Origin of the sequence: Halobacillus litoralis, assembly GCF_020171725.1 — a bacterium.
In the GTDB taxonomy this organism is placed as follows: Bacteria; Bacillota; Bacilli; order Bacillales; family Halobacillaceae; genus Halobacillus; species Halobacillus litoralis_F.
Map to the genome: position 1 here is coordinate 112,510 of NZ_JAIVAJ010000010.1, position 56,629 is coordinate 169,138.

At 46.8% G+C, this 56,629-nt stretch carries 58 protein-coding genes and 2 riboswitches (2 of these 60 running past the window's edge); of the genes, 36 read left to right on the plus strand and 22 right to left on the minus strand.

Going from position 1 to position 56,629, the window contains the following annotated elements; all coding sequences use genetic code 11:
• The 3 genes in view from nadA to nadB are tightly spaced (each overlapping or abutting the next) and all read right to left on the minus strand, a layout consistent with a single transcriptional unit that may run on beyond the window.
• Nucleotides 1-706, minus strand: the 5' portion of a protein-coding gene (gene nadA, locus LCM20_RS18095; RefSeq protein ID WP_225196899.1) for a quinolinate synthase NadA. The gene continues 401 nt to the left of window position 1, outside the view; only the first 706 of its 1,107 coding nucleotides appear in the window; the start codon lies at nt 704-706; its stop codon lies beyond the left edge, outside the window.
• Complete coding sequence (gene nadC, locus LCM20_RS18100) at nt 703-1,551, minus strand: carboxylating nicotinate-nucleotide diphosphorylase (protein ID WP_225196900.1); 849 nt, start codon at nt 1,549-1,551, stop codon at nt 703-705. Before nadC ends, nadA begins: the two co-directional genes overlap by 4 nt.
• Complete coding sequence (gene nadB / locus LCM20_RS18105) at nt 1,532-3,079, minus strand: L-aspartate oxidase (RefSeq protein ID WP_225196901.1); 1,548 nt, start codon at nt 3,077-3,079, stop codon at nt 1,532-1,534. The genes nadC and nadB overlap by 20 nt, the downstream gene beginning before the upstream one ends.
• Nucleotides 3,080-3,177: 98 nt before the next feature.
• On the opposite strand from nadB, the gene LCM20_RS18110 reads away from it, so the two are divergent.
• Both LCM20_RS18110 and mscL read left to right on the plus strand, forming a co-directional pair.
• Entirely contained in the window at nt 3,178-4,308 is a 1,131-nt protein-coding gene (locus tag LCM20_RS18110) for an IscS subfamily cysteine desulfurase (RefSeq protein WP_225196902.1), read from the plus strand.
• Nucleotides 4,309-4,359: 51 nt separating this feature from the next.
• Nucleotides 4,360-4,830, plus strand: a complete 471-nt coding sequence (mscL, locus tag LCM20_RS18115; protein ID WP_225196903.1) for a large conductance mechanosensitive channel protein MscL — start codon at nt 4,360-4,362, stop codon at nt 4,828-4,830.
• 100 nt (nt 4,831-4,930) lie between these two features.
• On the opposite strand, the gene LCM20_RS18120 is transcribed toward mscL, so the two are convergent.
• From LCM20_RS18120 to LCM20_RS18135, 4 genes are all read right to left on the minus strand, one after another.
• Complete coding sequence (locus LCM20_RS18120) at nt 4,931-5,110, minus strand: hypothetical protein (protein ID WP_225196904.1); 180 nt, start codon at nt 5,108-5,110, stop codon at nt 4,931-4,933.
• A gap of 113 nt (nt 5,111-5,223) precedes the next feature.
• Nucleotides 5,224-6,459 carry a molybdopterin-dependent oxidoreductase gene (locus tag LCM20_RS18125; protein WP_225196905.1) on the minus strand — a complete coding sequence of 412 codons (1,236 nt, stop codon included), beginning with the start codon at nt 6,457-6,459 and terminating at the stop codon, nt 5,224-5,226.
• A gap of 553 nt (nt 6,460-7,012) precedes the next feature.
• Nucleotides 7,013-7,441, minus strand: coding sequence for a BrxA/BrxB family bacilliredoxin (locus LCM20_RS18130; protein ID WP_225196906.1), 429 nt, complete (start codon nt 7,439-7,441; stop codon nt 7,013-7,015).
• 2 nt (nt 7,442-7,443) lie between these two features.
• Nucleotides 7,444-8,586, minus strand: a complete 1,143-nt coding sequence (locus LCM20_RS18135; RefSeq protein WP_225196907.1) for a conserved virulence factor C family protein — start codon at nt 8,584-8,586, stop codon at nt 7,444-7,446.
• Nucleotides 8,587-8,762: 176 nt separating this feature from the next.
• On the opposite strand from LCM20_RS18135, the gene LCM20_RS18140 reads away from it, so the two are divergent.
• From LCM20_RS18140 to LCM20_RS18155, 4 genes are all read left to right on the plus strand, one after another.
• Nucleotides 8,763-9,209, plus strand: a complete 447-nt coding sequence (locus tag LCM20_RS18140; protein ID WP_225196908.1) for a DUF4064 domain-containing protein — start codon at nt 8,763-8,765, stop codon at nt 9,207-9,209.
• Nucleotides 9,210-9,411: 202 nt separating this feature from the next.
• Complete coding sequence (locus LCM20_RS18145) at nt 9,412-10,896, plus strand: HD-GYP domain-containing protein (protein WP_225196909.1); 1,485 nt, start codon at nt 9,412-9,414, stop codon at nt 10,894-10,896.
• 89 nt (nt 10,897-10,985) lie between these two features.
• Nucleotides 10,986-11,095: riboswitch (SAM riboswitch) on the plus strand.
• A gap of 246 nt (nt 11,096-11,341) precedes the next feature.
• Complete coding sequence (sfnG, locus tag LCM20_RS18150) at nt 11,342-12,424, plus strand: dimethylsulfone monooxygenase SfnG (RefSeq protein WP_225196910.1); 1,083 nt, start codon at nt 11,342-11,344, stop codon at nt 12,422-12,424.
• Nucleotides 12,421-12,993, plus strand: coding sequence for an NADPH-dependent FMN reductase (locus tag LCM20_RS18155; protein ID WP_225196911.1), 573 nt, complete (start codon nt 12,421-12,423; stop codon nt 12,991-12,993). The genes sfnG and LCM20_RS18155 overlap by 4 nt, the downstream gene beginning before the upstream one ends.
• 48 nt (nt 12,994-13,041) lie before the next feature.
• On the opposite strand, the gene LCM20_RS18160 is transcribed toward LCM20_RS18155, so the two are convergent.
• Nucleotides 13,042-13,215 (minus strand): hypothetical protein, encoded by a 174-nt coding sequence (locus LCM20_RS18160; protein ID WP_225196912.1) that lies wholly within the window; start codon nt 13,213-13,215, stop codon nt 13,042-13,044.
• A 119-nt stretch (nt 13,216-13,334) separates the two neighbouring features.
• Between LCM20_RS18160 and LCM20_RS18165 the strand changes: the two genes are divergently transcribed.
• Complete coding sequence (locus LCM20_RS18165) at nt 13,335-14,225, plus strand: formate/nitrite transporter family protein (protein WP_225196913.1); 891 nt, start codon at nt 13,335-13,337, stop codon at nt 14,223-14,225.
• A gap of 27 nt (nt 14,226-14,252) precedes the next feature.
• A complete protein-coding gene (locus LCM20_RS18170) occupies nt 14,253-14,948 on the plus strand; it encodes a peptidase E (RefSeq protein ID WP_225196914.1) in 696 nt (231 codons plus the stop codon).
• 71 nt (nt 14,949-15,019) lie between these two features.
• On the opposite strand, the gene LCM20_RS18175 is transcribed toward LCM20_RS18170, so the two are convergent.
• Complete coding sequence (locus tag LCM20_RS18175; RefSeq protein WP_225196915.1) at nt 15,020-15,490, minus strand: DinB family protein; 471 nt, start codon at nt 15,488-15,490, stop codon at nt 15,020-15,022.
• Between the two features lie 100 nt (nt 15,491-15,590).
• On the minus strand, nt 15,591-16,622 hold the full coding sequence (locus LCM20_RS18180) for an AimR family lysis-lysogeny pheromone receptor (protein WP_225196916.1): 1,032 nt from the start codon (nt 16,620-16,622) through the stop codon (nt 15,591-15,593).
• 174 nt (nt 16,623-16,796) lie between these two features.
• On the opposite strand from LCM20_RS18180, the gene LCM20_RS20230 reads away from it, so the two are divergent.
• The 3 genes from LCM20_RS20230 to LCM20_RS18195 all read left to right on the plus strand — a co-directional run bounded on the left by LCM20_RS20230 (nt 16,797) and on the right by LCM20_RS18195 (nt 18,968).
• A complete protein-coding gene (locus tag LCM20_RS20230) occupies nt 16,797-17,552 on the plus strand; it encodes a MerR family transcriptional regulator (protein ID WP_225196917.1) in 756 nt (251 codons plus the stop codon).
• Nucleotides 17,553-17,741: 189 nt separating this feature from the next.
• Nucleotides 17,742-18,506, plus strand: coding sequence for a LysM peptidoglycan-binding and 3D domain-containing protein (locus LCM20_RS18190; RefSeq protein WP_225196918.1), 765 nt, complete (start codon nt 17,742-17,744; stop codon nt 18,504-18,506).
• Between the two features lie 309 nt (nt 18,507-18,815).
• Nucleotides 18,816-18,968: a hypothetical protein gene (locus LCM20_RS18195; RefSeq protein WP_225196919.1), complete on the plus strand. Its 153-nt coding sequence runs from the start codon at nt 18,816-18,818 to the stop codon at nt 18,966-18,968.
• A 149-nt stretch (nt 18,969-19,117) separates the two neighbouring features.
• Here the strand turns inward: LCM20_RS18195 and LCM20_RS18200 are convergent, their stop codons facing one another.
• Complete coding sequence (locus tag LCM20_RS18200) at nt 19,118-19,693, minus strand: histidine phosphatase family protein (protein WP_225196920.1); 576 nt, start codon at nt 19,691-19,693, stop codon at nt 19,118-19,120.
• A gap of 111 nt (nt 19,694-19,804) precedes the next feature.
• Between LCM20_RS18200 and LCM20_RS18205 the strand changes: the two genes are divergently transcribed.
• The 3 genes from LCM20_RS18205 to LCM20_RS18215 all read left to right on the plus strand — a co-directional run bounded on the left by LCM20_RS18205 (nt 19,805) and on the right by LCM20_RS18215 (nt 23,048).
• Complete coding sequence (locus LCM20_RS18205; RefSeq protein ID WP_225196921.1) at nt 19,805-20,602, plus strand: SDR family NAD(P)-dependent oxidoreductase; 798 nt, start codon at nt 19,805-19,807, stop codon at nt 20,600-20,602.
• 14 nt (nt 20,603-20,616) lie between these two features.
• A complete protein-coding gene (locus LCM20_RS18210; RefSeq protein ID WP_225196922.1) occupies nt 20,617-21,636 on the plus strand; it encodes a thiazole biosynthesis adenylyltransferase ThiF in 1,020 nt (339 codons plus the stop codon).
• A 257-nt stretch (nt 21,637-21,893) separates the two neighbouring features.
• The gene (locus LCM20_RS18215) at nt 21,894-23,048 is read left to right on the plus strand and encodes an AI-2E family transporter (protein WP_225196923.1); all 1,155 of its coding nucleotides are present in this window, start codon (nt 21,894-21,896) and stop codon (nt 23,046-23,048) included.
• 146 nt (nt 23,049-23,194) lie between these two features.
• Here the strand turns inward: LCM20_RS18215 and LCM20_RS18220 are convergent, their stop codons facing one another.
• Nucleotides 23,195-23,659, minus strand: coding sequence for an NUDIX hydrolase (locus LCM20_RS18220; protein WP_225196924.1), 465 nt, complete (start codon nt 23,657-23,659; stop codon nt 23,195-23,197).
• Nucleotides 23,660-23,794: 135 nt separating this feature from the next.
• Between LCM20_RS18220 and LCM20_RS18225 the strand changes: the two genes are divergently transcribed.
• Nucleotides 23,795-24,256: a GNAT family N-acetyltransferase gene (locus tag LCM20_RS18225; protein WP_225196925.1), complete on the plus strand. Its 462-nt coding sequence runs from the start codon at nt 23,795-23,797 to the stop codon at nt 24,254-24,256.
• Nucleotides 24,257-24,531: 275 nt separating this feature from the next.
• Here LCM20_RS18225 and LCM20_RS18230 read toward each other — a convergent pair whose 3' ends face one another.
• A complete protein-coding gene (locus LCM20_RS18230; protein WP_225196926.1) occupies nt 24,532-25,509 on the minus strand; it encodes a YeiH family protein in 978 nt (325 codons plus the stop codon).
• 121 nt (nt 25,510-25,630) lie between these two features.
• Between LCM20_RS18230 and LCM20_RS18235 the strand changes: the two genes are divergently transcribed.
• The 3 genes from LCM20_RS18235 (at nt 25,631) to LCM20_RS18245 (ending at nt 29,289) form a co-directional block, all read left to right on the plus strand.
• Nucleotides 25,631-26,542, plus strand: coding sequence for a LysR substrate-binding domain-containing protein (locus tag LCM20_RS18235; protein ID WP_225196927.1), 912 nt, complete (start codon nt 25,631-25,633; stop codon nt 26,540-26,542).
• Between the two features lie 603 nt (nt 26,543-27,145).
• Nucleotides 27,146-27,943 (plus strand): PAS domain-containing protein, encoded by a 798-nt coding sequence (locus LCM20_RS18240; protein WP_225196928.1) that lies wholly within the window; start codon nt 27,146-27,148, stop codon nt 27,941-27,943.
• 200 nt (nt 27,944-28,143) lie between these two features.
• Entirely contained in the window at nt 28,144-29,289 is a 1,146-nt protein-coding gene (locus LCM20_RS18245) for an acyl-CoA dehydrogenase family protein (RefSeq protein WP_225196929.1), read from the plus strand.
• A 320-nt stretch (nt 29,290-29,609) separates the two neighbouring features.
• On the opposite strand, the gene LCM20_RS18250 is transcribed toward LCM20_RS18245, so the two are convergent.
• Nucleotides 29,610-30,134, minus strand: coding sequence for a type 1 glutamine amidotransferase domain-containing protein (locus LCM20_RS18250; RefSeq protein WP_225196930.1), 525 nt, complete (start codon nt 30,132-30,134; stop codon nt 29,610-29,612).
• A 30-nt stretch (nt 30,135-30,164) separates the two neighbouring features.
• Nucleotides 30,165-30,554, minus strand: coding sequence for a hypothetical protein (locus tag LCM20_RS18255; protein ID WP_225196931.1), 390 nt, complete (start codon nt 30,552-30,554; stop codon nt 30,165-30,167).
• Nucleotides 30,555-30,689: 135 nt separating this feature from the next.
• Between LCM20_RS18255 and LCM20_RS18260 the strand changes: the two genes are divergently transcribed.
• Nucleotides 30,690-31,592 (plus strand): DUF1002 domain-containing protein, encoded by a 903-nt coding sequence (locus LCM20_RS18260; protein WP_225196932.1) that lies wholly within the window; start codon nt 30,690-30,692, stop codon nt 31,590-31,592.
• Nucleotides 31,593-31,644: 52 nt separating this feature from the next.
• On the opposite strand, the gene LCM20_RS18265 is transcribed toward LCM20_RS18260, so the two are convergent.
• Nucleotides 31,645-32,229 carry an SCO family protein gene (locus tag LCM20_RS18265; protein ID WP_225196933.1) on the minus strand — a complete coding sequence of 195 codons (585 nt, stop codon included), beginning with the start codon at nt 32,227-32,229 and terminating at the stop codon, nt 31,645-31,647.
• 178 nt (nt 32,230-32,407) lie between these two features.
• Here LCM20_RS18265 and LCM20_RS18270 point away from each other — a divergent pair, with 178 nt between their 5' ends.
• Together LCM20_RS18270 and LCM20_RS18275 are read left to right on the plus strand one after the other, a co-directional pair.
• Nucleotides 32,408-32,923: a hypothetical protein gene (locus tag LCM20_RS18270; protein WP_225196934.1), complete on the plus strand. Its 516-nt coding sequence runs from the start codon at nt 32,408-32,410 to the stop codon at nt 32,921-32,923.
• 52 nt (nt 32,924-32,975) lie between these two features.
• Nucleotides 32,976-33,752 carry an alpha/beta fold hydrolase gene (locus tag LCM20_RS18275; protein ID WP_225196935.1) on the plus strand — a complete coding sequence of 259 codons (777 nt, stop codon included), beginning with the start codon at nt 32,976-32,978 and terminating at the stop codon, nt 33,750-33,752.
• Nucleotides 33,753-33,778: 26 nt separating this feature from the next.
• On the opposite strand, the gene LCM20_RS18280 is transcribed toward LCM20_RS18275, so the two are convergent.
• Nucleotides 33,779-35,200, minus strand: coding sequence for a hypothetical protein (locus tag LCM20_RS18280; protein WP_225196936.1), 1,422 nt, complete (start codon nt 35,198-35,200; stop codon nt 33,779-33,781).
• 340 nt (nt 35,201-35,540) lie between these two features.
• Complete coding sequence (locus LCM20_RS18285) at nt 35,541-35,708, minus strand: hypothetical protein (protein WP_225196937.1); 168 nt, start codon at nt 35,706-35,708, stop codon at nt 35,541-35,543.
• A gap of 143 nt (nt 35,709-35,851) precedes the next feature.
• Between LCM20_RS18285 and LCM20_RS18290 the strand changes: the two genes are divergently transcribed.
• From LCM20_RS18290 to LCM20_RS18335, 10 genes are all read left to right on the plus strand, one after another.
• The gene (locus LCM20_RS18290; RefSeq protein WP_225196938.1) at nt 35,852-37,981 is read left to right on the plus strand and encodes an EAL domain-containing protein; all 2,130 of its coding nucleotides are present in this window, start codon (nt 35,852-35,854) and stop codon (nt 37,979-37,981) included.
• Nucleotides 37,982-38,021: 40 nt separating this feature from the next.
• On the plus strand, nt 38,022-38,615 hold the full coding sequence (locus LCM20_RS18295; protein ID WP_225196939.1) for an NUDIX hydrolase: 594 nt from the start codon (nt 38,022-38,024) through the stop codon (nt 38,613-38,615).
• 64 nt (nt 38,616-38,679) lie between these two features.
• Nucleotides 38,680-39,822 carry a trans-sulfuration enzyme family protein gene (locus tag LCM20_RS18300; RefSeq protein WP_225196940.1) on the plus strand — a complete coding sequence of 381 codons (1,143 nt, stop codon included), beginning with the start codon at nt 38,680-38,682 and terminating at the stop codon, nt 39,820-39,822.
• 70 nt (nt 39,823-39,892) lie between these two features.
• A riboswitch (SAM riboswitch) is annotated at nt 39,893-40,003 on the plus strand.
• A gap of 106 nt (nt 40,004-40,109) precedes the next feature.
• The gene (locus LCM20_RS18305) at nt 40,110-41,897 is read left to right on the plus strand and encodes a PLP-dependent aspartate aminotransferase family protein (RefSeq protein WP_225196941.1); all 1,788 of its coding nucleotides are present in this window, start codon (nt 40,110-40,112) and stop codon (nt 41,895-41,897) included.
• Nucleotides 41,898-41,914: 17 nt separating this feature from the next.
• Nucleotides 41,915-42,898 (plus strand): aliphatic sulfonate ABC transporter substrate-binding protein, encoded by a 984-nt coding sequence (locus tag LCM20_RS18310; protein WP_225196942.1) that lies wholly within the window; start codon nt 41,915-41,917, stop codon nt 42,896-42,898.
• Between the two features lie 17 nt (nt 42,899-42,915).
• The gene (locus LCM20_RS18315; RefSeq protein WP_225196943.1) at nt 42,916-43,758 is read left to right on the plus strand and encodes an ABC transporter permease; all 843 of its coding nucleotides are present in this window, start codon (nt 42,916-42,918) and stop codon (nt 43,756-43,758) included.
• Between the two features lie 15 nt (nt 43,759-43,773).
• On the plus strand, nt 43,774-44,487 hold the full coding sequence (locus tag LCM20_RS18320; RefSeq protein WP_225196944.1) for an ABC transporter ATP-binding protein: 714 nt from the start codon (nt 43,774-43,776) through the stop codon (nt 44,485-44,487).
• Between the two features lie 13 nt (nt 44,488-44,500).
• On the plus strand, nt 44,501-46,177 hold the full coding sequence (acsA, locus tag LCM20_RS18325) for an acetate--CoA ligase (protein ID WP_225196945.1): 1,677 nt from the start codon (nt 44,501-44,503) through the stop codon (nt 46,175-46,177).
• 338 nt (nt 46,178-46,515) lie between these two features.
• Complete coding sequence (locus LCM20_RS18330) at nt 46,516-47,757, plus strand: dicarboxylate/amino acid:cation symporter (RefSeq protein ID WP_225196946.1); 1,242 nt, start codon at nt 46,516-46,518, stop codon at nt 47,755-47,757.
• A gap of 473 nt (nt 47,758-48,230) precedes the next feature.
• Nucleotides 48,231-48,455: a hypothetical protein gene (locus LCM20_RS18335; protein WP_225196947.1), complete on the plus strand. Its 225-nt coding sequence runs from the start codon at nt 48,231-48,233 to the stop codon at nt 48,453-48,455.
• 30 nt (nt 48,456-48,485) lie between these two features.
• On the opposite strand, the gene LCM20_RS18340 is transcribed toward LCM20_RS18335, so the two are convergent.
• Nucleotides 48,486-48,683 carry a hypothetical protein gene (locus tag LCM20_RS18340; RefSeq protein WP_225196948.1) on the minus strand — a complete coding sequence of 66 codons (198 nt, stop codon included), beginning with the start codon at nt 48,681-48,683 and terminating at the stop codon, nt 48,486-48,488.
• 132 nt (nt 48,684-48,815) lie between these two features.
• On the opposite strand from LCM20_RS18340, the gene LCM20_RS18345 reads away from it, so the two are divergent.
• The 4 genes from LCM20_RS18345 (at nt 48,816) to LCM20_RS18360 (ending at nt 52,732) form a co-directional block, all read left to right on the plus strand.
• Complete coding sequence (locus LCM20_RS18345; RefSeq protein ID WP_225196949.1) at nt 48,816-49,373, plus strand: methyltransferase family protein; 558 nt, start codon at nt 48,816-48,818, stop codon at nt 49,371-49,373.
• 17 nt (nt 49,374-49,390) lie between these two features.
• On the plus strand, nt 49,391-50,896 hold the full coding sequence (locus LCM20_RS18350; protein WP_225196950.1) for a phytoene desaturase family protein: 1,506 nt from the start codon (nt 49,391-49,393) through the stop codon (nt 50,894-50,896).
• A gap of 112 nt (nt 50,897-51,008) precedes the next feature.
• The gene (locus LCM20_RS18355) at nt 51,009-51,980 is read left to right on the plus strand and encodes a sodium:calcium antiporter (RefSeq protein ID WP_225196951.1); all 972 of its coding nucleotides are present in this window, start codon (nt 51,009-51,011) and stop codon (nt 51,978-51,980) included.
• Between the two features lie 101 nt (nt 51,981-52,081).
• A complete protein-coding gene (locus tag LCM20_RS18360) occupies nt 52,082-52,732 on the plus strand; it encodes a uracil-DNA glycosylase (RefSeq protein WP_225196952.1) in 651 nt (216 codons plus the stop codon).
• A gap of 33 nt (nt 52,733-52,765) precedes the next feature.
• On the opposite strand, the gene LCM20_RS18365 is transcribed toward LCM20_RS18360, so the two are convergent.
• Both LCM20_RS18365 and LCM20_RS18370 read right to left on the minus strand, forming a co-directional pair.
• On the minus strand, nt 52,766-53,386 hold the full coding sequence (locus LCM20_RS18365; protein WP_225196953.1) for a hypothetical protein: 621 nt from the start codon (nt 53,384-53,386) through the stop codon (nt 52,766-52,768).
• Complete coding sequence (locus LCM20_RS18370; protein ID WP_225196954.1) at nt 53,383-53,949, minus strand: sigma-70 family RNA polymerase sigma factor; 567 nt, start codon at nt 53,947-53,949, stop codon at nt 53,383-53,385. Before LCM20_RS18370 ends, LCM20_RS18365 begins: the two co-directional genes overlap by 4 nt.
• Before the next feature lie 128 nt (nt 53,950-54,077).
• On the opposite strand from LCM20_RS18370, the gene LCM20_RS18375 reads away from it, so the two are divergent.
• Entirely contained in the window at nt 54,078-55,757 is a 1,680-nt protein-coding gene (locus LCM20_RS18375) for a YndJ family protein (protein WP_225196955.1), read from the plus strand.
• Nucleotides 55,758-55,783: 26 nt separating this feature from the next.
• On the opposite strand, the gene LCM20_RS18380 is transcribed toward LCM20_RS18375, so the two are convergent.
• Nucleotides 55,784-56,629 carry the 3' portion of an ammonium transporter gene (locus tag LCM20_RS18380; RefSeq protein WP_225196956.1) on the minus strand. 546 nt of this gene lie beyond the right edge of the window, so the window shows 846 of its 1,392 coding nt (coding positions 547-1,392); its start codon lies off the right edge, out of view; its stop codon occupies nt 55,784-55,786.

The window sequence follows — 56,629 nt, forward strand, 5'->3', positions numbered from 1 at the left end:
AGTTCTCATGAACAGAGCAGTGTCCTTTCCACAAGATGACCTTAATGTCTTCGTATGGCGCTTCATGAATCAGCTCTTCCCGGATCGGATCCCAGACCGCCATCTCTTCCAAGGAGATTCCAAGGTCATAAGCCGTATTTCGTCCCAGATGCTGGTCGGGTAAGAAAAGGATGCGTTCCTTCTGCTCGAAAGCCCACTCAATCATGCGAGCTGCGTTCGAGGAGGTAACCGTTGCACCGCCGTATCTGCCGACGAACGCTTTAATGGCAGCGGTCGAGTTGACGTAGGTGAGTGGCAGAATCGTGTCTCCGAAGGCGTCCATCAACCTGGTCCACGCTTTTTCAGTTTGGTGGATATCCGCCATATCGGCCATGGAGCAACCGGCGCGCATATCTGGCAGATAGACGTGCTGGTCTTCTCTTGTTAAAATATCTGCCGTTTCCGCCATGAAGTGGACGCCGCAGAATACGATCGCTTCCGCTTCGTGCTGATTGGCGGAAAGCTGGGCTAACTTCAAGGAATCTCCGCGGACATCTGCATAATCAATGACTTCATCCTTCTGATAGTGATGACCAGGCATAAACAGTCGGCTGCCCATTTTATTTTTCACACGTTCCACAATGGAGCGAAGTTCTTCCTCGGTCATGTTTTGATAACGTTCTGGCAAAGTGGGATGCTGGGTCTGCATCGTTTCAAAAAGGTTCATCGTACGTCCTCCTCTGATTGAACTTGAGCACTGATATCGAGTGACGGGGCGGAGTGGGTCAAGCTTCCAAGGGAAATGTAGTCCGCTCCAAGACGGCTGTAGGCGGCCAGATTATGAATCGTGATTCCTCCTGAGATTTCCGTGGTGATCGTGTTCGGTACGAGCGTCACCAAATGAAGGATCTCCTCTGGTGTACGATTGTCGAACATGATGCAGTCCACTTCGGCAGCAACGGCTTCTTTTACTTGTGCTTCATTTTCAGTTTCGACTTCAATTTTGACCATGTGTCCTAACTGTCCGCGTATTGTTTCGACAGCTTGTTGAATCGATCCGGCAAAAGCGATATGGTTATCCTTCAGCATGACAGCATCGTCCAGGCCGAATCGATGATTGTAGCCTCCGCCTGCTCGGACGGCATATTTCTCGAAAGTTCGTAACCCGGGCGTCGTTTTCCTTGTATCACAGATTCTCGTCGGAGAGTCACCCATCATGTCAACGGCTTCCCTGGTGACGGTTGCAATCCCGCTCATCCGCTGAATCAAGTTCAAGATGACGCGTTCTCCTTTTAATAAACTTCGTATCGATCCTTGAATCGTCGCTATCGGAACTTTCTCTGCAATTGTCGCTCCGTCTGGGATGAAGGTCGTCACCTCTAAGGAAGGATCGAGCAGTTCAAACCCTGTCCGGATTACCTCATTTCCACAAAAAACCCCCGACTGTTTGCTTATAAGTGTTAACGCTCCCGTAGAAGAAGCAGGAAAAAGCACATCGCTCGTGACGTCGCGATCTCCGATATCCTCGATGAAGAACGATTCTAACTGCCTCCTATAGATGAATGGGTTCATTGGATTTCCTCTTTTCTTGTACAATTTGTTTCTGCTGCCATTCCGTCTCCTCGTTAGGGAAGTCGCTTCGATAGTGACCTCCACGGCTTTCTTCACGTTCTAAGGCAGAAACCGTCATCAACCAAGCGGTTCTCAGCATAAAAAGGGTCGTTACTTGTTTACTAGTGAGCAAACTCAAGTCGAACGAGAACCATTGATCGAGGTGGAAGGATTCCAACCACCCTTTCTGCTTTTTCAATGCTTTGGCGTCCCTCACCATCCCGACGTTCTCCATCATTTTCTGCTGAAGGAGTGAACGTGGGGGGAGGTCGCAAATCGGATCGAGAAGCAGCGGTTTGTTCTTTCCGGTGTATGGGATGCCAGACACCTTCTGTTCATTGATCCAGCCCGCTAAGCGTTTGCTGAATACCATTCCTTCCAATAGGGAGTTGCTGGCCAGACGGTTCGCCCCGTGTACGCCGGTACAGGCCGCCTCTCCGATGGCATATAAACCTGTTACTGAAGTGCGTCCGATCTTGTCTGTCGTAATGCCACCCATAATAAAATGGCAGCCTGGTGTAACAGGGATGAATCCTTCAGAAAGGGAGATATCGTGCCTGTGACAAAGCGCTGTGACCGTAGGGAATCGCTCTTCGAATTGCGGAATCATACGGATATCCAAGTAAAGGGTGTGTCCTTTTTCACGTTCTGTATAGATGGTGTTCGCGACTACGTTACGTGGTGCCAGGTCCCCTAAAGGGTGGACGCCATCCATGATCCGTCGTCCTTTTTCATCTACCAGTACAGCGCCTTCTCCGCGGACGGCTTCTGTGACAAGGCCGTGCGTCTTGCCATTTACATTCAAAAGTGTAGGGTGAAACTGAACAAATTCCATGTCGGTCATTTCTGCTCCGGCCTCGTAAGCTAACGCGAATCCATCGCCCGTTATGGTCGGGGCATTGGAGGTAGAGGCGTACAGCTGTCCGCAGCCGCCTGTCGACAAGACGATATGGGGAGCGGTCAGGACGGCGGTCTCATACTCTGTTTTGTAACGGACGCCATAGCACACTTCGTTCTCGACCAACAATTCGTAAACAAAGTGGTGATCCCGGATTTCTACGTTCGCTCTAATCTGCTGCTGTAAATGTTCCATCAACCGTTTCCCTGTCTGATCTCCGCCACTATGTACAATGCGGTTTTGGTGATGGCCGCCCTCACGTCCGAGGTCGATCGTGCCGTCCTGGTTGCGGTCGCAGGTGAATCCTTCTTCAATCAGCTCTTGAATGATGCCTGGTGCTTCTCTCAACATTTCGAGTGTTGTTTGGGAGTGATTCGCATAACGTCCAGCTTCTGTCGTATCCAAATAGTGGGCGAAGGGATGATCTTCTTCGCCAATCGCGGCAGCAATCCCTCCTTGGGCATAGCGGGAATTTCCGTTCGATACATCAGACTTTGTGAAGACTATTACATTTGTGTCCTCGCTTAAATGTCGGGCCAATTGCAAAGCTGCCACACCACTTCCGACAATGATGACATCCGCTCTTTCCATGTAAGTCGACTCCTCACTGTTTTAACAGGTGTATTGACACCTATATTTACATACTATTACACTTATGACAAGTGAAAAGTCGAAATGAGGGAAAGAAGATGGAGAAATATTTTGATTGTGCCGCGACAACTCCTATGACAGAAGCTGCGCTGGGAGCATTCACGAAAGCGGCTCGTGAATTTTACGGAAACACAAGCAGTGTGCATGACGTTGGAACAAAGGCCCATTCGCTCTTGGAACACAGCCGTGAGACATTGGCCGGATTGCTGGGCGTGGAGGCTTCCGGGTTATTTTTCACAAGTGGAGGTACGGAGAGTAACTGGCTCGGCATGGAGGCCATGATGTCTGCTGGTGGGGGAAACCATCTTATTCTATCTGCGGCCGAACATTCTTCGATAAGGCGTGTCGTCGAGAAAAAAGAGCGGGAGGGATGGAGCGTCACAAGGGTGCCTCTGACAGATGGAGGGATGGTTGATCTTAAGTCGTTAGAAGAGGCCATTACAGCGGAAACGGTCGTCGTATCGGTTCAGCTCGTCAATTCAGATATCGGGACGATTCAGCCGTTAAACGAGATTCATAGCCTTTGTAAGCGTCACAACCTCCTGTTGCACAGTGATTTCGTTCAAGCTTTTGGCAAAATAGATGTTAGGGAAGCAGCCTCCTTTGTCGACAGCTTCTCGCTTTCGGCTCACAAAATCGGCGGACCAAAGGGAGTAGGGGCTCTCTATATTCGTCCCTCCCTTTCATTTGAACCGATTTTTCCAAGCGTGACGCATGAGTCGGGTGTGAGGCCTGGGACAGTCAACACACCAGGAGTGGCGTCATTTATTGTAGCGGCTGATTCGACCTTGCGGGAAGACGGCATATTGGATTTGAAAACGACGTTCCTGAAACAATTGCGTGAGGACTTTGAAGTCGTGGGAGATGTTCGTCATCAGAGTGTACCGATTGTTGGGTTACTTGTGAAAGGAGTGCCTGGGCAATGGATGGTGCTCGAGGGAAGTCGTCACGGCTATGCTTTCTCGACAGGAAGTGCCTGCCAATCGGGAATGGATGGAACGCTCCCGACACTTGATGCTATGGGAATGACAGAAGAAGATTCAGAGGTCTTCATCCGAATATCCTTCCATCCTTCTCATACCAAAGAGGATGTCATCCATCTTGCTGACTGCTTGAATCAAGTCGTCGTTGATTATTCAGGAGAGAAGGTAGAAATGGCAGGGCGGTGAACATAGCCTGTCTTCTCTTTTCATATAAGTAACTATGAAAGGAGAGATTCTATGGGATTGTTCCGGGAGTTCAAACAATTCGCTGTCCGCGGAAGTGCCGTTGAAATGGGTGTTGGAATGGTGCTGGGCGCTGCTTTCAGCGGTTTCATAGATTCACTCGTCACGGATATGCTCCTGCCGCCTATCGGGTTGGTTTATGCCAGTATGAATTTCGAGAGTCTGTTCATCAATCTGAGCGGAGGCTATTACCCGACACTTGCAGCCGCCAAAGAAGCAGGAGCCGCGACGATCAACTACGGAATGTTCATAAGTGCAACGATTCGATTTATCATCGTCATGTTCGCCGTCTTTATGGTCGTCCGCCAAATTAACCGTTGGAAGAAGCCGCATCGACACCCGATGGACGCGATGACGAAAAAGGAATGCCCTTATTGCTGTATGCCGATCCCAAGCCAGGCTGTCATCTGCCCGAATTGCTCTTCCAGCTTATCTGTAGACCAGCCACGCTGGCGGGTAAAATAATAGATGGTTCCGTCTGATAGTTCGTCGGAAGCGGTTTGATTTCCATCAAAAAAGGTTCCGATCATCATTATGATGTTCGGAACCTTTTTCTATGTCCTTATCAATCTTCTTCGTTTTCCATACCTTCAGAGTCTTCCATTTCACCGGAATCCTCCATCTCACCTGAGTCTTCCATTTCTCCGCTGTCCTGTTCTTCCATGTCGCCTTCCCCATCGCTACCGCATGCCGCGAGAGCAAGAACGGAAGTTAAGCCTACTGCAAGCAACCATTTTTTCAACATAAAAATCGACTCCTCTCAGAATGGACGTTCATGTTCCGTTTACCCACAAAATGTAAATGGTATGTTACAGGAATATGAAATGTTTGAAATGATGTGGAAATGAACCTTTTGGCTCAGAGCTTGACCCAGGCGTCTTGACCATAACCTCTTTGCTGCCAATATCCGATATGTTCTTCGTCAATCAGTTCGATTCGATTGAGCCATTTCACGGATTTGTAAGCGTACATCCGCGGCACAATCAAACGGACAGGCCCTCCATTCCGATTGGGTATGAGCTCGCCATCAATCAGCATCGCGACCATGACGTCATCGTCCATCGCTTGGTCCAGCGTAAGGGAATCGGTGTACACGCCGTCTTGGGAATAAAATTTGACGTGTGTCGCCTTGTCTTTTACGCCTGCTCTTTTCAGCAAATCACTCAATTTGATCCCTTCCCACGTAACATCGAAAACGCTCCAGCCTGTCACGCAGTAAAAATTCGCAACTTGCACGCCCCTGTTGATTCCGACAAAGCTCTCCCAATCCCATTCTTGAACTTGATCAACGAGCCCGTCGATTGTGAAGGAGAAATTGTCATCTGTAATCGTAGGCATCTGGGTCACTGTGTAATAGCGGAACTCTCCAGTTCGGCCTCCGCCAATCGGAGGCTTCGATTTAGGGGCAGGTGTCGGCAATGGACTGAACGCTTCGGTTAACGGCATCTCAGAAGGGGGAGGGGGACCGCTCGGCAGATTTAAATATGGTTTTGCCCACTGATATATGAAAGGGGAGAACACAATCACGATTCCAGCGCCTGTTCCCCGCCTTAGGAAAGTTCTCCTATTCATGATTGGATTGCTGTCCTCAATGACCATCCGCTTGTTCTCTTTCTCTTCAGCACGACGCTTTTCAATCGCTTTGAACCACTGGCTTCTCGTAATGCTGTGATAGATCAAGTAGGGAACACCGACCCAGGTCATGATGTCGTGAACAATCAAAGCGAAAGAACTCAGTCCTGGATTCAGCTCACGCTGAAAGGTTAATAGAATCCCGGATACGATCAATGCTCCGAGAATGGACAGCACAACATATAGGTTCGTCCGGTTATTTTTCCGCTTGCGTAACGTTTTAAGATGCTTCACCATTTTCGGCGTGTAAAAGAGAAGGGGAAGAAGGCTGATGAAACCGATCCAGATGTGACTGTCTTTCACCCAGATCCGCACTTGGGGAAGCCACTGTCTGAAATCCGACGAGACGAGCAGGAGACCTGTAAGGGCAAGGAACGTAAAAAACAGGGCATTCCAATGGTGCAGCTGCTTTAATTTCTGACCGAACTTTTGTTGTCTTTTATAAAAAATGCTTTTATCCATAACGGGTGCTCCCTTCTATAGTTTACTTACCCGTTTACCGGTGTCCTTGTACAATCTAATCGGCTTTCTATATCAAAAAAAGCCCACTCTCTCTAAGGAAGTGGGCTTACAGAGTGTCGAGAAAGTCCTATCGGTTTTTCAAAGGTTAAGAAGCGGAGTTGGCGAAACAATTCGCTTTCCATGGGCGTCCGCTGAGTCTCCTAGCTTCCTACGCTGTTTCGCCAACACCTTTATGAGGAGGAGGAGGCGGAACCTCTTATGCTATCATCTGTAAAAGGCGATGATAGCACAGCATTACGTTCGTCCTTCCTCATTCCCGCTCGGTTCTGTTCCCACTACTTTCGTACAGCGGGGTGGAAAATCGTGAGACTCCTGCGGGATGCACGGACCACGGCGAGACCCCGGAAGACGAAGTCTGAGGAGGCTCGGCGTCCGCCGCGGAAAGCGAACTATTTTCCACCCCGCTGTCCTCCTCATTTGTAACAGAACCGTTCTCCACACTTTTTCAACAGTTTAAAAGCCCACTTTCTTTAAAGAAAGTGGGCTTCGGTCATTAGCAGTATTCGTTATAAGCGTTCGTAAGGTTGGTGATGATTTCTTCTGGTTCGTGATCCTCGATTTCTTCACGTGGAATGAAGTGTACGACTTGTCCATCTTTTAACAACGCCATAGATGGAGAGGATGGCTCGTAGCCTTCGAAATAGTCGCGCATACGGGCAGTCGCCTCGCGGTCTTGTCCTGCGAAAACGGTCACGAGATTCTCAGGCTTTTTCTCATTGGAAAGAGATTCGCGTGCAGATGGGCGGGCGAGTCCTGCTGCACATCCACAAACAGAGTTCACGACAACAAGAGAAGTTCCTTTTGTTGTGCTGATAAACTCATCGACTTCTTCTGGCGTCGTCAGTTCGTTGAATCCGGCATTCGTCAATTCATCACGCATCGGTTGGGAAATTTCTTTCATATAAGCTTCATATGGGTTCATGGTTATTCCTCCTGTTTTTGTTTAGTGGCTTGGGTCATTTGATGCCAAACGGAACCTTTGGCTTCTTCGCCGCCTTCAATACGTTCAATCGCCATATTGATCTGCAGGCGGACCTCGAATTCAGGATCGTCGGCGGCTTCCTTCAAGGCAGGAAGAGCGGCTTCGTCACCCAGCTCATATAAGAACATCGCTGCCCGCCAACGAACGAGGCGGTTCTTATCTTTTAACGATTCCATCATTTTCGGCATGGCTTCCTTAAATCCAAGGTCGGAAATACAATCGCCGGCTGTTCGTCTTACGGTGACGGACTTATCGTGCAACGCTTTATACAAGTAGGGGAGGGTTTCCATTTCTTCAATCATCCCTAAATACGCGGTTGCCAGTCTTCTGATCGAAGCTTTTTCATCATCCAGTGCTTTATCTAAAATTCTATAGTCGTCAGCGGTCGGATCCATACGATCAAGAGCAGCATAGCGCACTTTCCAATCTTCGTGGTCGAGTGTCTCAAGTGTGATCGTCGACTTTTTCTTCGTTGATTCGTCCTGCTCCTGGTCTTGATCAAACGCTTGTTTAACAAGAGAATTCAGTCGTTCTTCATCATAACTTGCCGAAATTTCTTCTTTGACCTGTTCTCCGATTTCATCGGCATCGCCGTAACGCGGGCTCTGCTCGATCCATTCCCGCTCCATAATCATATTAGGAGAGGCGGGAGCGGCTTCCATGGCGGCTTCCTGGAAGCGTGGTTCAAGACCAACGCGTTTTTCTTCACCGCGGTCCTCAAGCTTCACCTGCATGGGAATGCCTTTGAACATTTGGATGAATACTTTCACTTCTCCGAACGATTCTTCTTCTGTCGGTTCGGAGCTTTGCGTCGGTTCTTCGGCTTCAGATCCAAATACCTGCCTCACTTCTGGTAGAATGGATTCCCACGACACGCGGGCATTCCTCTCCAGTGCAATGAAGTCTAAGACATGGTAAAGTCCTTTGACACCTTCAATCTTAAATAGCTGCTGAACAAATGCAGGAGAGGAGCTGTGGTCATCCTCTTCTTTATAGTTATGCGTCTCACCTTCCGGAAGGCTTTCGCTCAAATTAATCTTCATAGAATTCGGGCTGGGAGTTGGTTCGATCGATATAATATTCATTCGTCATTCCCCCTTGCTGCGCTTTTCTTCCTATTTTATCAAAGAACCAAGTTGTCATCCATGAATACGAAACCTTTTCCTCTCATAGACGTAAACGTAGAGTAGGAAATGCTTTATCTAAGAAGCGTTATTGTTTACAATTTATGAAAGAAGTTAGAAAAGGAGAGAATGTCACTGTGAAAAGAACAGTAGAAATTGTCATAACGGTTATTGGAATCATATTGTATGGATTTCCTCTTATTATCGGGTTTTTCTTTCAATCGTTCCAAAACAATCCGCAGGCACGTGAAGACTTTATGGCGGCAATGCAGGAGGCTCCTAACGGTCAGGATCTTGAAGGGATTAACATGGACGAAATGTTTAACTTCCTCGGAACGTTCACCATGGTCATCATTGTTGCATCCCTGATTGCCATTGGCCTTGCGATCTTATCCATCGTATTTCTGAAGGGGAACAAGAAGCCTAAAGCAGCCGGTATTATTTTGATCATCACAGCGGTCGTCTTTGCGCTCGCTACAGTATTCTTCGGCTTGTTCGGTAGTGTCGCCTTCCTGATTGCAGGGATTGTAGCTCTCGTTCGAAAGCCGCCTAAACCAACAGACGAAGAAGCGATTACGTATTAAAAAAGTCGGTGAACGATGACTGGTAAAAACGATTATAGATTCTAGATCGAAAGCACGGGTCTTCTGGCTCGTGCTTTCTTCTATTTCGTTCACGATTTAGTCAGGCACATAATCTGCGATTGTCGAAAAATCTGGTATAATTGTACTATCTATCCCATTGGAGGAGAATGCTATGAGACCCTTCCAACAATTCCAAAGACGTATGCTGTGGAATTATGTCATCGGTTCAATGCTGGCTGTGTTTGGTGTAGGCAGTGTGTTCATTTTTCATACGTTAACGTTAAGCGGCGATGAAGCCGTCTATCTTATGATGGTCATGATGGTTTCGGTCCTGGTCATGCTGGGGGCGGAGCTTGTTGTGTATCGTTCGCATATCAAACCGATTCGCAGGTTGTTTGAGAGTGAGGCGGTGGAGGAGGAAGAGGTTAGGCATGCATTTCGACGTGCTCATCGATTTCCAATCTTGACCGTTCAACGAATTCTCGGTCCGCACCTTTTCGGTTTGGCGGTACCGGCTTCCGGGCTTAGTCTGCTCGGCATTTACAACGGATGGATCAGCCTTCCTTATTACTACATAGGTCTTGCATGGAGCGGCGCTGTATTAATTGCGGTGATGCATGCCCTCGTTGAATTTTTCCTGACGTTCAGGTCTGTTAACCCGCTGCTTGCTTCTTTATTGGAGCGGGCGGGGCAGTTAGGGTTCGATGTGTATCATACAGAGAGCGACTACTATTTAAGCATCCGTCGAAAACTGATGGTCAGCTCGATCTTTACGGCCGTTTTCCCAGTCCTCCTTTTCATCCTCGCTTCTCAAATCCGTCTGGCTGAAAGTGCTGGGAACGGAATTGAGGAATACTGGAGCTGGGCATCCATCATTGTCGTGGTCATTTTGGCAATGGGCTCGATCAGCTCGATGCTTCTGTATAAAAGTATCGAGGATCCGATGGGAACATTCAGAGAACAGTTTGATCAAGTGAGAGTCGGCCGCTTTGAAAAGATGGATAATGTCTATTCGGATGAGTTTTCCAATCTGGTGACGGGATTCAATCACATGGTGTCCGGTATCAAAGATCGGGACGAGGAAAACGAAAGGCTCCTTGAGAGCTTTTTCACCGTGTTCGCAGCGACGCTCGACGCCAGGGATCCATATACAGCAGGTCACTCCCAAAGGGTGGCGGAATATTCGGTGTGGATTGCAAGGCGGGCAGGTTTCTCAGAGGAAGAAATGGACTTGCTCCGAAAGTCTGCGCTCCTCCACGATATCGGTAAGATTGGAATTAGAGATGACGTCCTTTTGAAGGACGGTCGCTTAACCGATGAGGAGTTCGAACAGATCAAGAAGCATCCTGTCATCGGCTATGACATTTTACAGCAGGTGCAGCTTCCGGAACCCCTCCGTCCCGTCCTGCCAGGCGTTCGAAATCACCATGAGCGCTTCGATGGAAAAGGCTATCCTGACCAGCTGGCAGGGGACGACATTCCTGTATTCGGACGTTTGATGGCTGTTGCGGATGCGTATGATGCGATGACCTCCGACCGTCCTTATCGTAAAGGAATGCCGGAAGAAGAGGCGCTTTCGATCATTGAAGAAGGGCGCGGAACACAGTGGGATCCTTATTTTGCGGATCTGTTCCTGGAAGAAATGAGCGAGCGGAGAGCTCCGGTAGAAGCTGTTTCGACGAGATAATTTTATTTTTTATAAAAATCTGAAAATTAATTGACAAGTAAACAACTAGGGATTATCATAATGGATAACATTTAATTGAATACGCAATCTTCTTATCCAGAGAGATGGAGGGACTGACCCTGTGAAATCTCGGCAACCAGCGAAAGCCCGGTGCCAACTTCAGAGTCAATCACACTATTGTGATTGACAAAGATGAGAAGGACAGTGACGATTCGAATGGACGTCAATGCCCCCTTCTTATGCTGATGAGAAGGGGGTTTTTCATTGAATGTAGAATCAAAGACTCTATTTTTTGAGAAGAAGTAAAAAACCTCCAAGTGCGGCAACACTTGAAGGTTTGGCTGATCGCTCGTAATCACGGTTTGGATACGTAGGACCATCACCCTTAATTTACCATGAGTCCTATGTGTCCGTCTACTTATTAGAAAAAGGAGACGATGTACACATGAGTTCTTTAAAATTCGCCTATTGGGTTCCGAATGTCAGTGGAGGATTGGTGGTTTCAAAACTACCTCAAAAAACGGATTGGAGCTTCGAAGCAAATAAACGATATGCCCGAATCGCTGAGGAATCGAATTATGATTTGGCCTTGCTTCAGACCCGTTTCTTTGCAAGTTATGGAGCAGAATATCAACTGGAGGCCATTACGCTCGCTTCAGCATTAGCAGCTTCGACGGAGAAATTGAACCTGATCTCTGCCGTCCATCCAGGGTTATGGCATCCGGGCGTTTATGCCAAAATGCTGGCAACTCTCGATCACATCAGCGGCGGACGCGCAGCTGTCAATATCGTCAGCGGATGGTTCAAGCAGGAGTTCACCGGATACGGGGAGCCTTGGCTCGAGCATGATGAACGATACCGGAGATCCGAAGAGTTCATTCAAGTTCTACGAGAGCTGTGGACGAAAGAACAAGCCAATTTCAAAGGGGACTTCTATCGAATCAATGATGCACCATTCAAACCGAAGCCGGTTCAAGGCGGAGACCTTCCGATTTTCCAAGGAGGAAACTCGACTGCCGCGAAGCAGATGGCAGCGAAGTATTCCGATTACTATTTCATGAACGGCAATACATTAGAAGGTTTTGAAAAGCAGATCCAAGAAGTACGTGCTCTCGCCGAACAGGAAGGAAGAGAAGTGAAGTTTGCAGCCCACGGTTTCGTCATCGTGCGGGATACCGAAGAGGAAGCTCACCAGCTCTTGCATGATATCGTGCATTACGCAGATGAAGAAGCCGTAGAAGGGTTCCAGGAATCGGTGAAACAGGCCGGGCAATCCGCAAGTGACGGGGAAGGCATGTGGGCAAACTCCTCGTTCGAAGATTTAGTTCAGTACAATGATGGGTTTAAGACAGGTTTAATCGGCACACCAGAACAAGTAGCCGATCGGATTATCGAGCTGAAGAAGCTCGGCATCGACGTCATTCTCACCGCCCATTTCCACTACGAAGAGGACTTGGGGCGCTTCGGGAAAGAGGTCATTCCATTCGTCAAAGAGAAGGAAGCTGCTCTATCTGAGGTGCTTTCATGAAATTACTCGGATTGTCAGGGAGCGTAACCGTCAGCTCGAAAACGTGGAGCGCGATTCATCTCGCGGTCGAGGCGGCCGGACAATCGGCGCCTCAATGGGAAACGGAGGTCGTTCACCTCGGAGACTACGATACCGTTCTCTGTGATGGCCGGAATCCGTCTGATTACGTAGGGGAGACGAAAGAGCTTATAGATAAGGTCGAAGAGGCAGATGCCTTAATTATTGGGACACCTGTGTATAGAGCATCTTTGACGGGGGCGCTGAAGAACCTTTTTGACTTAATACCGAATGATTCCCTGAAAGGAAAAGCAATAGGATTTATAGCGACAGGCGGTTCTTATCACCACTATTTAGTCATCGACCATCAGTTAGTCCCGCTCGCTCATTATTTCCGTGCTCATGTTGTTCCGGGCGGGGTATATGCTCACAATGAACATTTCTCGAATAAGAAACTGACAGCTCCAGATGTACGGGAGAGGCTGATAAAGCTGGGGGAGTCTGTTGTGGAGCTTTCCTCTAGGTTAGAGCATAGACCGCTTGAAACGTCCCAGCCTTCTATATCCAGGTAATGAGAAACCGCCGGTAATGTGCCGGCGGTTTCTTTATGCATGGGGAGGCTAGTCCAGAATACGATTCATCTCATCGACATTCGCAAGCTCGCGGTCATACACGCGTCCGACTTGAGGTTTGAATCCGCTGCCGCCACAAACTTTACACGTATAACGCCATTCTTCATCGTCCATCAGCAATCCTTCACCATCACAGGCAAGACAATATTCATCCTTTGGCATCTCCAGCCCTCCTTCACGGGCAGTTTATAGGCTTACGTTGCGGCAAAAACGTATTCCTTATTCAAAAGAGATTATTTTTATGAAATTGCGGGAATATCAGAATCATTGGAGGGGATGACATGAGCCGAGATCAATTGCAAGAAGAAGAGCACGAAAACAAAGAGACGGATACAAACAAGAATCGAACTGTCGACCGTCCGGGACGGCAGTTTTATATACCATCACAAATTGTAGATGAATTTGGGGAAAAGGGACGGGACCACTTGGGAAAACCGTTCCGGGCACAGTTCTTACTCGCCTTGACGGCCGGTTCCTTCATGACCTTCGGGGCGATTTTCTCAATCCTGCTTGCGTCGGGAGTAGAGACGAAGGGATTGTACTACCTGATGTCGGGGCTTGGATTTGCGGCTGGGTATGCCATGGTTTTCATATCCGGAGCAGTCTTATTTACTGAAATCAATGTACTGCTTCCGTCATACTTATTCAACAAAGCAGGGCTGATGAAATCGAATATCTACAAGTTCTGGATTTCCACCTATGTCGGAAACCTGCTTGGAGCTTTCATGGTCGCAGGGTTAATTCAGCTGTCCGCCTCCTTATCTGATTCCTTTTATGTAGAGCTTTCGATGTTCCTGGATCATAAAATGAAGTTTATGGAGAATGGAGTACTTGGATGGTTTGAAATTTTGGTATCCGGCATATTGGCGAACTGGCTGATCGGAATGGCAGCGTTTCTGACAACGGCTGCACGTGACATCACCGGGAAGTTCCTTGGTACGATGCTTCCTGTTATCTTGTTTGTCGCCGGAAACTTCCAGCACAGTGCAGCCAACATGGGGTATTTCAGTATGGGGTTCTTAGCGAATAACCAATATACATGGTACGAATACATTTTCTTCAACCTTCTTCCGGCGAGTATCGGAAACTTAATTGGTGGGGGTATACTTGTCTCATTACTATTTTCTTATGCATATAAGGAGGATATTCAAACTTCTTTAGGGAAGTCATAGGTGTATAGGTATATAGGAGGGGTTGTGATGAAACAGTTGATTGCAATGGGAGGCGGAGGGTTCTCAATGGAGCCGGAAAATCCGCTTCTCGATGAATACATTCTGAACCAATCTCCTGAAGACAAACCGAAGATCTGCTTCATTCCGACAGCGAGTGGTGACTCGCAGAATTACATCGATCGATTTTATGAATTCTTCAGGCGGCAGAATTGCGTGCCTTCTCATTTGTCTTTGTTTAAACTGAAGAACAGGGACATTGAAGGTTTTTTAATGGAGCAAGACATCATTTACGTGGGTGGAGGCTCTACGAAAAGCATGTTAGCTGTTTGGAAGGAGTGGGGCGTCGACGCCATTCTGAAGAAGGCCTGGGAAAAAGGAATTCTGCTTGCGGGAATCAGTGCAGGAGCCATTTGCTGGTTTGAAGAGGGGATGACTGATTCCTACGGGGACCAGCTGGAGCCCTTACCCTGTCTCGGGTTTCTGAAGGGGAGTTGTTGTCCACATTATGACGGTGAAGAAGAACGTCAGCCTTCGTACGAGCAGGCGATCGCCAATGCGAGAATACGACCGGGACTTGCGCTCGATGACGGAGCTGCTGTTCACTTTGTTGAGGATCAACTCAAACGTGCGGTCTGTTCTCGTCCTAATGCGAAAGCCAAAAGAGTTGCGCTACGTGAAGGCGAAATCGTTGAAGACATGATAACAACAAAATACTTATACTGAACAAAACCGCTTTCTCCCAACAGGTCCTGTCTTTTATAGGACGCGTACGTTGGGAAAAGCGGTTTTTGTCTTTATTCAAATAACATGATTTCAGGGTCTTTTTCATAGTTGTGGACGAGTATGGCATGCAGCTGTCCGCGGTGGTGATACATATGGGATAGGATCTGTAAGAGCCAACCGAAGCGGGTGTAGGTAACCCCCCACCAGGAAGTCGTTTCCGTGAAAAGTTGATCTTCCGTGAAATTCTCGAATTGAACTTTGAGTTGGGAGAAATGATCGAACAGCGCTTCCAGCATTTCATCTTTTGTCTTTAAAGAAATGGAAGAGTAGAAAGCCTTCATTTCTTCTTCCGTTGCTTCGTTCGATATGTGCCCATCGGCTGCTGGGATAGTCGCGATATGTTCAATTAATTCACCAATCGACCGCTTCCCCTCAGTCGGACGGAAAGAAAGGTCTTCGTGATCGAGTTGTCCGATCATCTCTGAAACAGAGGCAATCACAATTTCTAACTGATGGAAAGCACTTTGACAGTACATATTCATGAGAACCAACCTCGTTTATTAAAAGTCTCACGTTCTTATTCTTCAATGAAGAACTGGATTCCTTGTCTATATAGAAAAAAGAAGCTGAAAGGCAGCTTCTTTAGACGATGGTCAGAATCCGTTTCATATAGTGCTCGGGCAATTGCGCGAAGAATTGATCACCCTGTTCATGAATGAATCGTTCCTTAGCTTCTCTCAAAAGAGCTAAGTCTTTCTTGGCAAGGCCGAGATAACTTTGTTGGAAGGGAGACAATGTCTTTCTTCCCTCTAATATTTTGATCGCGTCTTCCGGGCGTCCTCTTGCGATGGATAAGTGAGCGATCTCTACTGGGTCTGACGTCTCTACGTTTTCCGTTCTACGATGAAAGGCTGAGATGAATGGAATAGAGTGATGGGTGACAGACCGGGCAATCATCTTTAGATCATGTTCATCAGCAATTTGCTTCGTTTGGTATAAGTAGTCCAGGGAAGTATCGTAGTCCTCGAAGGCGTAAGTCAAGGCGAGGTGACTGTGCATCGTCGCCTGCTTCTTAGGCGCCAGACCGGAACTAATATACTTATAGGCAAACTTACGAGCTAACAGTAGACTATTCGTTTTGAAGTAATGGTGAAAAGTCAATTCGTCAAAGCGAAGTTTCATAAAGTAATGGAACAACGGCTCATTAATGGTAAACAAAGCCTGCTGGATTTCTTCCGTGTACTTGTCCATTCCTGCATATCTTTTCATGTCATAATATCCATAGACTAGAAGGAATAAATGAATGCATTTGAGGGATGGATGCTCGAATTGGAAGGTTTCCATTTCCTTTAAATCCTCTGCAGTAAGAGGGACTTTCTTGCGCTCAAGTACGATCTTGTAGAGCTTCTTTACGTCCGAATGGATGTGCTCGAACTCCAGTGCTTTTTCCAAGTCCTCGAAGTAATCATTCATGTAAAGGAATTCCATCATGGCTAATTGATCTTCCAATTCCCTTTGCTCATGAGTGAGGCAGAATTCCCGGGTCCTTTCCGCGGCGATCGTGTCGGACCCAGCATCCTTCAGCTGATGGTGATAAAATTTGTATGCAGGAGAAAGATAATTCATGTGAATTCGATTAAACCTTGTCGGTTCAATCACCATATAACTCTTCATGTTATATTCCCCCTCAGCCTTTCTGTACTAAGTCCATTATAATCTTTATTTAAAGATAAAAAAAGTGATTTGCAAATATCTTGAAATTTTTCGTCTTTTTCCATTTGTTTTTTGTCACAATTGTTGACTCTGACGTAACGTCATAGCCTAATTTAGGTAATGAGGTGATCACCCGTGTACAAAGTAAAAGAACTGGCAGATCTCACAGGTGTCAGTGTGCGCACGCTGCATCATTATGATCATATCGGTCTGTTGTCGCCTGAAGAGATAAGTGCGAATGGTTATCGTCATTATAGCGATGAACAAGTTTCGCGTCTTCAGCAGATCTTGTTCTTCAAGGAAATGGATTTTTCCTTGAGTGAAATCAAGCGCATTTTAGATGACCCCGGATTCGATCAAGAGCATGCCCTGCGTCAACACAAGAAGTTGTTAATGGAAAAAAAGAAGCGAATCGAGCGGATGGTCTTGTCTGTTGACCGAACACTCGATTCGCTTCAAGGAGGGGAACAAATGACGAATGAAGAGCGTTTTAAACCATTTGACCGTGAAGAAATCAACAAACATCAGCAGCAATATGAAAAAGAAGTGAAACAACGATGGGGGAATTCAGAAGCATACAAAGAGTCAAAAGCCAAGACATCGCAGTACACGGATCAAGATTGGCAGAAGATCCAGAACGAGTCCAATGAAATCGATCGTCAACTTGTCAAAAGGATGGATCAGGATCCAGGTGATGCCGAAGTGCAGGAATGGATCGCTAAGAAACAGCAGCATATCACGGATTATTTCTACACATGTTCAGATGAAATGTTCCGAGGACTCGGAGATATGTATGTGAACGATCCTCGTTTCACGAAGAATTTAGATAAGTGGAAGACGGGCTATGCCGCCTTTTTACAGAAGGCGATCCGTATTTACTGTAGTAAATAATTAGAATTCAAGACTCTCGTGTTACAAATGAGTAATGATACTGTAACATCCGTAAAATGAATGTTGTTTCTCTGTTATTGATGTATGCCTCCTGAATGGGTAACATGGGATTTGTGATTTTGAAAACAGCGCTTGCGGGACATCGACTCTCGAAGCAGACAAGCTGTTTCCCAAGGAGGCAATCAACGAATGAAAAAAACAATTTTATCTTTGGCGGCAGTGACTTCGATTATGGCGACTACAACAATTGCAGCAAGTGCAGAAGAGATTTCAGTAAACAAAGGAGATACACTATGGGGCATTGCTCAAAATAATGGTGTGTCTGTTGCAGATATTAAACAAGAAAACAATCTAACATCCAATCTAATCTACCCAGATCAAATTCTAAAAATCAATGAAAATAACGGTGCGACGGTTACAGCAGCTTCTTCTGCTGATGCAGAAAAAGTGAACGCCGGCACGTACACGGTGAAATCTGGTGACACGCTATACGCAATTGCGACGCAGCACGGCATGAGCGTTGCGAACCTTAAGGCAGCAAATGGTCTGACATCCAACTTGATTCACCCTGGGCAAGAACTCAGCTTGAATGGTGAAGTCAAAGCTACGACTCAATCAACTAGCGAAGCACAGTCTACCTCTTCATCTCAAGTAGAGGGTCGTACGTTGAATGTAGAAGCGACTGCTTATACTGCGTACTGTGAAGGCTGCTCAGGTGTCACGTATACAGGTATTGACTTAAGAGCGAACCCAAATCAGAAAGTTATTGCTGTTGACCCGGATGTCATCCCACTCGGCTCTGAAGTTTACGTTGAAGGATATGGACGAGCAGTAGCAGGTGACATCGGTGGAGCGATCCAAGGCAACCGTATCGATGTATTCATTCCGAATCAATCAAACGCACTTGATTTCGGACGTAAGAACGTAGAAGTAACGATTCTGAACGAAGGTTAATAACAGACAGACGGCTTGTACAAGTCGTCTGTTTTTTTAAATTCTTTATGTCTTTAGTTTATCACTTCCCACGTTTCGGGTGATCTGAAACATGGGTTGTGGAATGGGTGTTGGGACCTTGTTATTTCGGGGTTTTTCGACATGTTGAATAGGTGGAAAACTCGAAATTTCAGGCTTGAAAACACCGTGTGAAAATTTCGACAAATAAATTTTAAGATTTTAAAAATTTTCTCTTGCGTAGAAGAAGTTTTACTAATATGATACAGGGGAATCGAATTATAACCCTATAAAGAAAAGGAGGTCACCACGATGACTCTGCTATATTCAAAAGCTCGTGAGCTTTTCGATGAAGACTACAAAAACAGCCCTGAAGGTAAGGCGGACCCGAAATTAAAAGGGGAAAAGCGCACGAAAAGTGGGAAGAAACTTTTCGCGTCCCGCAAGCAGAACAAACGTAAATAACATCTGACGTGGTGAAGGGTAGCTATGAGAAGTAACGAAAAAAGAATAAACATGGCGGACTTCCTGAAAAAAGGTGTTCCCTGGATCAGCGCTTTAAGGACAGCATAACTGTCACTTAAGCGCTGATTTTTTATACCTTAAATGAACCATCACCACGGTTGTTTGAACCAGCTTGTCTCTTTAGGGAAATCGTTCCGGGTAAGGCTTTTCCCTGACATGTATTGTCTATAGGAAGTAATGGTCCCATCGTGCGAAACGACATAGAGGCGATCGGGGTGTTGCGCTTCGCACCATTTCAACCACTCTTCAGCCCATCTTCTAAAGGACTCCTCTTCCATTGTGTTGATTCCTTCATTCCAAAGGCTCTCCGGTACAGGTTCCGCAATTTGAAAAGCAGGAAAATCTGATTGAATCGTTTCTCGGTCCAGCATACGGTCGCATGGAAGGGTGGGCGCACCTTCCTTCTGAGGAAACATTCTTGGTGATACGAGGGGATGAACCACTTTTTTGCAAGGAAAAGGGCGACTCCAAATGTCGGCGGTTTGCAATGTTCGGCGGACCGGGCTGACGACGATGAGGTCATCCTCAGTTAATGTAAAGTCATCTTGTAACGCCCGGGCCTGCTCTTTCCCACGCTCCGTCAATGAAGGGTCCGGTATCTGAAGGCTTTCGGGTGTGTCGAGCGTATGCTCTCCTTGTCCGTGCCTGATGAAAACGAGCTCCATCTTACATACCTCCTGATTTGCGAATATAGAAAGTGTATCATACATCTTTTTCCACCGACGTTTCATTTCAATCATAAAGGGGCAATCAAAGAAGACAAGGAGGCGGATGAAGTGAATATTTTCTCAAATGAAGCGTTGAAGGATCGACATATTATTGTGACTGGAGCAACAGGTGGCATCGGCTATGAAACCGCAAAGGAAATTGTAAAAGCGGGAGGCCATGTCACCATTACCGGACGAAATGAAGAGAAGTTGGCAGATTTGAAAGAAGAATGTGCTACGATAAATGGACAAGCAGCCGTTCACGTGGTGAAAGCTGATTTAAATGATGCAGACGGACGCCGTACTGTTGTGGACGAAGCAGTAAAGGAACACGGAAAAATCGACGGGCTTGTGAACTCCGCCGGAATTATTGGGGGAGGACCGCTTGAAGATTTAGATGAGGAAGAATTGCGTAACATTATGGAATTGAATTTCTTCTCCACGGTTCTGTTTACGCAGTCTGTATTTAAACATATGAAGGAAGTCGGAGGATCGATTGTCAATTTATCGTCATTATCAGGCTTGAGAGGTACGAGTGGCAACACGGCATACAGTGGTTCGAAGTTTGCGGTGACTGGATTTACGCAGTCGTTTGCGCACGAAGCGATTGAAGACGGAGTTCGAGTCAATGCTGTTTGTCCGGGTTATGTGGATACAGAAATGGGACAAGCCGCGATTCGTGGAAAAGGGGAGCGGGAAGGTCGCAGCTACGAAGAACAGCGACAGCTCGCCGAACAGGGCATTCCTTCCGGCAGAATTTCTACTCCAGAAGAAGTAGCTCGTACCATTGTCTATTTATTATCAGATGCAGCAGGGAACATCGTAGGGGAGTCGATGAAGATTTCAGGCGGCGGTGTGATGCGGTAAAAGGAGAGAGTTCCATGAGTACAGAACGATACTCGAGACAGAGGTTGTTTTCGCCTATCGGTGATGAAGGACAGCAGAAAATGAGCGGGAAGCATGTGTTAATTGTTGGTGTCGGGGCGCTCGGGACAAGCTGTGCCGAGCAGTTGGTCCGGGCTGGAGTCGGCCATCTGACGCTGATTGACCGGGATTACGTCGAGTGGAGCAATCTGCAGCGACAGCAGCTGTTCTCAGAATCAGATGCCGATTCCAGGCTGCCGAAAGTAGTGGCAGCGAAATCCCGGCTTGAACAGCTGAATCATGAGGTTCACATTACCGGATTAATCCAGGATGCTGGCCGCGAAGAACTCGAAGCCTTGCTCGGCGATGTCGATGTCATGATTGATGCGACGGATAATTTCGAAACGCGTCTACTCATGAATGACCTTTCTCAAATGTATCGCGTACCGTGGATTTACGGGGCATGTGTGAGCAGTCACGGAATGAGCTATACCATCATCCCTGGTGAAAATGCATGTCTGCGTTGTTTGATGGATACGATTCCGATGGGAGGCGCCACCTGTGATACAGTGGGCGTCATCAGCCCTGCTGTCCAAATGGTGACGGCTCATCAAGTGACCGAGACGTTGAAGCTTTTAGTCGAGGATCATGAGGCGTTGACGGAGAGGTTCATTACCTTCGATCTCTGGAAGCACCGTTATTCTTCTATTTCCGTTGATAAAATAAAAAAAGAAGACTGCCCATCATGTGGGACGAACCCGACGTATCCGGCGTTATCAATCGAAAACCAGACGAAATCAGCTGTATTGTGTGGACGGAATACGGTACAGATTCGACCTGCGCAAACAGGGGAACGAGATTTCGAGGAGCTGAAGGATAGACTGCCAGAAGGTACCATTAAAGAAAACCCTTTTCTACTATCCTACGACCAGGGGGATTTCCGCTTTGTTTTCTTTCGGGACGGACGTGTTCTCATTCACGGGACGAAGGATATTACAGAAGCCAAGACGATGTACCAGCGGATTGCGGGAGGATGAACCATTCTTTCTAACTAGTTTTCTCTAAGGAGATTTTGGGAAGAATATAGTAATACATCCTTAAAGGAGGTCTCCTGCATGGGACGACTTATTCGCAGAGTATTTAAATATGGGCCGATCGTTTATCCGATTGTTCGAAAGTTCCTACGTAAGCGCCGTAGATAAAAAAGAGGTCGTGTCTCGGTATCAGAGACACGATTTTTTTCTATTAAATATGGTAAACTTCTTAAAAAGAAAGCACGTAAGGGGGAGTCGTTGTGAATCGTTGGGATTCAACACCGGGTATTCGGTTCTTTGGTGGACGTACGTTATTGTACATATTGGGAATACTGTTGATTATCGGTTTGAACATACTCGTCTATTCGAAAGTAGGCTTTATTTTTCACCCGTTCATTGTATTTGTTGAAACGGTTGCGCTGCCCATTATCCTGACCGTTGTCGTCTATTATTTATTGCGACCGATCATTAATCTGATGGAAGGATGGAGGATCAGACGGGTGTGGGGGATACTCATTACCTTACTTCTTGTCGCGGGTTTAATCACCTTGTTGATCATATTGATTGTCCCGTTTCTGGAAAAACAGTTTGTCAGTTTGGCTAACGAGCTGCCCAGTTATTTGCGGGACTTAATCAATTCCATGGATCAATGGCTGCGCAGCTCAATCTTTAGTGACTACTATAATGACGTATTCCAGAACATTAATGGTCTGTTGAACGAAATCCCTGATCTGTCGACATATGCTCAACAGACCGTGGAAGGAATCACCAACTTCATCACAACCCTTACGAATGTCGTCATTGCGATTGTGACTCTGCCGTTCATCCTGTTCTACTTGTTGAAAGACGGATATAAACTACCGAAAAAAGTGGTCGGCTTCTTCCCGCCGAAAACTCGTGAAGAGGTCATGATGATTCTCAAAGGCATCGACCATCAGCTGAGTGCCTACATCCAGGGGCAAATCATTGTCAGCTTCTGTATCGGGATCATGATGTACATCGGATTTGTCATCATCGGGCTCGACTATGCTCTTCTGCTTGCGGCAATTGCCAGTGTGACGAGCGTCGTTCCTTATTTAGGGCCGATGATTGCCATTACGCCAGCGCTGATCATTGCGATTGTAACGTCACCCTTCATGGTGCTGAAACTGGCGTTTGTCTGGACCGTTGTGCAGCTGCTCGAAGGGAAGTTCATTTCACCGCAGATTATGGGGAAGAGCCTTCATGTCCACCCGGTCACGATCATCTTTGTCCTTTTGACAGCGGGTCATCTGTTCGGAGTGATCGGCATTATATTAGCGATTCCTGGTTATGCGATTATCAAAGTGCTCGTCTCGCATCTGTTCATGGCGTTCCAAAGCAGATACAACCGTTTCGTCGATGAAGAGGATCAGTATTTAGTTGAGGAAGATTGACGAGGTTCTGGGTGTAATGGAGTGCTCTTGGAATCGAGTATTAGGACACGTACCTCCCAAACCTTCGTTTGAATATCGCTTAGCGCATGAAAGCCACGGGGACTTAGGATCGTCTCCGTGGCTTTTCTTGTGTTCCTCATTCCTGTTCAATCAATGACGGGAAGTGCTTTCCCTTCCGCCCAGTCCAGAATGAAGGGGGCTTGGCGCGAGTTCAAATTGTCCGGGAGTTCGTCTTTTGTAAAAAACTGATGCTGCCTTACTTCTGCACCGTAGTCAATCAAATCTCCGTTGTAAGAATCGGATTTGAAAATGATTTGAACGCTGTACACGCGGTCCTCGTTCGGGTAGGTGGCAAAGCATTTCTCGCCCGAGTACAAGCCGAAAAGTTCGAGGTTGTGCACATCGAGTCCCGTTTCTTCTAAGACTTCTCGCTTCGCTGTCTCCTCAAATTTCTCTCCAATTTCCATCACGCCTCCTGGAATACACCAATTATCGGCGTCCATGCGGTGCTGGAGCAGAATTTTATTCTCGTGTTCGATGATGATGCCGCACCCTACGGTAAACAGCGTGTCGTGTCCGATCATTTTGCGCATATCTCTTATGTAATCCATACTTACTTTTCCCCTTTTCTATCAACCATAGCATAGTAGCCGTAGACGAGGAAGAACAGACTGGAAATTCCCTTCCTTTTCATATTTCGAGCATTTGCTACAATAATAGATAGAGTTCTTATGGAGGATGAGTATATGAATATTGAAATCCTGCCACACCAGGATCGAAAGACGGCAGCTGAGATTTTAAGAATCCAGAAAGCATCCTATGCCGTCGAGGCCGAATTGATCGGTTTCTCCGACATTCCTCCTTTGAGGGATACAGTTGAAACCATCATGAAGAATGAAGAGACTTTTCTAGGATATGTGAAAGATGGGCAGCTTCTGGGCGTGCTCTCCTATAAAGAAGAACAAGATGAAATTGATATTTATAGACTGATGGTCGATCCATACCATTTTAGAAAAAGAGTCGGGCATTCGCTTTTACAGCATCTCGTCCAAACCGTTCCAGAGAAAACGATGGTGGTTCAAACCGGGAAAGGGAATGAACCTGCGGTAAACCTTTATGCCAAGTTTGGATTCGAACAGACTGATGAAGTGGAAGTAGAGCCTGACATTCGCATTGTCATGCTGAAGAAGTATTACTCTGCATCCTGAAGCACAACTTCACCGACTATTATCTGCTATCGTCAGGTGATCTTAACGGTGTTGGAGAAAGGGCATGCTTTCCTGGTATGATTTGAACCCAATACTCCTCAAAATGAAAAAAGACAGGTGCTGGCTGGCACCTGTCTTTTTTCAGAGTATCGCGAAAGTCTCATCGGTTCTTTTAAAGGTTGAGAAGCGGTGTCGGCGGAACAACTTGCTTTCCATGGGCGTCCGCTGTCCCCTGTATTTGTAACAGAAGCGTTCTCCATACTTTTTCTTCTGAATTATACAATCCAATAGGTCATAACGGACAAGAGGATGGAGGTGACAATAAGGAGAAGGAGTGGTTTCAGCGCCTTCTGTTTCAATTGACGTACGCTCACACTCAATCCGAGTCCGACCATGGCCATCGTCAGCAGGAAGGATGTAATGGTAGCTGTCGTTTCTAGGACCGGCTCTGGCAGGTCGACGACATAACTTCCGAATAAACTCATCAGGATGAACCCGACGAGAAACCATGGGAACGCAATTTGATTGGAGGTTCCTTCTTGTTTGCTGCGGTTCATGAACCAGATCAGCAAGAGGCTCAGTGGTACGAGCAGGAAGACACGGCCAAGTTTTGATAAAAGGGCCATGCCAAGTCCCTCTTCACCAGCAGGGGCTCCTGCCAATGCGACGTGTGCGACTTCATGCAGGCTGATTCCAGCCCACATTCCATAGGCTTCTGCGCTTAATGGGAGAAGGGGGCGGATCAGTGTGTATCCGACGGCAAATACCGTACCCACAATCGATATCAACCCTGCACTGATAGCTGTATCTTCTTCTTTCACTTTTAAAATCGGTGATACGGCGGCAATGGCTGATGCGCCGCACACTCCCGTCCCGATTCCAAGAAGTACGGATAAGGAGCTGTCCGCATTAAATAGTCTGGCAAGAGCAATCATCAGTCCAATTGCAAAGATGATGACAAGCAGATCACGTAGCAGGACGGGCAGTCCCTCACTTAAAATCACACTCATATTTAAACGAAGTCCAAACAGAATGATGGCAAGCCTCAATAGTTTTTTTGCCGAGAACTGGATGCCTGTTCGTATGGCTTCTGGATAGCCGAAGAAGTGACGGTATAAGACGGCAAGTAAGATGGCTACCGCTAAAGGTCCCGTCTTGTTGATCACGGGTAACTCTGCTAAAAGAAAGCCTATTCCCGCCACAATCGCTGTGAATCCCATTCCGAGAAGAAGGGGACGATAGGATCGATTCAACTTAAAATCCCTTCTTTCTTACGTCATTTTCTTCCCTACACTATACTCACCTGTTTAACATTAGTAAAATAAAACTTTATAATAATAAGTATTAATATTTTAAATGAATGGAGCGGTCAGCGTGGATTTCGAAGCGATGCAGACGTTTATTACGGTAGTGGATGAGAAAAGCTTTACGAAAGCCTCCGAACGGCTGAACTTGTCCCAGCCTACAGTCAGTTTTCACATTAAAAATCTAGAGTCCTATTTTGATACCACCTTGATTGAGCGATCATCCAAGCGCTTCCGGGTAACACAAACAGGTGAGATGGTGTACCAACGGGCGAGACAGGTGAGCGGGGTCATTGATAAAGCTAAAACAGAAGTATTTGAGTTCCAGAACCAGGTGCGAGGGTCCATTCGTATAGGAGCCAGTTATACGGTCGGAGAATATGTTCTCCCGTCCCTGTTGAAGGAGTTTGATAAGCACTACCCCGGCGTCGATCTCCATGTTCAGATTGCGAATACGGAGAGGGTGAATAGAGGGGTGCAGCTGCATGACCTTGATGTAGGACTCGTCGAAGGTCAGGTCAATCATCAGGGGCTTTCATCGATTCCTTTTCTAGAAGATAAGATGGTCGTGATTGTTCCTCTACATCACCCTTTACGAGAGAAGGGGACGGTTACATTTGACCAGCTTCAGGATCAGACATGGTTGACGCGTGAAAGAGGGTCCGGCACAGGGGCGATGCTGGATTCCATGCTTGAGGCTTATAATATCCGCCCGAGGAAGCTGATTACCATCGGAAGTAATCACGGTGTGGTTCAAAGTGTGAAACAAGGGCTTGGGATGTCCTTGATTTCTAGAACGGTCGTCGAGCATACCGATGCAGAAGCGCTTATTATGGACCTGCCGTATATGAAGACGCCCACGAGATACTTCTCACTTGTTACCCCTGTGAATGATGAAGAAATCACGAAGAACGCGTCTGCCTTTATTGCCCAAATCAAACAACATTACCACCTTGAATTGTCACAAAATGATGATATTTAGGGAACGATTTTTCTGGTATCATAGAGAAATAGAGAGGGGATTGGGTGGTTCAAGTAGAAGTACACCAATTAAGGGAAAACTCGAATCGGCAAAAGAAAACATCAAACTTGCGGATCTCTGCATATCTTGAAAGGTTACAGGGTATCGTAAGGTAAGAAAGCAAATGAAACGTTTTTGAAGTCGTTTTCGTATGGAAGAATGTCGGAACGAATTGGTGTGGTTTCGAGCCAAATCTTGATCATAATACTGAGGTGAAACGATGAAAAGCCTAGACCAGATTGTCGACTACTTAAAGACGCTGGGAGTAGAAGTAGAGAAGGTTTACAGAGCACCGAAGGAAGAGACCAGGTAAGGAACGGCAATGCTTACCAAGAACCCGTCCATAACGATCATGAATAAATGAGGTGTGTTTCGATTGTGAGACATACCTTTTTTGTTATCAAAAAAAAGAAAAGTTATCCGGCTTAAAAATGAATAAATCCGCCTGTTGGCGGGGTTGAATCGAACAAAAGCCTAACCATTTTTAGTGTTTTGATTGGAAATTTTCTCGAATTCATTTTACTATAAAAGTATTCATTCCATTTTCAAAGGGGATCGATCGAGATGGATCATTACACATTCTCAAAGTTAGAAGAGATACAACAAAATGAGTTTATAAAAGCAGCAATAGATCGTGTGGGTGCAGGTGTTGTCATTACCGACCCGGAGCAGGAAGATAATCCGATGATCTATTGCAATCAAGGCTTCAAAGATTTGACTGGTTACGAGGAAGCTGAAATACTCGGACGCAACTGCCGTTTTCTTCAAGGGAAGGATACATCTGAAATTACAGTCAATAAGTTGAGAGCAGGCATCAGCAATCAAGAGGTTACGACGGTGGAGCTGAAGAATTATCGTAAGGATGGGACGCCTTTTTGGAATGAACTGCAGATCTTCCCTGTCTTTGTAGAGCAGATGGGGCAGACCTATTTTGTCGGGGTGCAGAAAGATGTGACCAAAAGGCGTGAACAGGAAGAATTGATTGGTCACTACTTATCAGAAGTGAAGCGCTTATCTACTCCGATTGTTCCGGTAGAGGAAGGGATTTCGGTCCTGCCGTTAGTCGGAACGATTGATGACGAACGCCTACAGCAGATGCTGGAGATCGCGAGTCACCACGTGAAAGAATCGAAAGACGATTATCTTATTATGGATATGTCGGCTGTTCATTCCTATAACGAAGGGGTACATATGGGGATTTACCAAATGAACCAACTGCTCGATCTGATGGGGACGACACTCATTATCACAGGCATTAAACCTACTTTTGCGATTCAAAGTACGCCTTATGCTGACTTTACAGATCTATCTCTTCAAACCTACGCTTCCGTGAAACAGGCGTTATACGCTATTAGACGCTAAGAAATGTGGAAATGATGGGTGCACAGATTTCCGTTGCTTGTCTGGAACAAACAAAGTTTAATACACCCCAGAAGTCCGGCTTTGATAAGCTGGGCTTTTTGTGTTGGTGAAAATAGGGAATACTTTCTGAGCGAGTCACTAGAAGAAAGCCGAGCGTTTTTGTATGATTTAAGTAACTATAAATGCAGGAGTGGTTCTTGATGAAGTCTATGTTCGACACATGGATAAAAAACGATCGTCATCAAAAGCTTTTTGAAAAAGCGGAGCGTATAGCTGAAGAAGCGAAGCGTCAGGCCCCTGTGGCTGACGATCAGGCGAACTTCTCGCCTGAAGTGTTGGATGTCATTAAACAGGAGGGGTATCCTTCTCTACCTATAGAAAAAGAAGGGTTATCCTTGTATGAATTTCTCCTTCTTCAAGAGAAAATTGCAGAAGGGGACGGCTCTGTTGCACTCTCAATCGGCTGGCACGTTGGAGTCATGATGGAGCTTGAAACAGATCAGCTTTGGGAGCCTGAAGCATACGGACAGTTGGCGAAGGAAGTTCGTGAGGAGCAGAAGGTCGTCAACCGTGCGGCGACAGAACCTGCGACAGGAAGTCCGACGCGAGGAGGTATCCCGGAAACGAAAGCGGTCCGCAACGGAGAACAGTATATCGTGACCGGAAGGAAGTCTTTCACATCGATGGCGGATCACCTGGATTATTACATTGTCTCGGCCTATGTCGAAGACCTTGATCAAGTCGGATGGTTCCTGATCGACCGTCATCAGCCCGGCATCCGTGTCGAGCATACGTGGGACACGCTTGGGATGAGGGGGACAGGAAGTCATGACCTTGTCCTTGAGGATGTGGAACTGAATGTCGAGGATCTGGTTGAGGTGAAAGGGGCGAAGAAAGGATCTCCGAAAGGGTGGCTTCTCCATATTCCAGCCTGCTACCTCGGCATTGCCGTAGCCGCTCGGAATGATGCCATTGAATTCGCACAAAACTTTCAGCCGAACAGCCTGGATACCACGATTTCCGAAGTGCCGCATATCCAGGATAAAATCGGTCAGATGGAATGGAAGTTGATGCAGGCGCATTCCTACTTGTACAGTGTCGCCAAAAGGTGGGATGAAGAGCCGGAGAATCGTGAAGAAATCGGTGCTGAACTCGGAGCAGTGAAGCTCGCTGTCACCAATGCGGCGAATGAAGTGGTAGACCTTGCGATGAGAATCGCAGGTGGCCGTGGTTTGTCGCGTAAGAGTTCTTTTGAAAAGTATTACCGTGATGTGCGTGCGGGACTGCATAATCCTCCAATGGATGATGCGGTCGTAACAATGCTTGCCAAACGTGCGATGGAGTGACTGGTTTTCTACTTATCGGTTCACCAAGTGGAGGCGTAACGGTGCCTGAGAAACGACTCGCTTTCCACCGGCGGTCGGTGAGCTTCCTCGTTCACTTCGCTCACTGCGGGATCTCACGCTGCCCTCCAATCCGGTAGGAGATCCCCGTTTCTCCAACACCTCCTCATAGAGGAAGCGGAACCTCTCATGCGGAACAAACCGTTCAAAGAATAGAGTCTAGACGACACATCCGTATAAGTACAGAAACTGTTTTTAGCAGGTTGGGACACATTAGTTTCAACCTTTTTTTCATATAAAAAAAGGACCCCGGTTGTGGGATCCTATTGATTGGCTAGTAAGTCAGCGTATGCTTTGGCGTACGGTGGTAGGTCAGGTGGTCTGCGGGCGGAGACGATGTGACCATCTTCTACGACGGCTTCGTCGATCCACGTTGCACCTGCGTTGGTCATGTCATCTTTAATGCCGGGTGTACTGGTTACTTTTCTTCCTTTCAGAATGTCAGCGGAAATCAAGACCCAACCGGCGTGACAGATCTGGCCGATCGGCTTTTTATGCTCGTCCATGTGCTTGACCATGTCGATGACTTGATCGTAGCGGCGCAGTTTATCTGGAGACCAGCCGCCTGGAACGAGGATGCCGTCATAATCTGCCGGATTCACGTCATCAAAAGCGTAGTCTGATGTGGCAGGCACCCCGTATTTACCTTGGTATTCTTCACCGGCTTTCTCTCCAACGAGATGAACCGTTGCTCCTTCTTCTTGAAGGCGGAGAACGGGATACCATAATTCTAAATCTTCAAAGTCTTTACTGACCAATGCTATTACTTTTTTACCTTCTAATCGCATAAACACCCTCCTTTTGTTCAGTGTATCAAATCACTTTACAGGTTTCGACTCACGTGATGCGACCAGTACCCACCAAATTAGAATCGGTTGAAACAGAATCCGAATCCAAAGGGCGGTCTGATTGGTTTCTTCGCTCCAGGGAGCGGGAACGTTGTAGATAGCTGCATAAAAATTGGCGGGCAGAACCAATAGTAGGAATACGGCCGTCATGACACCTGCTGCTTTTCTTGTCTGAGGAAAAATGAGAAGCAGGGCAAGCAGCCACTCGACAATCCCTGAAATATAAACGATTTCAAGCTTGAATGGAACCCAGCCCGGAAGCATCGCGGCAAACCCATGATCATAAATAAAGTGTGTAACACCTGCAAAAAAGAATGCGGCTGCGAACACATATAAGGCCAGGCGTTTCAGGAATAACAATACGCTCACATCCTTTCTTATAGGTACATTCTTATTGTATTGGAAAAATACAGTACGTGCGAGCGTTACGCTGAGGTATAATGAAGATAAGCTGAGGCATACACTGTTTTGAATGAGAGAGTAAGGAGACATGGTATGAAAAAATGGTTAACGGTAATTACGATTTGTGTTGTTTTGTTAACGATGGTGTTCACAGGCCCGGTATCTGCTTCAACAGGTGATCAGGGGATCAACGAAAAGCTCGGTCTTCCGATTGTCGTCTATGGAGCCGCATTGACGGATGCTCAGAAAGCGGATGTCAGTGAATTGCTACAAGTCTCTCAGCACGAGGAAATTGATGAATTTACAGTCAATGGTCAAGATTTAGCGAACTACATCGGGGGGAACCCGAACTCAAACATGTACTCATCTGTGAAAATCATTCACCAAGATAATGGACAGGGGTTATCGATCGATATTGTAACACCTGAAAATATAACGCAAGTCTCGAAAGAAATGTATACGAATGCCCTGCTCACAGCAGGTGTGGAGAATGCTGAGGTGCTTGTCGCTTCTTCCGTGAAAGTAAGTGGACACTCCGCTCTTACGGGAATCTACAAAGCGTACGATGCCAAAGGCGTCAAGCTTGATGAAGGCCGGATGCAAGTGGCTAGTGAAGAGCTGGATATTGCAACAGACATTGCTGCAGAAGAAGGAATCGACCAGGCGCAGATCAGTGAACTGCTGACAGAAATCAAGAAGGCGATTGCGGAACAGGATCCGGCAACGCGTGAAGAAATCGAGCAGATTATTCAAGAGCAGCTTCAAGCTTTGAATATTGAACTGAGTGAAGAGGATCGTCAGAGGTTGTATGACCTGTTTGAACAGATGCGTAACCTGAACATCGATTTTGATCAAGTGCGGAACCAACTTGATGAATTAACGGGAAGCCTTCAGGATTTAATCAACAATGATGGATTCTGGAACAATCTTGTTGAAAGTATCCGCAACTTCTTCCGTTCCTTAACGAACTTTTTTAACTCGCTATTAGGAGAATAACCAAAAGCCCCTTCTGGTTTACCAGGAGGGGCTTTTCTATGGAATGCGTTCTTTATTGGGAAGCGGCGGTTTGGGTGTCGGCGATGATTTGTTCGAAAGGAACGTCCTCAGAGCCGTTGTAGCGTTTCAATACAGTGCCGTCCTTACCGACCAGATAGAAGCGGTTGCCGTGGATGACTTGGTCGTTCCCCTCTATTTTATCGGCGTGTGTTTTGAAGCTGTTGTTGGCGAAATCAGCGATGGTTTCCTGATTATATCCCGTTACGAACGTCCAGTTGCTGTTCATATCTGCTCCGTATTTGCTTCCGAATTCAGCGAGCTTGTCGGGCGTGTCTACGGTTGGATCGACACTGAAGGAAATAATTTGAGCGTCAACTCCCTCATCTTTCAGGCCTTCCTGAACTTTCATCATATTGCGCGTCATAGGGGGGCAGACCGTATTGCAGGAGGTGAAAATAAAGTCTGCAATCCAAACTTGACCTTCCATATCATCGGTTGAGAAGTTTTCTTTCTGATGAGTGGTCGCCTCTAATGTGCCTACTTCCCAGCCTAGTGTATTTTCCAATTCGTTCGATCCGCACGCCGCAAGTAAGACGAGCAGGACCGTAATCAATCCGAACAAAGTCCAGCGTTTCATATTCGTTTTCCTCCTGTGAAAAGAGTCGTTTCATTCAGTGTAATCCGGTCTGAATTCATGTGTCAACGCTATCATCCATTGTTTTCATTATCGACACAACTTATCATTACTCAGGTCAGCTTGCCCTGAAGTGTATTGTTGGCGATTTTTAACACAATATAAGGTAGAGGTGGTACCAATGGTAAAAAGAAACGCAGTATTGATAGGAGTTTCAATGATAATATCGATTCTCTTCAATACATTGGGGCATGCTGAAGAACACAATTTTGAATCAGATAGCCCTTTGTCTTTAGAAGAAACTTATAAAAAAATGAATTATGAAGCAGTGGACATTGCTATAAAAAAGTACGAAGAGAAATTTAATCTTTCTGTATCTATTCCTAAAGATATGCCGTTTAACAACGAGATGTCTTTCGGGAAGTTAGAAGACGATAAGCTTTCCCTTGTATTCATAGGAGACACCAGAAAGAAAGTGTTTAAAGTTTTTGTTGAACCTGATAAGAAGCCGTTAGAGAAGACTAATTTCAAAATCGAAAATGGTGAAAAAATACTAATTCGAACTAACGAAAAAGCTCAGAAATTAACTTGGCTTTATTTACAAAGAAACAATCAAAAGTACACGCTGTCGATAAATTTCTTTAGTGAAAACTCTAGAATGCAGAGATTAATTGATGCTGCGAACTCTATTCAATAGGAATTATTCGCCTGATCTTTAAAAAGGTAGAATAGGAAAACCAGAGTGAGGGATGAAGATGCCATATTACACGAACCAACAAGGGAAACAGCTATTTTATGAAGACAAAGGAAATGGAGAGGCTTTCGTTTTTCTCCATCCTCCCGGGATGGGACGGAAAGTTTTTAAGATGCAGCATGATTTAGCTGAAAAGTATCGAGTGATTTTTCCGGATCTTAGTGGTAACGGAGATTCAGAAACCGTTACGAAACAACCGGATGTAGCGTTTTATGCTGATGAAATCATTGAGTTGATGGATCGTTTGAAGTTAGATCAAGTCATTCCGGTCGGCTATTCGTGTGGCGGAATGATTGCCCAGGAGTTAGCGCTGAGGCATGCGAATCGAGTGAAGGGGGTTGTGCTAGCTGGTGGGTTCCCGAAAGTGAATACGGGCATGCTACACTTTGAATTCTCGGCAGGGATGAGGTGGGTGGAGCAGAGTCCTGAGACACTGGCGAAGCTTCTCAGCCAGTCCCACTTCAGAAGTATAGACTATAAGCGTGAGCTTTGTGAGCACATGGCGAAGTCTGATCCAGAAGTATGGCATGCTTACTATCATGAATGCCTGCAGCATGATTGCACCGAGCGGTTACCACAGCTGAAGGTCCCATTGCTGCTTGCTTACGGGGCGAAGGAATTCTGGATCAATCACCATTCGATGTTCTATCGTGACTGCCCGGATGTTACATTCGGCTTGATCGAGCGGGCTTACCATCAGATTCCGGCTACGCATGCTCCTCAGTTTCACGAAATGATCGACCGATTTGTTCGCACAAAAGTAGAGAAATAAAAAAAGAGGGGGCTGCCCTCTTTTTTTTATTTCTCTATAGTTAGGTCAAATGTTTCGTCGATCTTGCTTGAGACGACAATCTCTTCAAATGTAACGGTCAGGCTGTCTGCCTCTTCAAAAAGTTCAGGGTTGATGTTGATATGGGATTCATCCATATTGCCATACACATCGGCATAACCGGTTTCTCCATTGTTATTAGTAATCCTTACTGATGATCGTTGGGCTGAAGGATCTCCATTCGTCGGTAGTCTGTTGGGTGCTACGACAGTAGTCTCTTGTTGGTTGCTTTCCGGTCGATACTTCACCATAAAGTCCATACCGTGGTCTACGTCATAATTTAGTCTTTGGATGATCAATTCTGTCTGATACTTTTCAGCCACTGTACGATTGAAAGGTTCACCCTTCGCTTGCGCTTCTTCCCATTCCTTTGATTTAAGCTTGAAGGAAAGAGGGGTTTCTTCGATAAAATCAACACGGTCAATTGTAAACGAAACGTTTTCTGGAACCTCTTCAAGGGGACCGCCGAAATGGATCTTGTAAACATTTTCTTTATCCGTTCCCTGAAGGTAAGGACTGAGTGATGTGTCCTGTCCATCTATCGTTAAGGTTCCGCTCAATGTTTGGTTAAATACCTGGTCTTCGTCTTGTATTCTCATGGTCATGTAATTGCCTGACAACCTCATCACAAACTCAAGAGGCTCAAATGTCACACCATCTTCTGAGTAAGAGCCGGAGAAAGAGTCTGAAAAGATGGTCTGCTGCTCCGTATCATAAAGATAGTGAACGGTTACCGGGTCCGTGTGGATGATTTCATCAGACAGGTTCAGCTTGATAGATGTCATCGCTTCAGCATCAATTGGCTCGATTTCCGGCATGACTTCTTGGTTGTCTGTCGGGTTTTCTGATAACGGCCTTGAACGAAGGATGCCGTGCAGCCTGTTTTCAAAGATGACCGCCTCCGACGTATCGAGCTGACTGAAGCCATGTAACTGCTGGGCTGGAACCTCTTCTGTTTCTGAGATATCCAATTTATCAATTCTCGGCGGTTGGGAGTAGAACGCGTCTTCTTCATCCTCTTCCGTTAGTAATGAAAGGTCAATACTGACTAAGTATATAACTTGATGACCGCGATGCCACACTTCATTGATCTGAATGCGGCCGTCCTTTCCTTCAACGGTCATCATTTCCTCAGGGGACGTCGTCGCTCCTTTTTCACGTGCGAGTTCAAGCTGAGGGATTCGGCCTGTATAAAAGTCGTTCAATGCCTCTTTTGATTCGACTTCCTCCCAATCGATCGGGAGTTGATCCATATCTACCGGCTTTGCTTTTCGTTCTGCTTTCTCTTCAGAAGTCAGCTTGCTGCTTCCGGTTCCTGAAGTCGTAATATATGCTCCTACTGCGAACACAAACAGTACGAGAGCTATGATTCCCCATTTCTGTTTCGTCATTATTGGTCCATCCTTTTTGTGAGCTTAATTATGTCTAGCATAACAGAATTTTCCGATAAATGGAGGGGGTAAAGCGGTATTTGAATTCCTGCTCAGCATGTTTTGAGGTCACTTATCGGTTCGCTGAGTTGGAGAGTAAAGGGGGATGGAGAAACGACTCGCTTTTCTAAAATAGGATGAACCTCTGATTTACACACATTAAGGTTGAAGAGCCCCCACGCACATGTATGTCTGGATCAGCACACCGAAAGCTCCCCAAAAAAGAACGGCTTATAAAACAAAACCCTGACGATGCATCCATGTTAGGATGCATCGTCAGGGTTTTTTATAGAATGAAATTTTATTTCTCGTCTTCTTCATCAAGGTAATGGTGCATCATTGCGTCGCTTTCTGAGTGGTCTTCTTCGTGATCGGCTGTTGTTTTGGAAAAGGCTTTGTTGTATTTCACCGGATGGCTGAAGGCTTGGGCGAAATCACTTGGAGGTTGGATTTTTCCTTTTTTGTTCATGTAGGATGCTCCTTTTTGATTAAGTTTTCTTTATAGTTGTTTACTTTTTCGGATATAAAATGTGCCATTCCCTTAAGTTTTATCGAAATTTTCCGATATCTAAAGAAAACGGTTCTAAATTCATACATGAGTAGGTGAGAGGAATGGCTCTGACAATCGATCATCCTTGGAAAACGCTGAAGCAGCTTTCCATACCTATGTGGTTTTATAACAAGAGGGACCAGAAAATCTACTTGAATGATCCTTTAACTGAGAAGATGCCTGGCGACGCTCGTTCCATGAACGTAGTGGAAGCAAAGGAACTCATTCATGGGGAAGATTTCAATGTTTTGGGTGCCATGCTTCAAGAGAATTCACGGCCTTTCCATTTGAACTATCGATTGAAAAACGGCACTGGCTATCGCTGGATGAAAGACATGATCACCCCGTTTTATTCCGACAGCGGTGTGCTTCTCGGCTATAGTGGGCTCTCGGTTTCGATTTCTTCTTGTCGGGAGGAGCTCGATCAATTGAAGAAGTCGATTACTGAAATCGGAGACGCGTTTTCGTCGGCTAACGGTCAATCGTTTTTCAACTTCTTTGTAGAATACTTAGCTCAGCTTCTGGATGTCAACACCGTACTTGTAGGGGAGCTGACTGGTGATGACATGGATCAAGTTTCGTGTATCTCCATGTATCACGACGGCATCCTATCCTCAGGTTACAAGTACCCGCTCGACAAGACCTCTTGTCACGACGTGCTCGAGCACTACGAATGTTATTATCCGCGAAGTGTACAATCGGTTTACCCAGATGATGATTTTATTAAACAACATCATATTCAAAGTTACTTAGGAAAGGCTTTGTTGAATTCAGATGGTGACGTCATCGGAATTATCGTCATTATGGATCATGAGCCCTTAAGCAACGGTCCACTCAGTCGAGCGATCTTTCAAATCTTAGCAGATCGAATCGAGAATGAACTATCTAAGATGAAGGCAGAAACGGAGCTCAGAAGGCTGTCCCAATATGATTCACTTACGGGACTTGCCAAGCGTGACTATTTTTCCATACTAATGAAAGAAGAGCTCGAGATGGCTTCAAAAGAAGAAGCGAATCTGGGGCTGCTTATCGTGGATTTGGATAATTTCAAAATGATCAACGACACGTGGGGGCATGAAAAAGGGGATGAGCTGCTTCAGGAATTTGCGGTTCACTTGAAACGGATATTTGCCAGGAAGAAGTGCGTGTTATCGAGAATCAGCAGTGATGAATTTGTTGTGCTGCTCAAAAATGTATCTCAGGTGGATGAGGTCTGTGCGATGGCGGATCATGTCATTCAGTCGATGGCACGCCCCTTCATGATCGACCGAAAAGAATATTATACGACGGTCAGCATAGGTGTCAGCTTCTTCCCACATGATGGAAAAGATGAAGACGCGATGCTTCGGTATGCGAACGCGGCCATGCAGAAGGCAAAAAGGAACGGAAAGAACCGTTATGAGCTGTACGATTCCCATATGAGTCAGGAAATCCGTGAAGAGATGATGCTGAAGCAGGCGCTGCACCATGCTTTGGATAAGGAAGAGTTCGTTCTTCATTACCAACCTCAGATTTGTGGGAAAACCCTTCGCACGATTGGATATGAAGCGTTAGTACGCTGGGAACAGCCGGCATTCGGACTGTTGTCTCCTCATTATTTCATAAGGCTTGCCGAGGAGAGCGGCATGATTACCCAACTCGGGGAATGGGTGATGACGGAAGCCTGCAGGCAGACGAAAGAGTGGCAGGTCAACCATCAGAGGCCGGATTTGAAGGTATCTGTGAACTTGTCTGCTCGTCAGTTCGCTGACGAAGAACTGCCTGATAAAGTGTTCAATGCGCTGAATCAGTCGAACTTATCTCCGGAGAGCTTGATTGTCGAGATTACAGAAACGATGGTGCTCCAGGACTTTGATAGGAGTATCGACACGCTGAAGAAGTTGCGGGCAAAGGGAATTAAAGTCCATCTGGATGACTTCGGTGTGGGATTCTCTTCGCTCAGTTACTTAAGTCGACTACCTGTGGATGCGATAAAAATCGACCGTTCCTTCGTCAATCAAATTGATGCGGGAGAGAACGACGTAGCGATTGTCAGTGCGATTATCGCCATGGCTCAAAGTCTAGGGCTTCAGATCATCGCAGAAGGGGTCGAGCGGGAGGAACATATCCGTTACTTGAAGGAAAAAGGATGCCACGAATACCAGGGCTATTATTTCAGTCGTCCGAAACCGGCAGATTGCGTGAGCCTATAGCGTTTTGCATCTGTTATAGTGGTGAAAAAGGATGATGAAGATGAGGGAACAATTGACGATTTTTAATGATCAGCTTGAGCCGACCGGAACAAAAGAGAGAGAATGCGTACATAAAGATGGCGATTGGCACGAGACGTTTCATTGCTGGCTGTATGGATGCGAGGGTGAAAGCGCCTACTTATATTTTCAAAAGAGAGCGGACTTCAAAAAGGAATTCCCCTCTCTTTTTGATATTACAGCTGCCGGACATATTGAAGCAGAAGAAAAAGTAATGGAAGCAGGATTAAGGGAGGTAGAGGAAGAAATCGGGCTTCGCCTTTCCCCATCCCAGCTTGAATATATCGGAGCTTATAAGGAAGAACTGGAAACAAACGAAGGAATGGACCGTGAAATATGCCGCATCTATGTAGGTGAGGTGGAGGATTCTGTGAAGCTCGAAACGAGTGAAGAAGTGACGGATCTTGTCAAAGTGAAAGTCGAGGATCTTGAAAAGATTTTTGACGGTTCGATCACATACCAGTCCATTGTGACAGGGAATACAGGACAGATCGGGCATCAAGACATCGTACCTCACGAGAAGGGCTATTATGAGTTCGTCTTTCGACAGATTGCGGAAAAAGTCGAAAAACTTTGACAAAATGGAGGCTCGCTCTATATAATCATTCAACAAACAGACTAGCTGAGAAGGGGTAGAGAATATGAGTTCTTCATTTGAAACAAAAGTTGTGCATCAGAAATTTGACCAGAAACAAGTCCAGAACAGTAAGAATACACCGATTTATCAGTCGACAGCCTTTACATTTAAAGATTTGGATCACCTCGAGAGTTATTATGAGGGGGATGTGCCCTACCTTTATTCAAGAGAGCGGAATCCGAATACGGATGAGCTGAGCGATGCGATTGCGACGCTTGAAGAAGCGGAAGCAGGGGTTGCGACGTCGTCCGGAATGTCCGCCATTCTTGCGGGGATCTTAGCGACGGCATCACCAGGTGATCATATCGTAGCTGCGGATGATGTGTACGGCGGTACGCACAAGCTTCTGAACGCTGAACTGGATACGTTCGGGATTGAAGTCACGATGGTTTCGTTTGCTGATTTAGAACAAGTGAAGCAGGCGATCAAGGAAAATACGACGCTGCTTTATACCGAATCGGTATCCAATCCATTCCTTCGAGTAGAGGATTTAAGTGGACTTGTGGAACTAGCCTCTGAGCATGGTCTTTATACGATGGTGGATAATACATTCGCCACGCCTTATCTGCTCCAGCCGGCGAAGGAAGGGATTGACCTCGTAGTACATAGTGCGACGAAGTATATCGGTGGGCATAGTGATGTCACATCCGGTGTCCTTGTAGGGAAACAGGAATTGATTACGAAAGCGACTCAGAAGGTCGTGACGTTAGGTGCCAACTTAAGTCCGTTTGAGGCATGGTTGACTCAAAGAGGTTCTAAAACGCTCGGTCTTCGTATGAAGCAGCAGTCGCATAATGCAAAGGTGTTGGCAGAGGCGTTAGCTGCTAATGAGCACGTCCAACAAGTCTATTATCCCAAACATGTCTCGGAGCGTGGGAACGGTGCGATCGTTACGATTGAGCTGGCAGAAACGGTTCAGGTCGAATCCTTCTTCCAATCACTCGGCTGGATTAAAATCGCTCCAACCCTTGCAGGAGTAGAGACGACCGTATCCTACCCGGTTCGAACATCCCACCGTGCTCTTTCGGATGAAGAGAGACAGCAGATCGGCATTAACGATTACGTAATCCGTTTATCGATCGGAATTGAGGAAGCATCCGATATCGTGAGCCAGTTCGAGCAGGCGATTCAAGCCTCAATAAAATAATATTCTAAATATTGTTGACATTCAGATTTATTGATTATATAATTCTCAACATAGTTAATTTAATAAGGATCTCTTATCAAGAGCGGCAGAGGGAATAGGCCCTGCGAAGCCCGGCAACCTTCAAACATCGGTTTGAAAAGGTGCTAAATCCTACAGATTTTAAAAATCTGGAAGATAAGAGGAGAATCGGCTTATAACAGCCCCTCTTCTTATCTAAGAAGAGGGGTTTTTTGGTTTTCTAAGAAAAATGGCGCTTGCGCCTTGAAATTTAAAAGGAGGACGATGAAATGAGTAAACAAGTAGAAGGTTACGACGTAGATACGGTTGCACTGCACGGGGGACAATCTCCAGATCCGACGACAGGTTCGAGGGCGGTTCCGATTTATCAAACGACTTCGTATGTGTTCCATGATACAGAGCATGCTCAAAGCCTCTTTGCGCTGGATGAACCGGGTAACATTTATTCCAGAATCGGAAACCCGACCGTCGATGTCTTTGAAAAACGGATGGCTCTTCTCGAAGGCGGCGTGGCTTCAGTCGCAACCGCTTCCGGGATGTCAGCGATCGCTTTATCGATCTTGAACATTGCGGGTTCAGGTGACGAAATCGTGGCGGCAGCCAACCTTTACGGTGGAACGTATAATTTATTTGCTAATACTTTACCGCGTTATGGCATAGAAGTTAAGTTCGTCGATCCGGAAGATCCTGAGAATTTCAAAGCGGCCATCACAGATAAAACAAAAGCGGTGTATGCGGAAACCATCGGAAACCCGAGCCTTCACGTGCTGGACATTGAGAAAGTGTCGGAGATTGCTCACGACCAAGGGATTCCACTGATCATCGATAACACATTTGCAACGCCTTATACGTGTAAACCGATTGAGTACGGGGCAGACATCGTCGTCCATTCCGCTACAAAATGGATCGGCGGGCACGGAACGGCCATTGGTGGAGTCGTGGTAGATGGCGGCAGGTTCGACTGGGGTAACGGGAAGTTCCCTGTTTTTACAGAGCCGGATGAGAGCTACAACGGCATTGTCTACACAGCGGACTTCGGAACGCTTGCCTTTATTACGAAGTTACGGGTTCAGCTTCTAAGGGATTTCGGTTCCTGCTTGAGTCCACAGAATGCCTTTTTGCTGCTGCAGGGGCTTGAGACGCTGCACTTGCGGGTGGCGCGACATAATGACAATGCTCAGGAAATCGCTGAATACTTAAAGGGTCATCCGGATGTGGAGTGGGTGTCTTACCCTGGACTGAAAGAACATCCTGCGCACGATTTGGCTGACCAATATTTAGAAGGTGGCTTCGGATCGGTTGTGAACTTCGGGATCAAAGGTGGCCGGGAAGCGGGGCGTGCGATCATCAATAACATCGCGTTATGGTCACATGTTGCAAACGTCGGAGATGCGAAATCATTGATCATCCACCCGGCTTCTACTACACACCAGCAGCTTTCTGTTGAGGACTTGTCGGCGAGTGGTGTGACAGAAGAGTTGATTCGTTTGTCTGTCGGGCTTGAATCGGCGAAGGATTTAATCAATGATCTCGACCGTGCGATCGCAGCGGCAACAGGGAAAGAGTCGGAGCGCGGGGTGACAGAGAATGATGAAGGCATTATCAAGTGGGCGCTTCAGTCTCCTCAGTTGAAAGAGACGGTTGACGGAGAGAGCGTAACCCGCCCGAAACGGCTGGCCGTCGTCGGCTTAAGTGGTAAACCATCGCGTCCGAGTCATCGTCTGGCGAGGAAGATGCAGCGTCTGGGGTATCAAATCATCCCTGTTAATCCAAGGGAAACAGAGGTCCTTGGAGAGACCGCGTATCCGGACTTGAAATCGATTCCTTTTGAGATTGATGTCGTTCAAGTATTCAGAAGTCCGGAAGCAGCTATTGAGATTGCGAAAGAAGCGGCGGATGTTCGTCCGAAAGTCTTCTGGCTGCAAGAAGGGGTCATTGCTCCTAAGGCTGCAGAAATTGCAAGTGAAGCAGGACTCGAAATCGTTCATAATCGTTGCACATACAAAGAAGCCCAAAGGCTGCGCGGAACCATTGATACGTACGCGTGTGAGATTTAAGAGTGGAGGGATACAAAGTGAAAAAACAATGGTGGCTGCTGGCATCCGTATTGTTGATCGGGACTTTTCTTGCAGGCTGCTCAGGCAGTGCAGAAGGCGAAGAGCAACCCGATAAGGTAACGCTTGATTACGCGTACTATTCTCCGACGAGTCTTGTGCTGAAGGAGAAGGGCTGGGCTGAGGAAGCATTCGAGGAACAGGGGATCGAAGTTGAATTCGTCTTGAGTCAAGGGAGCAACAAGGCGCTTGAATTCTTAAATTCGAGCAGTGTGGACTTCGGTTCAACGGCTGGTGCGGCTGCGCTGATGGCGAAAGCGAATCAGGCACCGATCGAGTCTGTCTATCTCTACTCCAAGCCGGAGTGGACAGCACTCGTGACGAATGCTGATTCTGGTATTTCATCCGTCGAAGATTTAAAAGGGAAGAAAGTAGCCGCCACTTTAGGAACGGACCCTTATATCTTCTTAGTCCGTGCATTGAAAGATCACGGATTGTCTTCTAAAGATATCGAGCTCGTCAACTTGCAGCACGCAGACGGGGGTTCTGCCTTAACCTCAGGCAACGTGGATGCCTGGGCTGGACTTGATCCGCATATGGCTCGTCTTGAACTTGAATCTGATGCCAATCTATTTTATAGAAAGCCTGATTTCAATACGTACGGAACGTTAAATGTCCGTTCGGATTACGCAGAGAATCATCCTGAGATCGTGAAGACGGTCATTGAAGTGTATGAGAAAGCTAGAAAATGGACGATCGAGAACCCGGAAGAGGCGGCTCAAATTCTTGCAGATGAAGCAAACCTTGATTTAGAAGTAGCGAAACAAAGCCTGGAGCGTAATGACTTCTCGAACCCTATTCCTGATGAGTCGTTGAAGAAGACAATCAAAGGGGCAGGGAAAGTGTTGCAGGCTGAAGAGATTATCGATCCTGATGTGAACATTGATGAATTGACTGAGGAACTGGTACAGCCAGGCTTAGCAGAAGAAGTGATTAATCCATAAGAAGGGAGTCGTAATCGATGTCGAGTCAAACAGAAGCTGCCGTCTCTCCTTCCGTAAAACAATCAGATAAAGACAAACGTGTGCGTCTGCCTTTTGTCAGAAACAAAGCGTTACTTGGAAGTGTCATTCCCGTCCTTCTCATTGTGATCTGGGAGCTGGCTTCACGTCTTGGGTGGGTGGCTCCCCACCTTCTTCCGGCACCGACGACCGTGCTCGGTGAAGTGGTCAGCATGGCTCAATCCGGTGAGCTTTGGGGGCATGTCGGCATCACGCTTTATCGTGTTGCAGCAGGCTTTGCTTTCGGAGCAGCCGCTGCCGTTGTGTTAGGTGCGGCAACAGGATACAGCAAAATCGCTAATTACCTATTGGATCCCATGCTCCAGGCATTGCGGGCCATTCCTTCTCTGGCGTGGGTACCGTTGTTCATTTTGTGGATCGGGATCGGAGAAGCATCCAAGATTACGTTGGTTGCAGTCGGCGTATTCTTCCCTGTTTATTTGAATCTGACGTCCGGCATTCATGGTGTCGACCGGAAGCTGATTGAAGTCGGACGCATGTATCATTTTTCCACCCTGCAATTGATCAGACGAATCATACTCCCTGCGGCTCTGCCTTCTTTCTTAGTCGGAATCCGTAGTGGACTGAGCCTCGGGTGGATGTTTGTTGTGGCAGCGGAACTGCTTGGGGCGAGTCAGGGACTTGGTTATTTAATGGTCTTCGGGCAAAATACATCGGCTCCGGAGCTTGTCGTCGCAAGTATTCTTCTGTTCGCGATCTTCGGTAAGCTGACGGATGAACTGTTGAAGCGTCTTCAGCAACGTGCGCTTCGCTGGCAGGACAGTATGGAAAATGCTTCATAAGAAAGGGGTATCAACATGTTAACAGTCCATCGCGTATCCCGACTTTTCCAAGAGGGAAAAGCAGGTTTTCATCATATAGACATGCAGTTAACGAAAGGGGAAGTCGTAGGGGTGCTCGGGACGAGTGGCTGTGGGAAAAGTACGCTGCTTCGTGTTCTTTCGGGTCTTGACCCTCAATACGAGGGAACGGTAACAACCGATGCTGTTCACCAGGAAGAGGCTTTCGGAATGATGTTCCAGGAACCGAGGCTCATGCCGTGGCTGAACGTCATCGATAATATTACGTTCGGCACGAAAAAGCGTACAAAGCAGAAAGAGGCGGAAGCTTTACTGAAAACGGTTGGTCTGAATGGGTTCGAGCATCACTATCCGAAAGACTTATCCGGAGGGATGGCCCAGCGAGCAGCGATTGCGCGGTCTCTTCTCCATCAGCCGGAAATCTTATTGCTGGATGAGCCGTTCAGTGCATTGGATGCTTTTACGAAAATGCAGCTGCAGGATCTCTTGCTTTCGATTTGGGAGCGTCATGAGACGACGACTCTTCTCGTAACCCACGATATTGATGAAGCGCTCTACTTGTGCGACCGGATCGTCATTATGAGGGGGCAGCCTGGGCGGGTTGAATCGGAGATTACGATTGAGCAGCCGAAGCCGAGGAAACGAGGGGACGCATACTTAGCAGGACTGAAAGAACAAATTTTACAAGAGTTGGACTTTACGAAAGTGTAAGGAGGCGAACGAAATGACAGAGACGATTCTTCAAGCTCACCCATCTGCCTCGAATTTGGCGAAGGAATATACGGAAGGACAGTCCTTTGATTGGAAGAGTGTTGAGCAGGTGTTTACCTGGAGTGAGACGAGCCGTGTGAATATGGCGTATGAATGTGTGGATCGCCATGTTGAGGCAGGGAAAGGGAGTCACCAAGCGCTCCATTATATAGGAGACGAGGGAGCGATCACTTATACGTATCAAGAGCTGCAGGACGAAATCGGCCGCTGGTCGAATGTGTTGAGGCAGCACGGGGTGAAGAAAGGCGACTTTGTCTTTGTCTTTCTGCCGAAGCACCCGCTTGGATATGTGGCGATGCTTGCAGCGATTCGAATGGGTGCCGTGGTCGGGCCTCTATTTGAAGCTTTTATGGAGGAAGCGGTCCGGGACCGAATCAATGATTGCGAAGGTGAGTTCTTAATTACGAATCAATCGTTTATGGACCGGGTCGATACGGCTCATATTCCAAGTTTGAGGAAGATTTTTTTAACAGATGAAAAGGTGGAGTCAGGTGAGATTTCGATTGTGAGCGAGGCTCAGGAAGCAAGCCCGGAAGCTGATGTCACATGGGTGGAGCTGGATGACGGATTGAACATTCACTACACAAGTGGATCGACCGGAAAGCCGAAAGGGGTCATTCATGCGCATCGTGCGATGATTCAGCAGTATCAAACTGGCAGATGGGTGCTCGACTTGAAGGAAGACGATGTCTATTGGTGCACAGCGCATCCGGGATGGGTGACGGGAACAGTATATGGGGTCTTTGCACCTCTACTAAATGGTGTCACTATTGTAATCCATGGAGGTCGTTTTTCTGCAGAGGCGTGGTATGAAGTCATTGAACAAACGAAGGTGACGGTATGGTATTCCGCTCCAACCGCCTTTCGTATGCTGCAGGCGGCTGGTGAATCTGTCCAGTCGCCGTATGACCTTTCCTCGTTGCGCCATATCTTAAGCGTCGGTGAGCCTCTCAACCCTGAGGTGATTCACTGGGGGTATCGCACCATCGGACTCCGCATTCACGATACGTGGTGGATGACCGAAACAGGAGCTCAGCTGATTGCCAATGTTCCGACCCGTGTGGTGAAGCCCGGCTCTATGGGACGTCCGATTCCCGGGATTCAGGCGGCTGTTTTAGATGATGAAGGAAGTGAACTGCCACCCGGAGAAACGGGTCACCTGGCCATTCGGACATCATGGCCTTCCATTATGAAAGAGATTTGGAAGAATGAAGAGAAGTATTTATCCTATTTCCCGTACGGTGATGGATGGTATATAGCTGGGGACCTGGCATATATCGATGAAGACGGGTATGTCTTTTTCCAAGGGCGCAGCGATGACATGATCAATTCTTCTGGAGAACGGATCGGTCCATTTGAAGTCGAGAGTAAGCTGATTGAACATGAAGCGGTCAAAGAAGCCGGCGTCATCGGAAAGCCTGACGCGGTCCGAGGGGAAATCGTCAAAGCCTTCATCGCATTGAACGACGGCTACCCAGAGACGCCTGAGCTTCTAGAGGATATCCGTCTTTTTGTCAGAGGAAAACTGGCAGCTCACGCAGCGCCTCGTGAGATCGAAGTGATCGACGAGCTTCCGAAAACACAAATCAGTGGAAAAGTCTTAAGAAGAGAGTTGAAGAAGCGGGAATGACTTTCATCGTGCTCTCCTGACAAACCGAGCATCTTACCTATCGTGGTAAGGTGCTTTTTGTAATTGGTAGAAAGTCCTCTTTCATTTCTTGCAAAAAATATTCATTTTCTGTTGGACTTTAATGTGCTATAATTCTAAAATGGCGCGATAAACACTCTGTACAATTATTAGTATTTTCTCACAATTAAGCCCATCGAAATGTATTCCATGCCCTAGCTCCATCCAGGAGCAAACTCAGAATCTAACACAATTTCATAAGCTTTTTTTGACTTTTCGGGTAAAAATTTATCAAGAAAACGAAAAGAAAGCGTTATCCCATACATCAGGAGGTTATGACTATGAAACTAACAGGAAAAATACTCCTTGGTTTGTTGTTGGGTGCGGTTGTCGGAATTGCCCTCCATACTTTTGCACCACAATGGTTTACCACATTAGATACCTATATTTTCGGTCCTCTTGGAACCATCTTCTTAAACCTTATTAAGATGCTTGTCGTTCCAATCGTTTTCTTCTCTATTACATTAGGAACCGCTTCGCTTGGCGATCCTAAGAAACTAGGGCGCATCGGTGGGAAAACAATCGGGTTTTTCTTAGTGACGACTACAATCGCGATTACGATTGCGATTTCATTAGCGTTTATCATTCAGCCAGGTAACATTGACATCGATACGACAGGAGCGGAGTACGAAGCTCAGGAAGCTCCGACGGTCGTTGAGACGTTCACAAGCATTATCCCGACTAATCCGATTCAGGCGATGGTCGAAGGAAATATGCTTCAAATCATCTTCTTCTCTGTTTTTGTCGGCTTCGCCTTAGCGATGCTTGGCAAGAAGGCGGAGAATGTTACGAAAGTCATCGAACAAGGAAACGACATTATGATGTACTTAGTGAATCTCATTATGAAATTCGCTCCGTACGGTGCCTTCGGTCTCCTTGCATCAGCGGTAGGTGAGCTCGGCTTGGATGGTATGCGGGCGATGCTTATGTACATGGTCGTTGTCGTGCTTGGACTTGTCCTTCACGCGGTCATCACGTACGGATCAGCCGTGAAATTCCTTGGTAACATGAATCCGATAGAGTTCTTTAAAAAGTTCTTCCCTGCTATGACGGTCGGATTCAGTACGTCAAGCAGCAGCTCGACGCTGCCTATTTCGATGAAAACCGCGCAGGAGAAATTGAATGTACCGAAGCCGATCAGCAGCTTCGTTCAGCCTTTGGGCGCCACGATCAACATGGACGGAACCGCCATCATGCAAGGTGTTGCGACCGTCTTTATCGCGCAGGTGTACAATGTTGATTTAACGTTCTCGGCGATTATCATGGTGATCCTGACGGCGGTTCTCGCCAGTATCGGTACAGCAGGCGTGCCGGGTGTCGGCCTGATCATGCTTGCGATGGTATTGACTCAAGTGAACCTGCCTGTAGAAGGAATCGCGCTGATCATCGGAATCGACCGTATTCTCGATATGACACGTACAGCTCTGAACATCACAGGTGATGCGGCTTGTGCGGTTGTTGTATCTGAAACGGAGAAAAAACATGAGGATTCACAATTAACAGAAGAGCGCATGGAAGCTTAATCGAATGACCACTCCTTATCGGGGTGGTCATTTTTGTTTTTCTCTATTCCGCATAAAGGCGGGGATTTTTATCGGACAGTCGATGTGTGGATGGGGCGGTCCCGGTCCGATAACTTCTTTATTGGGACAGCCGGCACACCATTCGGTCGACTCCTAGTCTCATAAACCTTTTTATGGGACAACCGGTATATCAACCCATCGATTCACAGTCCTGTATCTCTCTTAATGGGACAACCTGAACACCAATTGGTAGACTCTTAGTCCCTTATCTCGTTTTATGGGACATCCGATAGATCGATGGATAGATTCCTAGTCCCATAACTCGCTTGCGTGAGATACACTTTGCGTCAAGCGGCCGTTTTCTTAAGGAGTGAATTAGCTTGCGTTGAAGGGGGTGTCTCATAGAGTCTATGTGTAAACGAAGGAGCTCCGGGGTATATTGACAGAAAAGGAAGGCGGAAGGGGTGGTTTATGTGTTTTACTCTGTAACTTTACAAAAAATCATTACATTAACCGGAATCGGTATCATTATAGGCGCCATTGTCGGTTTTTCAGCGGTGCTTGGATTTGAGCTGGATGGCTCGGTATTCGTTCTATCCATGTTCCTCGGCATCATTTCGGTCTATGCCACGGCAATGTACGCGGAGCTTTACCACATCAGGGAAGCGATCAATAAACAGAGAAGAGAGAATCGATAAGGGGACTGATGCCAGTCCTCTTTTTTATGTTTAAGGGATGTTCCAAAACAGTACGCAGGCATACAGAATAAGGATAGCTCCCATAATCCAGTAGCTTGTCTTCGTTAACTTACGAAAGATCACGAAAAACGTGATGATGACAACGGCCAGAACAAAGATCCAGTTGAAGATGGCCATAAGGGCACCTACCTTTTTTATGCGGATTTCTTCCATCTTACGTGTCGCCATCAAGGGAATCAAGTTTTTTCGTTCCGGTTGTTTAAACCGTTTTTGATATGGGAAAAGTAATAGATAGCAGCTGTGGCAGGAATTGGGAGGGGAAGTCATGCTGAATCGAATACCAGGTAAGGTTCCGGATTTATGAGTGTGCTGGAAATCATATTTCTCCTCGTAACCTTGCTTTGGCTTCTGGAATTTTTCTTATTTCGGAATCGTGAGTCGAAGGGTGAGGACCAGCTGGAGAAGCGTTCTTTTCCTCTTATTCTTGCTGCAATCATCATAGCCGTTTCGGTTTCACTGACGATGCGGGAGTGGGGGATCGGAGTCGTTCTATCTGAGAGTCTTTTGTGGGCTGGGTTGATTCTATATGCTTCGGGCGTTGCCTTGAGGTATTGGGGGATCCTCCATTTGAAAGACCAGTTCACGCGTGATGTGTCCGTGAAGCGTGGGGATAAGTTGGTGAGTACCGGTCCTTATCGGTTCTTGCGTCACCCCTTGTATACGGGGTTGGTTCTGATTGTCATCGGTTTTTGTTTAGGTGTGGGAAATGTATGGACAGCTTTATTCTGCGGCGCGCTCGTCACCATGGCTTTGCTACATAGAATACGCATAGAGGAAGCCATGCTGATTGAAGCTCACGGCGACCTGTACCGTAAGTGGTGTGCCTCCAGATATCGTTTGATTCCATTCATTTATTAACTTTGGAGGTGGATGCTTTGAGAAAGAAAAAAGCAATCGTAGTCGGAGCTGGATTAGGTGGTATGTCAGCAGCTATTCGTTTAAGTGGAGATGGCTACGACGTAAAAGTGATTGAAAAGAATAGTAATATCGGTGGAAAGCTTAATAGACGTGAAGGAAAAGGATACACGTTCGACACGGGTCCTTCTATCTTAACGATGCCTTGGGTACTGGAGCAGTTGTTTGAAAGTGTTCATCGTCGTTTAGAGGATTATATTACGGTTGAACGCGTCGAGCCTCAATGGCGCACATTCTTCGAAGACGGTACGCAGTTGGATGTCACGAGTGACCTTCCGCAGATGCTGGATGAAATGGCGAAGGTGACGGACCGTCCGAACCGTAAGCTGACGGACTTTATTTCGTACACACAAGATATGTATGAGCTTTGTATGAAGAGCTTTTATAAATACAGCATTTCAGATTTGAAAGATTTGAAGAGTCACCATAAATTGAGTGAATTGCTGCAGATGGATCCGATGAATACAGTAGCGAAGTCGACGAAGAAACAGTTTGATAACAAGTACTTAGAGCAGCTATTTAATTTCTTTGTCATGTATGTCGGCTCGAACCCCTATTCATCACCTGCCATCCTGAACCAGCTTGTCTATGTTCAGCTTGGTCTTGGCATTCATTATGTCAAAGGTGGCATGTACAAGATTGCAGAGGCGATGGGGCAGTTGATGGACGAGCTTCGGGTGGACGTTCAATTGAACGCGCCGGTTAAGCAACTGGTCGTCGAAGGAGAGCGTGTCGTCGGTGTGGAAACAGAAGACGGCACCGTGCACGAGGCGGATGTGATCGTATCCAATCTGGAAGCCATCCCAGCTTACCGTAGGCTGGCTCCTTCAAACTCTAAGGTGAAAAAAGAGATCAAGTCTCTTGAGAAGAAATTCGAACCGACTGTATCAGGGCTGGTGTTATTGCTTGGGACGGATAAGAAGTTCGACCACTTGAAACACCACAATTTCTTCTTCTCTGAGGATCCTGAGAAAGAGTTCAAGCAGATCTTCGACCAAGGGAAACCTGCTGATGATCCGACGATCTATATCGGCATTTCAGCGCGTTCTGACGATACACAGGCACCGGAAGGAAAAGACAACCTGTTTGTCCTTACGCATGTCCCCCCTATGACCAATGGTAAGCGTAAGCCTGTCGACTGGGATCAGTACCGAGAGCTTGTGCTGGATAAGCTGGAAAGAATGGGCGTTGATGGGCTTCGGGATTCGATTGAATTTGAATATCGTTTCACTCCTGAAGATTTAGAAACGTTGTACGGTCCGAATGGCGGATCGATTTATGGGATTGCGGCGGACCGTAAGACGAACGGAGGGTTTAAAATTCCTTCGAAGAGTCAGGTGTATGATGGACTGTACTTTGTTGGAGGGTCCACTCACCCTGGTGGCGGCGTTCCGATGGTTACACTATCCGGCCAACTGACAGCCGATTTAATTAAAGAACAGGAAAAAGAACCTGTAGAATCATAAAGAAGGACCAGCGAAAGCTGGTTCTTTTTCTCTGTTTGATTCGATAGGCTGTAGGGAATGGATGATAAATAGTGATTGTTGGGACGGAGGAATGTAGATGGTGAGTGACTGGATGGTATTTGTATTATTCTTTCTAGCGGGAGCGGCGACTTTTTTTGTTGCTTCTCGTTTATCGATATATGGGGATGCAGTTAAAGAGAAGACGAAAGCATCGTCCGCATTTATGGGGGCGATCATCGGAGTTGCGATTTCCCTTCCTGAGCTCACGTCGAGCATAACGGCTATTGTCATTGACAGTCCGGACTTAGCGGTCGGGAATTTAATCGGGAGTAACTTGTTCAATATTATGGGACTCGCTGTCTTTGATATTGTCTATCGCAGGTATCAAATCATGACTCATGCGACAGAAGAGAGTAAATTGTACGGCTGGTTGGTTATTTTCATGACCTTAGTCGTGGTGGCTGGGCTTATGTTTGCACTTCCGACAGCTGTGTTCCATATCAGTTATACTTCGATTGCGATTGTCATGCTTTACTTTATTGGATCTAAATATATCAATGATCGCACGGAGTACAAAGGGCGCAAAGTGAAAAAGGATTCGACGAAGTACGGTGAGTACACCTACAAACAGGTGATCGTACGATTCGTCGGGGCAGCAATTTCTATTATGATCATCGGCAGTGTCTTGACCATTACAGCAGAAGAGATTTCGGTTATTACAGGGATCGGCGCTTCCTTTATTGGATCGTTCCTTGTTGCGATCAGTACGTCACTCCCGGATGCGGTGAGTGTGGGGACAGCGTTGAAGCTGCGTAATTTCAACCTTGGTATCAGCTCGCTGCTCGGGAGTAATGCGTTTAACCTGATGATTCTTGCGATTACGGATGCCTTTTATTTCAGGGGGAACCTGCTGCAGGAATCCAGTGTTGCCAACGTCATTACAGGCGCGGTTTCCATTGTTTTTGTCTTCTTTGTTATCATCAGCATTACCCGCAGGTCGAATAGATCCAGTTATTTGCTGCCTTCCATTCTTATTTTAGTTTCCTATTTTGTGACGACGTATTTCGTATTTCAAATCAAGTGAAAGTCCGCAGTGTGTGAAGCACTGTGGATTTTTTTATCTGGTCTCAGCCAGGTTTCTTACTGGTTGGAAGGTGGAAGAGTAGGGGTAGAGGAGGGGAAACGATGAACATTCCTGATGGAATCAAAACAGAAGCGCTTCGGAGGATCGAGCCTTATGATGTAGAAGGATTCGTTTTAGGGGCTGGAGATGAGCGGAGTGACATTATGATTGTAGGAGAGGCGCCTGGGGAGAATGAGGCGGTGAAGGGGGAACCGTTCATCGGTCGGGCGGGCAAAGAGCTCGATAAGCAGTTGGACATCCTCGGATTAAACCGCAAAGACATCTATTTGACGAGCGTCGTGAGGAGTCGTCCTTACCGTTGGGTTGAGAATACAAATAAACCGGGGTACCGTAAAGCCAATCGAAAGCCGAATAAAAAAGAGATCATCGCACATGCCAAGCTGCTGGATTATCAAATTGATCAAGTGAAGCCATCCGTGATCATTGCGCTTGGAAGTGTGGCTTATCAGCGGTTGACGGGTCGTGAAGATAAGATGAGCTCTATTATAGGAAGCGTCATGGAAGTGCCTCTTTTGAAGTGGAGTGATGAAGAGGGGTGGATTACATCAGAGGAGGAGTACAAGGTTGTTGCTTTGTACCATCCGGCGGCTGTGTTTTATAATCCTAAAATCCGCTCGGAAATCGAGGACTCACTGAAAAACGTAAGGGAGTACTTACAGAATGAAAAAGCACCGGAGGATTCCGGTGCTTGAAGGCACGATTGATAAAGAGTGGTGTGCTTTAGATTATGGTGTTTTCATTTCGAAAACGAAATATCCCTGCTTGCTGATGGATGTGGAGCCGATTCCGGTGTTGCGTCTGCTTTGAATGGCAATCACTTTCTCCGGATTTTCTCCCTCGATGCTGTAAATTTTCGTCTCATGTGTATAAGAGTCATGGGACAACGGTTCGATTTCTGCGGTGCCGACTACATCTTTCAGTTGTGACTCTTGAACGGTCTGTCCGGTTTGCACAAACTCATGGTTGTTGTGAAGCACGTATGTTTCTCTGACCATGGTGGAACGCTTAACGGGTTGCGTGGAGGTACTCTGAATTCCTTCTCCACTCAAGAACTTCGCTTCAGAGAACACCGGAGTTTTCATGTCCGATGTCACATTTTTTTCCGGGGACAAGGAAGCCATATGTGTATCAGTTGATGGTGGTGCCTGCAGCAATTGGAAGCATAGGATAATAGCAACCGCGATGAGTGGAAGAGGGGCAGCCTTCTTAAACCACGATGGCGGGGTAGTTTCGCTTTTGGGTGCGTTGAGCACAGCCTTCTTCGTGCGGGCCTCATTAAAAGTAACTTGATCATATTTGATGTTATGGTCGAGCTTTTTCAATTTGCGGTCCAGTAAATCATTCATGTCCGAGAACCTCCTTCTGACGTCATTTGCTTCTGCAACAGCTGACGAGCGCGGCGGAGCCGTGTCTTCACGGTGTTTGTACTCGTTTGAATGACCTCAGCCAACTCTTTTGTATCGAATTCTTCAAAATAATAGAGAATGATGACTTCCCGATATTTAGACTCCAGCCTCATAATGTGATCGAGGAGTTCTTCATCCTCGCTCAAGCTTAGAATATATTCCTCGGGAGTGGACTGGGAAGATGGTAGGCTGCGGAATAGTTCAGCTCCTTTTTTTACAACACGCTTCATATAAGAACTCTTCAAGTAGTCCTTACATAGATTGATTGTAATTTTATACAGCCATGTTTTTACGCTGGATTGCTCTTTGAACGTAGAAAACTTTTGGTAGGCTTTAATGAACGTTTCTTGTGTAATATCTTCTGCTAAGGAGTGGTCTTTGACATACGAGTAGGCCAGCCACTTCAGGTCGTGTCCGTAATCGGTTATCCATTGTTCAACCCGTTGATTCATATCGTTCGATGACTCTTGATCAACAGGAGTGGATTGTTGTCTATGTATCAATTTATCCCACCTCATAACTTAGACGACACTCCTTTGCTTTAGGTTTTGGTAAAATAAGAAGAGATACTTCTATTAAAACATGAATAAAGTAGATTGGAAATTATTATAAAGGTTTTGGGGGTTAAACTATGGGAAATGCCGGTCGCTTGGTTTCGCTCATTGGTGCAGGGCTTTTTATAGCTTGGATTTTCACCTTTCACGTCACAGGCATTGAAGCGGCTCTTGGGTTTTCTTTTCTAGTCCTTGTGCCGCTTCTTGTGGAAGAAGTCATAAAGGAAAAAGGAAACAGAGCGGAGCGATGGTTATATAAAGCGCTTCAAGCCTCCTTGCCGTTTGCAGTTGCTGGTGCGATCTCCGTTACCTTGACTCCGGGTAAAGAGGCTGGCTGGTGGGCTATTGTCTGGTTCATCTACACGCTGCTCCTTGCTCTCGGTGGCTTGCTGAGGGTGCTAGGCAGAGGGCTGAGGCCGTTAGAAGAGACGGTCATCGATATAGGGCTTATATACATAGCGATAGGGGGAGGGTGGCTTGTCATTTCTCAGGCAGGCTGGTCTCCTTACCTGCCTTATTCTCAAACGATCGTCCAGCTGACAGCGATTCATTTTCATTACGCCGCCTTTGTTCTCCCTCTGGCGGTAGGTTTTTTCGGACGCTTTCGTGCCGAAGCGAACCGTGTTCGAAAAACATACATGAACCGCCCTTACGCAATTTTAGTGGCAGGGGTGCTGGCGGGACCTTTTCTTGTCGCAATCGGGCTTGACTTCGGACCTCCTGTAGAGGTGTTTACGGTAGGGTTTTACGTCTTGATCCTCGTATGGCTTTCCGTCTGGTGGTTCTGGATATCCGTCGAACTTCCTTCTTGGGCATCCTCTGCTGTCAGGTTGGCTTCCTTTCTGCTGGTGGGAACGATGGGGCTTTCGTTCACGTACAGTCTCGGTTTGATGTCAGAAGCTTTCTCTGTTTCCATCAGGCAGATGGTATCGTACCACGGACTCATTAACGCCTTTGCCTTTTCACTGCTGGTCACCTGGGCTTTTCGTAGAACGGCATCCCCTCAGCGACACTCTTACACTACTTTTCCAATAAGTAAGATTCGCTCGAAAGGGTACGTGGGGAGTGAGGCGGTCTACAAGCAGGGGTGGTCCGCTTCTTATCAAATGGAAAAGGGTCTGATTCCGACGTGGGCGACCTACAGAAGTGAAAGGTTTGACCCTTCCTCTATTCATCCTGAAGTCAGGCGGTTTTATTTAGAGACGGACCAGTATGATATGAAGGCTGATGTGAAATGGCAGAAGGGGTTCAGGAAACTATCGAGAGTCAGCCACCGTATCACAAGCCGAATGGGACAGATCAACCTTCCGACATCTACGTCGATGAACATGACAGGGGAGATTGTTCCGGTTTCGGATCAGCTGGATGGTCGTCCTCAGGTACGGGCTTGGGTGCGGAAGAATGAAGCGACAGAAGAGCCGGTCTTTACGGCGCTTTATTCGTATCACAAGCAGTCGGGTGAGACGTATATGAATATTGCGCTGCCTCTTCCGATAGGCACCATGACAGGTGTGTTGAAGCCGGAAAAGGATGGTGGAGATGGGCTGATTTTAACGAGTCACCTGCGACCGGATTCCCGCGGGGATGAAGGTGTTTATTTGACATTCGGCAACTGGACTGTCCGGACTCCGATTAGGGAGTGGTTCCATGTGCAGGTGCAGGGTGATCGTTTGGTGGCCGTTCATAACATGTCGCTATGGAGTATTCCGTTTCTGACGATATCATATCAGTTAATGAAAAAAGAGCCGGACTCGTAATGGTCCGGCTCTTTTTGTGTAAGACGTTATTGGGCAGTTTTGTGATCGGTTTTCTTGGGTTCGCTTGATAAGCTGTCTAATCGGTGGAGTAAATCCACTCCGAAATCAGCTGATGTACCAGGGTTTTCGTTGAAGATGCTGCGGCTTGACTCGTAAGCGGTAGAACCGTGCTCAGCAAAGTCGAGTCCGGAGATCTCTTCTTCACGAGAAACGCGAATGCCGCTTGTTACGCCTTTGATGACAAGGACAGCGCCTGCTGTTGTCAGCATCGTCCAGGCTACTACAGCTAGTACGCCGATGGCTTGAACGCCTAGAAGTGCTGCGCCATCACCATAGAACAGTCCGCCTTCGACAGAGAACAATCCGACAGCGAGTGTACCCCAGATTCCGCAGATTCCGTGTACGGCAATCGCTCCGACAGGGTCGTCAATACGTACGATGCGATCAAGGAACTGAACGCCTTCAACAAGAATGACTCCAGCTAGTAGACCAATGGCAATCGCACCAACCAGCGATACGTTCGCTGTACCGGCTGTGATTCCGACTAAACCAGCAAGTGCGCCGTTTAATGTAAGGGAAGCGTCGATACGCTTGAACTTCAGTTGAGAATAAAGTGCTGAACCGATGACACCACCAGAAGCGGATAGAAGGGTAGTGGCTACAACGGTTGGAATTAGGGTTGGATCAGCAGCTAGTGTACTACCGCCGTTGAAACCGAACCATCCGAACCAAAGGATGAATACACCTAATGCACCTAGTGGAATGTTGTGTCCGGGAATAACGTTGACCGTCTTACCATTGTACTTCCCGAGGCGTGGCCCGAGGAACATAACGGCAACGATCGCGCCAAGTGCACCTGTTAAGTGAACGAC

Coding starts and splice junctions, on each gene's coding strand:
- LCM20_RS18225 (WP_225196925.1), top strand. CDS start 23,795: ATGAATATTGAAATCCTGCCACACCAGGATCGAAAGACGGCAGCTGAG.
- acsA (WP_225196945.1), top strand. CDS start 44,501: ATGACAGAGACGATTCTTCAAGCTCACCCATCTGCCTCGAATTTGGCG.
- LCM20_RS18285 (WP_225196937.1), bottom strand. CDS start 35,708: ATGAACAAAAAAGGAAAAATCCAACCTCCAAGTGATTTCGCCCAAGCC.
- LCM20_RS18195 (WP_225196919.1), top strand. CDS start 18,816: ATGACTCTGCTATATTCAAAAGCTCGTGAGCTTTTCGATGAAGACTAC.
- LCM20_RS18360 (WP_225196952.1), top strand. CDS start 52,082: ATGAACATTCCTGATGGAATCAAAACAGAAGCGCTTCGGAGGATCGAG.
- LCM20_RS18270 (WP_225196934.1), top strand. CDS start 32,408: ATGGTAAAAAGAAACGCAGTATTGATAGGAGTTTCAATGATAATATCG.
- LCM20_RS18260 (WP_225196932.1), top strand. CDS start 30,690: ATGAAAAAATGGTTAACGGTAATTACGATTTGTGTTGTTTTGTTAACG.
- LCM20_RS18200 (WP_225196920.1), bottom strand. CDS start 19,693: ATGGAGCTCGTTTTCATCAGGCACGGACAAGGAGAGCATACGCTCGAC.
- LCM20_RS18180 (WP_225196916.1), bottom strand. CDS start 16,622: ATGAAGAGTTATATGGTGATTGAACCGACAAGGTTTAATCGAATTCAC.
- LCM20_RS18210 (WP_225196922.1), top strand. CDS start 20,617: ATGAGTACAGAACGATACTCGAGACAGAGGTTGTTTTCGCCTATCGGT.
- mscL (WP_225196903.1), top strand. CDS start 4,360: ATGGGATTGTTCCGGGAGTTCAAACAATTCGCTGTCCGCGGAAGTGCC.
- LCM20_RS18175 (WP_225196915.1), bottom strand. CDS start 15,490: ATGAATATGTACTGTCAAAGTGCTTTCCATCAGTTAGAAATTGTGATT.
- LCM20_RS18305 (WP_225196941.1), top strand. CDS start 40,110: ATGAGTAAACAAGTAGAAGGTTACGACGTAGATACGGTTGCACTGCAC.
- LCM20_RS18250 (WP_225196930.1), bottom strand. CDS start 30,134: ATGCGATTAGAAGGTAAAAAAGTAATAGCATTGGTCAGTAAAGACTTT.
- LCM20_RS18340 (WP_225196948.1), bottom strand. CDS start 48,683: ATGGCGACACGTAAGATGGAAGAAATCCGCATAAAAAAGGTAGGTGCC.
- nadB (WP_225196901.1), bottom strand. CDS start 3,079: ATGGAAAGAGCGGATGTCATCATTGTCGGAAGTGGTGTGGCAGCTTTG.
- sfnG (WP_225196910.1), top strand. CDS start 11,342: ATGAGTTCTTTAAAATTCGCCTATTGGGTTCCGAATGTCAGTGGAGGA.
- LCM20_RS18190 (WP_225196918.1), top strand. CDS start 17,742: ATGAAAAAAACAATTTTATCTTTGGCGGCAGTGACTTCGATTATGGCG.
- LCM20_RS18375 (WP_225196955.1), top strand. CDS start 54,078: ATGGGAAATGCCGGTCGCTTGGTTTCGCTCATTGGTGCAGGGCTTTTT.
- LCM20_RS18125 (WP_225196905.1), bottom strand. CDS start 6,459: ATGGATAAAAGCATTTTTTATAAAAGACAACAAAAGTTCGGTCAGAAA.
- LCM20_RS18355 (WP_225196951.1), top strand. CDS start 51,009: ATGGTATTTGTATTATTCTTTCTAGCGGGAGCGGCGACTTTTTTTGTT.
- LCM20_RS18130 (WP_225196906.1), bottom strand. CDS start 7,441: ATGAACCCATATGAAGCTTATATGAAAGAAATTTCCCAACCGATGCGT.
- LCM20_RS18120 (WP_225196904.1), bottom strand. CDS start 5,110: ATGTTGAAAAAATGGTTGCTTGCAGTAGGCTTAACTTCCGTTCTTGCT.
- LCM20_RS18165 (WP_225196913.1), top strand. CDS start 13,335: ATGAGCCGAGATCAATTGCAAGAAGAAGAGCACGAAAACAAAGAGACG.
- LCM20_RS18145 (WP_225196909.1), top strand. CDS start 9,412: ATGCTGTGGAATTATGTCATCGGTTCAATGCTGGCTGTGTTTGGTGTA.
- LCM20_RS18110 (WP_225196902.1), top strand. CDS start 3,178: ATGGAGAAATATTTTGATTGTGCCGCGACAACTCCTATGACAGAAGCT.
- LCM20_RS18245 (WP_225196929.1), top strand. CDS start 28,144: ATGAAGTCTATGTTCGACACATGGATAAAAAACGATCGTCATCAAAAG.
- LCM20_RS18290 (WP_225196938.1), top strand. CDS start 35,852: ATGGCTCTGACAATCGATCATCCTTGGAAAACGCTGAAGCAGCTTTCC.
- LCM20_RS18240 (WP_225196928.1), top strand. CDS start 27,146: ATGGATCATTACACATTCTCAAAGTTAGAAGAGATACAACAAAATGAG.
- LCM20_RS18275 (WP_225196935.1), top strand. CDS start 32,976: ATGAAGATGCCATATTACACGAACCAACAAGGGAAACAGCTATTTTAT.
- nadC (WP_225196900.1), bottom strand. CDS start 1,551: ATGAACCCATTCATCTATAGGAGGCAGTTAGAATCGTTCTTCATCGAG.
- LCM20_RS18160 (WP_225196912.1), bottom strand. CDS start 13,215: ATGCCAAAGGATGAATATTGTCTTGCCTGTGATGGTGAAGGATTGCTG.
- LCM20_RS18300 (WP_225196940.1), top strand. CDS start 38,680: ATGAGTTCTTCATTTGAAACAAAAGTTGTGCATCAGAAATTTGACCAG.
- LCM20_RS18295 (WP_225196939.1), top strand. CDS start 38,022: ATGAGGGAACAATTGACGATTTTTAATGATCAGCTTGAGCCGACCGGA.
- LCM20_RS18345 (WP_225196949.1), top strand. CDS start 48,816: ATGAGTGTGCTGGAAATCATATTTCTCCTCGTAACCTTGCTTTGGCTT.
- LCM20_RS18155 (WP_225196911.1), top strand. CDS start 12,421: ATGAAATTACTCGGATTGTCAGGGAGCGTAACCGTCAGCTCGAAAACG.
- LCM20_RS18330 (WP_225196946.1), top strand. CDS start 46,516: ATGAAACTAACAGGAAAAATACTCCTTGGTTTGTTGTTGGGTGCGGTT.
- LCM20_RS18365 (WP_225196953.1), bottom strand. CDS start 53,386: ATGAATGATTTACTGGACCGCAAATTGAAAAAGCTCGACCATAACATC.
- LCM20_RS18135 (WP_225196907.1), bottom strand. CDS start 8,586: ATGAATATTATATCGATCGAACCAACTCCCAGCCCGAATTCTATGAAG.
- LCM20_RS18170 (WP_225196914.1), top strand. CDS start 14,253: ATGAAACAGTTGATTGCAATGGGAGGCGGAGGGTTCTCAATGGAGCCG.
- LCM20_RS18280 (WP_225196936.1), bottom strand. CDS start 35,200: ATGACGAAACAGAAATGGGGAATCATAGCTCTCGTACTGTTTGTGTTC.
- LCM20_RS18320 (WP_225196944.1), top strand. CDS start 43,774: ATGTTAACAGTCCATCGCGTATCCCGACTTTTCCAAGAGGGAAAAGCA.
- LCM20_RS18315 (WP_225196943.1), top strand. CDS start 42,916: ATGTCGAGTCAAACAGAAGCTGCCGTCTCTCCTTCCGTAAAACAATCA.
- LCM20_RS18265 (WP_225196933.1), bottom strand. CDS start 32,229: ATGAAACGCTGGACTTTGTTCGGATTGATTACGGTCCTGCTCGTCTTA.
- LCM20_RS18220 (WP_225196924.1), bottom strand. CDS start 23,659: ATGGATTACATAAGAGATATGCGCAAAATGATCGGACACGACACGCTG.